Here is a 57,531-nt window from a genome sequence, read left to right as displayed (position 1 = left end):
CTCCGGTTCACAGGCGGTCCTGGATGGGATGAGAATGGGTTTCCGTCTGGAAAAACTCTATGAAGGATGTCGGTATTTAAAGGAGGCGGGATATAAAGGGAGGATCATCCTGAACTATTCTCTTAATTCTCCGGGGGACACCGAAGAGACCCTCTTGGAAAGTATCGAATCCTACAAGAAAATCATCGCCATTATGGGAGAGCCGCAGGTTTATCCCGCTCTCTTCTTTCTCGGTATCCAGCCGAATACAGGTCTGACGGAGCGCCTTGTCAAGGAGGGCTATCTTCCTCAAAATTTCAACCCGCTTTCCATGAACCCTCTGTCAATCAAGAAAGTCCTCTACAACCCCCCGCCGCTCGGAAAGATCATCACCAGGGCCTGCCTGAAGGCCTGGAAGGATAAAAAAAATCCCAGCCGCGATCCAATGGAGAGATCAGACAAGTCAACCTATGCCGATGATTCAATCGCTAATATCTTTGAAGGAAACACCGGGAAGGCCGCGCTCTTTAATATTGAGGCGGATCTGAAATCCCGCGGCGTAAAACTTCCTACCCCTGCCGTCTCATTGTAAAGCAAAAACCAAAGGATGGGGAATTCATCGTTCCTTGCTCTTCCCTAACTTCTCAGTCTTTGGTCTGAGCTGTATCATAAGGTTCTTCAAGAAACATAAGCGAGAAGGATATGATCAAACCTTACCATCCTCAACCTCCTGATCTTCCCCAAAAACCCTTTAAAGAGATCGAAACAATGCAACGAGGTCACTGACGGTTCGAGAGCGTTCCTCAACAGTCGGAAGGTAGTTCCGTGCATCCTTAACAGCACTCATGCGTGTCGCTTCAGTTGAAGCTGCTATTCGGATCTTCGTAACGTCCTGGTGGATTTCTGCAATATTTTTTCGTACGATTCGATTCTTTGACAGTTTTGGATCTAGATCCGCCCGAATCTTGTCCAACTGTTCGTTGAAAAGAACTTCAGATATCCCATTGGCCGCTTCTGGTTCGATCACCACCCGAAGGGCTTGAGCAAGAAAGGCATAGAGCTTTCCGATATCGACAGCCGTGCTCAGTAACACTTCCTTTTTTGATATCCCCATAATTCCCCCCTCCTTCCATAAGACGATTACTTAAGGAAACTTCACCGAAGTGTTCCAGATCAGTCCGGTATTCTATGTAACTGTTCCAGGAAATTTTGTATCCGTCTAGCGTTTGTTCCAACGTCGCTTAGCCCGACACGGGAGACCGAACGCACATCAATACGACTCCCGTTATCGCTGGGAGTGATACGGATGACGACATCGTCTTTGAACCCAAACCAAAGCGTTGTGCCCGTTGCCTCGATGCGCCCTTCCTCTAAATCTGCCGCAACAATGTCCCATCCTCTCTCACGTGCAGCGGTGAGAGCCTGCGCAAATGCCTGATCGGGTAAAAGATTGAGCGTCGCGGTTTTCACCTCTGGATATGCCGTGTGTTGCTGGAGGGCGACATCGGGTCCGCCATACTCAGCGGAATTGGGGGCGTCCCTGCGCAAGGGCAAAATCGCAACAAAGGGTGGCGGGTTCTCGGTATCGGTGGAGATGTCATGGATCGGCGGAACACGCCGTGCTGTCTGCAACCAGTTCCAGGGGATCCCGACGACAGCGAGGCTCGTCAAAAGCCCGAGAACTGCCCACACGAAACCATGTCGTTGACCCCCGGGGCGCGCCAAAATGCCACCATCCCCACCGACTGCCGAGTCCCGCCAGCATTGCGGTAAGGCTCGCCAGAACAGTCAGGGAGAAACCATAACGTGCCCAACGTGAAACAGAGCGATTAAATAGCGGGGAAAGCATTTATCTGCCCTTCAGTTTTAAAATCGATGCTCATCGCACTCCTATGCAAAAGCGTCTCTTCAATAATACGACTCCTTACAGAACCGAAGAAATCCTGACAGAATATTCTAACATGACAATGAAAAAAAGGGATGCTCTTCGGGTTTGAGGAGGTATGGCATAGTTGCTTCAGACCACCCCCACGAAGCCAAAAAGAAATGGAAGGTCATGGTCTTGAGGTATCCGCATCTCATTCATTTCCTTCTAATTCCTCCATGTCGTTCAGGAGCAATACGATTCCATCAATCGCACTCGGGTGTGATTGACCTTGTATCCTCAATGCGATGTACGCTGAGAGAATAGCGGAGTAGGTGTGCCTTGCCACTCGATCTGTGACGATGCGATCCATCCCCTCCATGATCGTCAGGATCTTTTCTTTGATCCCTCTCTCAATGAGTTGATCTTGGGCAGCCACGCTCTTATTGGAAATGTCGCGTTTTTTCTCACCGTAAGTAAGCGAAAGGTTTACCAATAAAGCCCTGAAGCTCGCAACTGTAAAGTGGTCATCGGAAACAGGGGTATCAGAATCTATTACGGCGAGTGTGTGTTCTAACGAGGCGTCGGCAAGGGTAGGGAAGGGAGCTAACAAGATGAAAAATATGAGGGTCAGGGTTTTTGCTATCACGGGAAAAGATTCTCATGGGATAAAAACGAAGGAGGAGCAGTCAGGGCTATTATGATGGTTTCATTCAAAGAAATGAAATAAGGGAGTAAACCGCCAATTCGCCAGACATACGGTGTTATCAGTCTTTTTGGTTCCTCACCATACAGAAGAGTACGCCTTGATCGCCAAAAAGATCTCTGGACTTATCTTTCAGACGACTTGAGCGAAGCAGGTCTTTAAAGAAGACACGGTAAGGGTGACCATTGGCTTGAGTAAATCGAGCATCGAATTCTTCAAGCAAGAAGCAAAGAACCACAACACGCAGTATCAAAAGATGATCCGTAACCTTTTAGATCGTTATGCCGCTCACCACACAGAACCATCAAGCGGGTCAAGAAAAGGCCAAAAACACAGCGCCACGTAACAGTTGAAGAACCCCGCCTTGGGTCTAGACTTCTGTGGGTTCTATCTTTGTATGTCGGATGATCTTTCCCTCGACCAGATAAACGACCATCTCGGCAACATTGGTGGCATGGTCGCCGATTCGCTCGATATATTTGGCGATAAAGCTGATTCGAATGGCACGGGTGATTGTCTTCGGGTCTTCAACCATGTAAGAAAGGAGTTCACGGAAGATCTGATCAGTGAGATTATCAATCACCTCGTCCTGGCCGCAAACATTGCGGGCGAGCGCGGAATCCATGTTGACAAAGGCGTCCAGTGCACCATGGACCATTTTTCGGGCCTTTTTCGCCATTCTGGGAATGTCGAAATAGGGTTTCAGCGGGGGCTCCTGGGCAAGTTCAATGGCCCGCTCACAGATATCTTCGGAGAGGTCGCTCATTCGCTCCAGATCCGTGGTGATCTTCATGGCCGTCGTGACGAATCGAAGATCCCGCGCGGCCGGTTGATAGAGGGCCAGGATCCGAATACATTCTTCGTCGATTTCGACATCCATGGCATTGACCAGGTGGTCATTCTGAATGGTCTGTTCGGCGAGCTTGAGATCCGGTCCAATAAGCGCCTTGATAGAATCCGTAATCTGTGATTCAACTAGAGCCCCCATCCTCAAAATTTTTTCTTTAAGCAGGGTCAGTTCTTCTTCGAGATGGCGGGTCATCCTGTCTTTTCTCCTCTGAGATTCTAATTTTAAACAAAAATGTAACGGTTAGTCGTTCAGATTGCCTAGATTTTTCTTCAGGGCAAGGCGCGAAGAACGCAGAACCGCAACGTAGTTTTCTACGTGAGGATTTGAGCACCGCAGCAACGCCGCCATGGAGAAAAAGATGGGTGAGCTGAATGACTAACCGAAACGTCCGGTGATATAGTCCTCCGTCCTTTGATCTCTCGGATTCGTAAAGATCGTCGTGGTCTGATCAAATTCGATGAGTTCTCCCGTCAGGAAATAGGCCGTCATTTCTGAGACCCGTGCGGCCTGCTGCATATTATGGGTCACAATGATGATGGTATAACTTTTTTTTAATTCACGCAAGAGCTCTTCAATCCGTCCGGTTCCGATCGGGTCAATGGCCGAGGTGGGTTCATCAAGGAGCAGCACTTTCGGTTCGACCGCCAATGCCCTGGCGATGCAGATACGCTGTTGTTGCCCACCAGACAAAGAGAGGGCGGAATGAGTAAGCCGATCTTTCACTTCGTCCCAGATGGCCGCCTTTCTTAAACTCGACTCGACAATATTGTCTGTGATTTCTTTGCTCTTGATGCCTTGTATCCTCAGGCCGTAGGCAATATTTTCGTAAATACTTTTTGGGAAAGGATTCGGTTTTTGAAAGACCATGCCGATGCGCCTTCTGATATCGATGACATCGATCTCTTTGGAATAGATATCCCGTCCATCATAAATAATCTGTCCCTCCATCCGGAAATTCGGCAATAGGTCATTCATCCGGTTCAAGCACCGCAGGAAGGTACTCTTTCCACAGCCGGATGGCCCGATCACAGCGGTGACCCCTTTTTCCGGTACGGTGATCGAGACATCTCTTACCGCGTGTTTATCCCCGTAAAAGACATTCAGTTTTTTAACTTCAAAGGATTGATCCATGTTTTACCACCTTAGTTTCTTCTGAAAGCGATATCTTAAGTAAACGGCGATCCCATTCATGGCGAAGGTGATGAAGAGCAGGACCAGAATCGCAGCCGCGGCATTCACTGAAAAGCCTTTTTGAGGGCGAGAGACCCAATTGAAGATCTGAATCGGAAGAACGGAGAAGGGATCGGAGAGTCCTTCTAAACTGAAGTAAGGAGCCTCCAGCGAAATGGGGCTTGTCGGAAGAAAGGCGACATAGGTCAGGGCGCCGATAATAATCAGCGGCGCGGTCTCTCCAATGGCCCTGGACATGGCCAGGATGGTTCCGGTGAGGATGCCCGGCATGGCGGCTGGAAGGACCTGGTTCCGGATGGTCTGCCATTTACTCGCGCCCAGCGCATAAGAGGCCTCTCTAACGGTAAAGGGAATCGTCCGTAGGGCCTCCCTGGCGGAGAGGATAATGATGGGGAGGACGAGCATGGCCAGGGTCATGGCCCCTGCAAGGACGCTCCGCTCCAGGTCCATCCAGCGGACAAAAATGACCAGGCCGAGCAGGCCGTAAATAATGGAGGGGACCCCGGCCAGGTTGGCAATGTTAATTTCGATCAGGTCGCTCAACCAGTTTTTTTTTGCATATTCTTCAAGATAGGTGGCCGCCGCAACCCCAATCGGAAAGGCAATGATCCCCGTCAAAACCATTACCCATACTGTTCCGACCCAGGCAGAGAGAATCCCGGCCTTTCCCGGCCTGCGCGAGGGATAGCTTGTCAGGAAATTCCAGTCGAGCCTTGAAGCGCCATCCATAAAAACGTCAACGATCAAGGTCAGCAGAACGGCAACGGCGAGGAGGGTGATGATGAGTCCCGTGGCGGAAAATATTTTTTCATAAATACGATAACGACGTCTAAGCGCAATCATAATTTAATCGTAAACCTCCCTGAACTTTTTCTTGAGCAAATAGCTGATAACGTTCAGGACAAAGGTCATTATAAAAAGGGTCATCCCGGCAGAAAATATTGTCATATACGCAATGGTTCCCGTTGGTGTGTCTCCCATGCTGACCTGGACGATATAGGCCGTCACGGTTTCAATCGGGACAAGAGGATTCATCGTCAATCTCGGTTGAAGCCCGGCCGCGATGGCGACGATCATCGTTTCCCCGACCGCTCGCGAAAGCCCCAGAATAAATGAAGACAGCACGCCGGAAAGCGCGGCGGGCAATACAATACTCAGTGCAACTTGAAGCCGGGTCGAGCCAAGTGCGTAGCCCCCTTCCCGCAGTCTCATCGGAACGGCATGCATGGCATCCTCACTAAGTGAGGAGATAATCGGGACGATCATGATTCCCATGACGATACCGGGGCTGAGGGCATTGAAACCGGAAAGATCGGGGATTAGCTTCTGGAGAAGGGGCGTCACAAAAAGCAGCGCGAAGTAACCATAGACCACCGTAGGAACGGCGGAAAGGATTTCCAGAAAGGGCTTGATCGTTGCCCGTACCCGCCCCGAGGCATATTCACTCAGGTAGATCGCGCTGATCAAGCCTATCGGCATCGAAACGCACATGGCAATCAGGGTGATTAAGAATGTTCCTGTAATGAGCGGAAGGATACCGAAATGTTGTTCGGAAAAGAGCGGGGTCCATTCTGTGTCGGTCAGGAAGTCCGTTAAGGAGACGACCTTAAAAAACTCATAGGTCTCTATCGTCAGGACGAAAACAATACCGATCGTAATAAATATTGAAAGAAGAGCGGCAAGAAAAAGCATTCCCTCAATGAGGGCCTCTTTTATTTTTTGGCGCTGTCTCTGGTTCAGCTTGCTACTTCCCTTCCTTTTCCAGGAGGTCCTCGACCTTGACCCCGATCTGGGCCCCTTTTCCGCCAAAAATGGAGCCGGTCATGCGCTCTTTAAAACGTTTGTGTGCTAGCTCGTAGGCCCGATTGGGAAGGGCGATGTAGCCCACCTCTTTTGAAAGATCAGCCCCCTGGGTCATATAGAATTCTATGAATTTTTGTATCTCCGGTCTGTCGGCAGATTTACTGCGGACGTAGATGAAGATGGGTCTGGCAAGAGGTTGATAGTTCCCCTCCAAGATATTGTTGTACGTGGGCAGGATAGGCCCCTTCCCATTTTCATCTTTCCCGTCATCGATCGGGACTAGTTTCAATCGCTCCTTGTTGTATTCGTAATAAGCGACCCCGAAAAATCCGAGGGCGTTCAGGTCGGTTGAGATTCCCTGGACGAGGACGTTGTCATCTTCACTTGCCGTAAAGTCCCCGCGGCTGGCTCCGCTTTCCCCGACGATCGCCTCTGTAAAATAGTCAAAGGTTCCGGAGTCGATCCCGGGACCGTAGAGATGGATCTCTTTTTCCGGCCAATGCGGTCGGACATGATTCCAGCGGGTAACCTTGTGTTTCGCCTTCGGTTCCCATATCTTTTTCAATTCATTGACCGTGAGGAAATCAACCCAGGGATTTTTGGGGTTGACCACGATGGCAATCCCGTCATAGGCAACCGGGAGTTCAATATATTCAACCTTGTTCCCGGCGCAGAGTTTGACTTCTGATGGCTTGATCGGTCGGGAGGCGTTTGCAATGTCCACCTCACCACTACAGAATTTTTTAAATCCTCCGCCGGTTCCGGAGACCCCGATGGTGACTCTGATTTTTCGGTTTTGCACCTGAAAATCTTCCGCCACTGCCTCCGTGATGGGAAAGACCGTGCTGGACCCGTCGATCTTGACCAGGGCGCGCTTCGCCCACCCCTGGTTGGGCAGCAAGATGAAAAGGATAAACGCCACGAGAAGATGTTTCAAAATATGTTTCATGAATGACCTCAACTCATTTTAAACTTACTTGTTATCGGGAGAGGGTGACATTAAGGAACCTCTGATTAAGTCTGGGTTGATTTTTCGGAAGACAAAAGGTTTCGATTTAAGGTGCAAATCGCAGAGGATGGTTTTCGCGAAGCCATAGCCTGCTGTTTTTAAGATTTGCAATGCAGAAGCGAGACACTTTTGTCCTGAAAAATCAATTCATAGCTTATCCAGATGTTCCTTAATTGTTATGTCAAGCGACACTATTCTGACATGCCGCCATCACAGCATGGTTAAGGAAATGTTAACTTATTGTAAATTCTCCGACAGGCTTCTAGGGGGGCTGATCAGGCAGGAGGCCATTGAAGGAACCTCTGAATAAGGCGATCAAAGAAGGGGTGGTTCTTTTAGGGAGGGGAATTTTCTTGAAATACAAGTTCAGAGAGAGAATTCAAAATTTGTCATAGGGCTTAAGTCCATTGAAGCAAAATTTTTTCTCTCATAGTGTGAGACCCCCGCCTTGGCGATCATGACGCCATTGTCGGTACAGTATAAAGGGGAAGGGATGTAGGCCGCGACCCCCATGCGAGCCGCTTCTTCACTGATTCGTCGCCTTAAGAGGCTGTTCGCGGCAACACCGCCTCCCAGAATAATGCTTCTAGCCTTCTTCTTTTCAACTGCGGAGATTGTTTTCTCCACCAGACTTCCGACCACGGATTCCTGGTATCCGGCTGCGATGTCCTGAATCAGCGATAGATCTCCTTCGGACTCCCGGATCATCCCGGAAAACCGTTGGCTCAAGGCTGTTTTAATTCCACTGAAGCTAAAATTGAAATGTTTTGTGGAACGGTAGGGCACTGGAAAATGGAAGCGCTCCGGATTTCCCTTTCTGGCGAGACGATCAATAATCGGTCCGCCAGGATATCCATATCCCAGTAATCTTGCTCCTTTGTCCAGGGCCTCCCCCGCTGCGTCGTCTACCGTATGACCCAGGAGGCGATAGTCTCCTTTTTGTGCCATGTAATAAAGGTTTGTGTGCCCGCCTGACACGATCAGGGCCACGGAAGGGAAGACCACATCACGGTGCTCTATGAAGGCCGCAGAAATATGTCCTTCCAAGTGGTGGATTGGAAGAAGAGGAATGCCGAGGGCGTAAGAAAGCGATTTCGCGATTGAAACTCCGACCATCAAGGCCCCGATTAACCCGGGCCCGACTGTAACGGCAATGGCATCAATTTCGCGGAGTGTACAGCCTGACTGAATGAGGGCTTCCTGAATCAGGGGATCGACCACCTCGATGTGTCTCCGACTCGCAAGTTCAGGGACCACTCCGCCATATTTCTTGTGCAGGTCGATCTGAGAAGAGATTAGGTTGGCACGAATAATATGCCCCTCTTCTAAAACGGAAACAGCTGTTTCATCACACGAGGTCTCAATTCCCAGAATAATCAAGGTAAAGATCCTTTGAGTGCTTCGAGGCGTGCCTTGACCAAGTTCAGTGTTTCACGGTGTTGACCGGGTTTTATTCCGCTTCCGATCCCATCGGATGAGAGCCGTAGAAAGGATTGATACTCTCTGCGGGCGTCCCCAAAAGACCCCTTCCTCTCAAGCCATGTTGCATGGTTAAGATGGAAAGCTGGAGTAGAAGTCTTGAGATCAATTGCTATCTTGTAATGCTTGCCCGCCTGGTCAATCGACCCTTTGGCATCATGGGCCATCCCCAGATTATTGTGCGCCTCCGCGTAATTTGGGTCAAGACGAATGGCTTCTTTGTAATGGTTGATTGCTTCATCCACTTTTCCCATACGGCGGAGTGTCAGGCCCAGGTTGTTGTGGGCCAGGACTGAGAGAGAAGGAATCGCAATCGCCTCGCTGAATAAGCGGGCCGCATGGTCGTACTCTCCCTGATGATATCGTTTCAATCCTTCCGACAGGATAAGCTGTCCCTGATCTTTGTTGGGGACAGAAATACTTTCGGGCGCGGATTCCTTTACAGGAGAGATCTCTTTTGGAGGGGTAAGCTCTTTTACTGGAGGAGGGGGAAGAGGGCTGATGGCCTGGTCAGTCAGGAGCAAGCGTCCTTCGCGTTCATAAAAATAGTAAGCGGCCGAGAGGAAAAACGCGAACAGGAGGAAGAGCGTTACCCCCTTGGCTCCTGTAAGGCCTGTTGATTTTTCAGAATGATATTTAAGTGAGGAAGGAAGAGAAAAAGGTGCTTCCTTTTCGGCGGCCGCCTTCTTCAGTGCATCATGAATAATACTCACTGAACTTCAACCTCGTATCGAAAAAACGGCAGCAACTATTCAACTCACCCCTCTTTGGCTTCGTGAGACCCACACTTCCATGATGGCGTTTCTGTGATGCTTAAAACCTCACGCACAGACACGTACACCCCGGTTTTCTGCTCCTCGCGCCTTGTCCTAGAGAAGAATCTAGGTAAACTGAATGGTTACAAGTGGCAAGGGAACAGGTGGGATGAAACCGGCGGGGATGATGCGAAAAAGCCTCGCGGAAGCGAGGCTTTTTCCGGGTGATCAATAATTCCTGGCTCAGACTTCCGCCATAACCGCTTCCTCAATAAAAGAGGGGGCATTGTCTTTCAAAACAGCCTTAACGATTGTTTTCCCTTTAAATCGTCCCTTGATAATCTCTTCCGAGAGCGGGTCTTCAATGTTTTTCTGAATACACCGTCGCATGGGGCGTGCGCCATAGAGCGGTTCATATCCTGTCTTCACCAGCCAATGTTTCAACTCATCGCTTACTTGCAACTCAAGCCCCTTTTCAGCCAGCCGATCATTTAACTCTGTCAGGAGAATCTCAACGATTTTGGCTAAATGCGTTTTCTCCAGAGAATGAAAGATAATCGTGTCATCAATACGGTTCAAAAACTCCGGGTTAAAGGCTTTTTTCAGCTCCGAGTGGATAGCATCCTTCATTTTTCCATGAATATCGATTTCTGAGCGCTGGAAGCCAAGCATTCCGGCCTTTTCTGCCATTCTGGTTCCTAGATTTGAGGTCATAATCAGGACCGTGTTTTTGAAATCGACCCTCCTCCCAAGGCTATCCGTGAGATAGCCATCATCCAGGACCTGGAGGAGAATGTTGAACATATCCGGATGGGCCTTTTCTATCTCATCAAACAGAACAACAGAATAGGGGCGTCTCCTGACCTTCTCAGTCAATTGTCCTCCCTCTTCATAGCCCACATATCCTGGAGGAGCACCCACCAGCCTTGAACTGGAGAACTTTTCCATATATTCAGACATATCTATTCGGATCAAGGCCTCATCGGTATCAAAGAGAAACTCAGCCAAAGCCCGCGCCAATTCTGTCTTGCCGACACCGGTCGGTCCGAGGAAGATAAAAGAACCAATGGGACGGCGATCCCCTTTGAGCCCGGCGCGAGACCTTCTGATTGCCCGGGCAATAGCCGTAACCGCCTCCTCCTGTCCAATAATCCTTTGGTGAAGCACCTCTTCCATCCGTATCAGTTTTTTGGTTTCCTCTTCCTCTATTCGGAAAAGCGGGATGCCGGTCATCTTCGAGACAACATAGGCGATCTCTTCGCGGTCGATATTGGGACGATTCTTTTCTTTATCCTTGATCCATTCCTGCTTTGTTTCCTCAAGCAGTTTTTTGATTCGCTCTTCTTCTTCTCGAAGCTTCACCGCCTCCTCAAAATTTTGAAGTCGTATGGCCAGGTCTTTATCATGCGCAATCTTTTTGATTTCCTTCTCCAGAACCCGGAGGGGTTCAGGCCGAGAGTAGGCTATTAATTTTGCCCTGGAACCGGCTTCATCAATGACATCAATGGCCTTGTCCGGAAGAAAGCGGTCTGAAATGTACCGGTCGGAAAGACGCACCGCTTCATCCACGGCATCATCAGTGATCTTCACCCCATGATGCTCTTCATATCGGTCTTTTAATCCCTTGATGATCTGGACCGTCTCGGCAGAGGTCGGCGGCTGAACAAAGATGGCCTGAAAGCGCCGCTTCAGTGCCGCGTCTTTTTCGATATGTTTCCGGTATTCATCGAGGGTTGTCGCTCCGATACACTGCATCTCTCCACGGGACAGCGCCGGTTTTAGCATATTGGAGGCATCGATACTCCCCTCGGCAGCCCCGGCGCCCACGAGCGTATGAAGTTCATCGATGAAAATAATGATATTGCCCGCCGTAAGAATCTCTTTCATGACCACTTTGAGGCGCTCTTCAAACTGCCCTCTATATTTTGTGCCAGCAACAAGCGAACCCAGATCCAGGGAAATCACCCGCCGGTTAAAGAGGTTCTCTGGGACATCCATCGAGACAATTTTTTGTGCAAGACCCTCGACGATGGCTGTCTTCCCCACTCCGGATTCTCCAATCAGAACGGGATTATTCTTTGTCCGCCGGCTCAAAATCTGAAGAAGACGTTCTATCTCATCATGGCGGCCAATGACGGGGTCGAGTGTGCCTTCCGTTGCCAATTGGGTCAGGTCACGACCAAATTCGTCCAGAGCAGGTGTGCTGCTTTTCTTTTCTTTTTCGCGCGGGGCTGTTTTTCTGAGGAGGTTGATGGTGAGTTGCCGCGCCGTCAGCAGGTTCCCGCCCAGGCTCCGGACAATCTTTCCTCCAATCCCCTCCTCTTCCCGCAACAAGCCAAGCAAGAGGTGTTCGCTCCCGATGTAGTTATGCCCGAGAAGTTTGGCCTCTTCGACGGCATATTCGACCACCTTTTTGACCCTGGAGGTGAAGGGGATCTCTCCAAAGGTCATGGTGTTGCTCCCGCTCGGGAGATTCCGCTCGACCTCCAGGCGAATCTGTTCGGTCGAAAGGCCCATTTTTTTCACGACAGCAAGGGCGATTCCATCCCCTTCTCTGAGCAACGCCAGGACAATATGTTCCGTTCCTAAATAATCATTCTGGTGACGTTCAGCTTCTTCGCGGGCAAGAATGATAATCTTTCTTCCCCTATCGGTGAATTTTTCGAACATTCTTCCTCCTTGACTGCACCAGAGCGGTTTCGAGCCTTCTAACTATTTGTAGAAAAGATATAAACAAATTCAAGGCATTAACTATCAAAATAAGTTTATCTAGGCTACTGGTGGTTGTCAAGGGAATTCTGGAAATCCACATAGAGATGCAAGATCTCTGAGACCCGTGATGAGATCCGGGTGACGCGTGGGTGCTCCTTCTATTGACAGGGTGGCGGAGGATGTATTATTTAAGGAAGCTCTGAATAAGTCATGCATTGTTTTTTCAGGGCAAAAATGTCCCGTTTCCGCGTTGCAAATCTTTAAAATAGCGGGCTATTTCCTGCGATTTGCGCCTTGAATCGAAACATTTTATCTCCTGAAAAACTCAACCCAGACTTAATCATAGCTTCCTTAAGGCATCGAAAGTGAGGACGGGATGTTCCAATTTGAGAAAGCGCTCACAAAGCTTGAACAACAACACCTCTCCCGCGCGTTGATCCCCCTTGACTCCGAATCATCGACGGTGGCCCGGAGGAATGGAAGGGAACTCCTTCTTTTTTGCACCAACAACTACCTCGGCCTGGCGAACCATCCGAAACTGAAAGCGGCTGCGATCTCCGCCATTCAAGCCCGGGGTGTTGGCGCGGGGGCCTCCAGGCTGATTTCAGGACATTCAGATCTTAACGATGACCTGGAAGCCAAGGTTGCGAGATTCAAGTCGGCGGAGTCGGCTCTTGTTTTCAGTTCCGGATACATGACAAATATTGGTGCCATCGGTTCGATTGCACAGAAAGAGGATTTGATTCTGGCGGATCGGCTCAACCATGCCAGTCTGGTTGTAGGCTGCCGTCTTTCAGGTGGAAGATTTCGTGTCTACGCGCACAAAGATATGACCCAGTTGAGAAGGCTCCTTTCAAATCGTAAAACCATCCAGAATGTCCTGATTGTTACGGATGGTATTTTCAGCATGGATGGTGATATCGCCCCCCTTCCTGAAATCCTGGCGCTTGCGGAAGAGTATGATGCGTCTATTTATCTGGATGATGCACACGCGACCGGGGTGCTTGGGGTGCATGGCGGGGGGACATGTGATCATTTCAAGTTGTCGAGTTCACGAATCATCCAGATGGGGACCTTCAGCAAGGCCTGCGGTGGATTTGGAGGCTTCATCGCAGGCAAGGGCGCGTTAAAACAATATCTGATCAACAAGGCCCCCTCATTTATATACACGACAGCCCTCCCGCCAGGCGTACTGGCAACGGCCCTGGCCGCACTTGAACTGATCGAAGCGGAAGGGTCTTTAAGGAAAGGGCTCTGGAAAAACAGGGCGTATTTCTGTGAGAGGGCGGCCCAACTGGGGTTTGATACCCTTGCGAGCGAGACCCCTATTGTCCCGCTCTGTATCGGGAGCAGTGAAAAGGCGGTTGATTTTTCGAAAAGACTCTTCGAAGACGGGATTTATATCCCTCCGATCCGTCCACCCACGGTCCCAGAGGGAACAAGCCGCCTTCGCGTTACGCTGACGGCTGCCCACACGAAATGCCAAATTGACTTTTTATTGTCCCGATTGGAAAAGATCGGAAAAGATCTGCGGGTAATATAGGGAAGCTCTGATTAAGTCTGGGTTGCGTTTTTCAGGAGATAATAATGTTTCGATTCAAGGCGCAAAACGCAGAGGATGGTTCTCGCGAAGCCATAGCCCGCGATTGTTAAGATTTGCAACGCAGAAGCGAGACATTTTTGCCCTGAAAAAACAATGCATGACTTATTCAGAGGTTCCATAAACATGCCGGTATCGGATCCTTATAAGAAGATCGTCTTGATTACCGGGGCCTCCGGTGGTTTGGGTCAGGTCCTTTGCCGCGCTTTTGCAACAGGTGGATACTTTGTCGGAGTACATGTAAATCGCAACATCCACGGCGGAGAGAAGATGGTTGAGACCTTGAACGCCAGGGGAACGGCGGCGGCTCTTTTTCCGGCCGATCTTTGTCATTCCGGCGCGGTACGGCTTATGTTTGATGACATCCTGGAAAAATGGGGGCGGATAGATCTCTTGATCAATAACGCCGCGATCATAAAGGATCGTTTGGTTGCCCGAATGCCTCAGGCCGATTGGGACGATGTTATCGATCTCAACCTGACCGGGGTCTTTTTCTGTATGCGCGAAGCTGGCCGTTCCATGACCCGCCAGGGCGGAGGACATATTATGAACATTGCGTCACGCGCTGCCTTGACCGGGCGTGTCGGACAGGCCGCATATGCTGCTTCTAAGCGAGGACTGATTGCATTGGGGCAGACGGCTGCGAGGGAATGGGGGGGAGTTCCTATACAGGTCAACACCATCCTTCCAGGCTTTCTGAATACCCCGATGACGGCGGGTCTGTCGCGAGAAAAGAGGGCGCATCTGAGTCAGGAGAACCTCCTGTCCCGCCCCGCGACGACCCGGGAGATCGCTGAATTTATTCTAGACCTGTCAAAAATGAAGCATATTTCAGGACAGACCTTTAATCTGGACAGTCGAATCGTATGACGAGGAAGAAGCGCTTGTCGCCCGCATCAGAAGGGTCTCCAGAAGATCATCGGAAAGTCGGTAGGGGTGTTTTTATTATCGGAACGGATACCGGCGTCGGAAAAACCGTTGTTGCCGGAGCCATCGCCCGTATTCTCTCATCAGAGGGGATTGATGTCGGCGTAATGAAACCCTTTGAATCCGGGTGCCGTCAGAGCGGAGAAGGCCTTATTCCGGGAGACGCGGCTTATCTCAAGCGTTCCGCCCGTTCAGAGGACCCACTGCAATTGATCGCCCCCTATCCCTTTAAGGAGCCCCTTGCGCCCTACGCGGCAGCGATGCGCGCAAAAAAGAAAATCGACTTTTCCAGGATTCTCAAGGCCTTTGATCAGTTACAAAAGAGACATTCTTTTCTGGTTGTTGAAGGCGTCGGCGGATTAATGGTTCCCTTGACAGCCAGGAAAGATTTGCTCAGCCTTGTCCTGCTCCTCGAACTCCCCGTACTTTTGGTTGCCCGAAGTGGATTGGGAACCCTCAATCATACCCTCCTGACACTCGGGCAAGGCTGGGCACAAGGGGTCTCTTTCACGGGGCTTATTCTCAATCGCACGACTCCAAAAAAAGACCTTTCAGAGGAGAGCAATCTTGAAATATTAAAGGAGAGGATCGATCTCCCCATCATGGGACCGCTTCCCTTTCTCAGGGAAAAGGACAGTACTGAAAAAAACATAGAACATTCTAGGAAGATTTTTGGCCGGAGTTTCCTTCTGGGGAGCATGCTTGCGCATTGGCAGGATGCCATCCGTCGGCTAGGCCGCTGAAGCCGGATCGAGTGTCATCGCTGTCTTGAGTCATGGCAAGCTCAAGGGACCTCTTTTATTAAGTCTGGGTTGGTACACATCGCATAAGCATAAAAATATTTAAGTTCAACTCGTATCGAAGAATCCTCCCCATTTTTTGGGAAGGTTCTTCCATTTTTCATGAGATAAAATGTTTCGATTCAAGGCGCAAATTGCAGAGGATGATTCTCGCGAAGCCATAGCCTGCTATTGTTAAGATTTTCAACGCAGAAGGGGGACTTTTTTGCCCAAAAAAACAATTAATGACTTATTCAGAAGCTCCTTAACAAGGACATGGCCTTGTTAACATTTGAGCGGACATCTCCGGCGATTGCGGAGACCATGGCGACGCCATCCGCACCCGCCGCCATGATTTCGGAAATGTGTGATATTTTGATGCCTCCAATCGCGAAGATCGGGAGTCGGACCTTTTCGCGGACTTCAGTGATCATGGTGATGCCGAGCGGAGGACCCGAAGAGCGTTTTGTTGGGGTACTAAAGATCGGTCCAATTCCAACATAATCGGCGCCATCCGATTCAGCCTGGATCGCTTCTGACCAATGGTGGGTGGAGATCCCGATGATGGCCTCTTTCCCCAGGACCTTTCGGGCAACCCATACGGGAAGATCGTCTTGCCCGAGGTGAACCCCGTCGGCCTTGACGGCCAGGGCGAGGTCAATTTCGTCGTTTACGATGAATGTGGCATCATAGCGGGCCGTCATTTCCCGGAGCCTTTTTGCGGTCTCAAACATTTTGCACCTGACCTCAGTTTTTTCCCGATACTGGATCAGACCTACCCCTTCGTCAAGCGCCGCTTCGAGCACTTCAAAAAGAGATTGTCTGGCCGATCCTTTGGAGAGAAGGGGATCTGTAATTAGATATAACGGAGAAAGGTCGCTATTCAGCATGGTTTATGGCGTGGAGGGTGCTGAAAGAAGGTGATCCAAAAATCCTGTTGAATACCGCCCTTTTACAAATACAGGATCTTCAAAGATCTTCTTGTGGAGCGGGAGTGTTGTTTGAACGCCTTCAATGACAAATTCGCTCAGGGCGCTTTTCATTTTGGCAATCGCTTCTTCACGGGTGCCGGCGTGGACGATTAATTTTGCGATGAGTGAGTCGTAGTAGGGAGGGATCACACCTCCGATGTAACAGGCGGAATCAACCCGGATTCCGGGACCACCGGGAATGTGAAAGGCTGTAATGGTTCCGGGAGAAGGGGTAAACTTATCGGGAGATTCAGCATTGATGCGGCACTCGATGCTGTGTCCCTGGAGTCGGATCTGGCTTTGTTTCCACGCCAGCGGTTTGCCGGCCGCGATCTTGATCTGCTCCTTGACCAGGTCGATACCGCTGACCATTTCACTGATGGGATGTTCAACCTGAATTCGGGTATTCATCTCAATAAAATAAAAGCGATGATCCTTGTCCAGGAGGAACTCGACTGTTCCCGCATTAACATAGTTTGCGGCGCTGACCGCGCCTGATGCTGCTCGCCCGAGTTCCCTCCGGAGCCGATCATCGACGACCGGAGAGGGAGACTCTTCGACTAATTTCTGGTGCCGTCTCTGGACCGAACAATCCCTTTCTCCCAGATAAACCATCTTGCCCTTTTCGTCGGCCAGGATTTGGATCTCAATATGCCGCGGATCGACAAAAAATTTCTCAATATAAACGCTGTCGTCGCCAAAAGCGGTTTTTGCCTCTAACTGAGCGGTTTGTATCGAATTGGAGAGTTCTTCTTCTTTATAGACAACACGCATGCCCCGACCGCCGCCGCCGGAAACAGCCTTCACAATCACCGGATAACCGATCTTCCGGGCAACATCGACCGCTTCTTTGTTATCGCGAATCTCACCCTCGCTTCCAGGGATAATCGGGACCCCTTGTTTCATCATGACTTCACGGGCTTTGGCCTTGTTTCCCATCAGGCTGATACATTCTGCAGGCGGGCCGATAAACTTGATGCCGGCCGCTTCGCAAACCTCTGCAAAGTGGCTGTTCTCTGCCAGGAATCCATAGCCGGGATGGATCGCGTCCGCGCCCGTGATCTCTGCGGCGCTGAGTATGTTTGGGATATTTCGATAGGATTGGGTGGCGTCTGCCGGGCCGACACAGATGCTTTCATCTGCGAAGCGAACATGAAGTGAGGCCGCATCGGGATCTGAATGAATAGCCACAGTGCGAATGCCCATTTCCCGGCATGCGCGAATGATACGGAGTGCGATCTCTCCGCGGTTCGCGATCAGGACTTTCTTAAACATTGTTTGTTACCGTTGTTTGGTCTGATTTCTTCTAAAAAAATGACGTCCTCATAAAAAGTTTGAACACGTAGAGTAAGCGCAATCCCTGCCCTTCCAGGACGGGATTCTCCAAAAAGGTTGTTTCGGCTATTTCTGTGAAAGCTGAAATACAGCCTTCCGCAGGGTGTTGTCTTTTTGATGGACCCCGGTAAGCAGGAGTGACGACTTTTTACGAGCGCATCAAGCTTAGGCGGGTTCGATCTTGTAGAGAGCCTCACCATATTCGACAGAAGCCCCATCTTCTGCCAGAATCGCGATGATTTTCCCGTCGACATCCGCCTCGATCTCATTCATCAGCTTCATCGCCTCAACGATACAGAGGGTCTGACCCTTCCTTACTGTATCTCCGATGCCCACGTAGGGGTTGGCATCGGGAGAAGTGGCTTTATAGAAGGTGCCGACAATCGGGGAGGTAACGAAGGTGAAGTTTTCCCTCTCTTCCTCTTTTTCGGTCAAGGCGGGTGTTTCTTGCGTGGGTTCAGGTTGCAATGGAGAAAGATGTTGAGCGATCATGGGGGCGTCTTTCCGGATGCGAATTCGCCTTCCGGCTTCCTCCACCTCGATCTCGGTGAGGGCCATTTCGTTCAATAACGCGATCAAGTCCTTTATCTCTTTTAGATCCATAGGCAGGTTCCCTATCTGTATCGTTACACCTACTTTACACGTTCAATATAACTTCCTGTACGCGTATCGACTTTAACGAGGGTTCCTTCCTCCATAAATAAGGGGACTTTCACCGTGCCGCCTGATTCCAGTTTCGCCAGTTTTGTTCCCCCCGTTGCAGTATCACCACGGACGCCTGGTTCTGTCTCGACAATTCTGAGCTCTACAAATACGGGAAGTTCAACACTCATCGGCTTTCCGCGATAAAATAAGATCTTGGCAATCATGTTTTCTTTGAGAAAATCTTTAGAAGACCCCAACTGCGCAGGAACGAGGAAAAGCTGCTCGTAGGTCTCGCTATCCATGAAGTGATATTCGTCTCCTTGCTGATACAAAAACTGCATCTCTCGTTCGACGAGATCGGGCGCGTTAAATTTCTCACCTGGCCGAAAGGTCTTTTCGAGAAGATTTCCCGTCTTTAAATTTTTTAATTTGGTTCGAACGAAGGCGCCTCCTTTGCCCGGCTTCACATGCTGACACTCGACGATCATGTAAGGATCTCCGTCGAGTTCCAGCTTGAGTCCTCCCCTGAAATCACTTGTCCCGAGCACTTTGTCCTATCCTGTTGCAACGGCGTGGGGGGAGGTGAGTTTTTCGCCTCCCTGAAGATGACTAATCGCCCCCAACACCCCGAGGAGATAGCTTTGAGGGCCAAACCCTGAGATCTGACCAATGGCAACATCGGCAATAAATGAGGTAAGCCTAAAATCCTCCCGGTCATGGATGTTGGATAAATGGACCTCTACGGTTGGGATCTCGACTGCAAGAATTGCATCCCGAATAGCAATGCTGGTGTGGGTGTAGGCTGCCGGGTTGATGACGATGGCATCAAATTTTCCTGCGGCGTCTTGAATGCGATCAACCAGAGCCCCTTCGGAATTCGATTGATAGGTCTTAAGAGTGACCCCCTGGGCTTTGGCCAGAGCCATCAGTTGTTTGTTGATCTCCTCAAGAGAAACAAGGCCATATCGTTCTGTCTCTCGCTTGCCCAGTAAGTTCAAGTTTGGCCCATGCAGTACCAGGATACGGACCATGCTTACAACTCCTCTTCGATGGCTGCCGCCGCAAGGGTTACGAGGAAACGGCCTTTCCCTATCCCTTTTTTAGATTTCAGACCCATGATCAGAAAGTAGTCCGGATTGATCTTCCTGGCAATCACGGCTGTTTGATCATGTAGAAGGTGCATCTCATCAGGGGGGTCGAGGTTGATAGAAGATCCTGCTTTTTCAGCAGTATTCCACAAAGGGCTGTATTCAGCGACGAGCACGGCCATATCGAGAGTCGCATCGACAGTATACTCCTCAACAATAATTCCATCCATATCTGCGAGGGCAACTCCCAACAGGTCATCGAGGCCATCCGCGATTCCTTTCAAATGTTCACTAAAGCTCATCTTCGTATTCCTTTTCTCTTCTTCTGGATGGCGTCCAGCCATAATTGTAAGTGCGTGATTTGACCCGTTTGAGAAGTCTTCTCTTCCGCATCAGTAGTCAAATCGGAAGAGGGAACCGGGTCACCAGAGGCTTCTCCAGATACCATATGAAGTGCTTTTTCAAGACCCTCCTTGCTTTCTTCATCTGTTGGGTCGCGTTCGAGGCATTCTTTGTAAGTATCTACCGCTTCCTGGTAGCATCCCTGGTCGATATAAAGTGCGCCCAGTGAATTTGTTGCGGGTGTTTCCTGTCCGTCCATTTCCGGAAGGGGGTCCGGGCCGGGGGAAGAGGGCTCCAGAGGGTCTCCGATTCGACCTTCATCGTCTTGCGAGATGGGCTCTGGTTGCCATTGTTCTTCGAGGTCTTCTTTTTCCAGTTCAACGCCCGTATCTGCATCGGGTGAGAATACATCCTCGTTTCCAACAAACACCTCCTCAGAAGTCGCCAGCGAGGGGGACTTCTGAATCTCAAAAGTACTTTCACCTGCAGAGTCTGGTCCAGGGGCTTCCGGAGAAATGGGTGAAGGGATCTCTTTTTCAAGGGTGCTCAGGAGGGTTTTTGACTCTTTATCGGAAGGATCAACGGCCAGGATCTGCCTGTAGGCATCGACGGCGCGTTGCGGTTCGCCCTCGTTTTGATAAATGACCGCCAGTCTTTTGTGTGCAAGGATATTTTCCGGATTGATTTCGATGACCCGCTCAAATTCAGATTTTGCCTCGGTAATGTGATTTTTACTCATGTAAATCTTCCCGAGCATAATCCGGGCGGCCACATAAGTGGGGTGTTTTTTAATTCCGTCGTTCAGGACATGGATTGCTTCATCCGTCAGATCGCTATTTAGGTATTCTTCAGCCAATGGGACAAAAAGCCGGGAATTCGGGTTCTCGGCGATCTTATCCATCAGCTTGATAATTTCGGGGGAGAGCGACATATCAGCCATCATTGACCCGTTTTATTCGGGGTTTCCAAAAATACTTTAATAACATCAAATGATCGACCAAGATCATAGCAAATCAGGGAGAAAAGTCAAGGAGAGATGTGTTCTCCAGGAGTGGCGATTAGATCTTGGGAAAGTGATTTACTGCTACTTTGTCCTCAAGCAGGCCATTCAAGGGACAGGCGGAACAGGCCGCCACTTTCTTACAGAAAAACTTCCCGGTCATGACGATCAGGGCGTGATATTCGTTGTACAGGTCCGTTCTGTCCCGGAGTTCCTTCATGAAGTAGTCCTGGATCTTGTGGTAATCATCGCCAGGAGCAATATGGCTGTGTCGTTCGAATATCCTTCGGGTATAGGCATCTATGACGAAAATAGGAGCGTTCCCCGCGTAAAGCAGGATGGAGTCGGCTGTCTCGGGGCCGATCCCCTTGACAGAAAGGAGTCCATCCCTTAAGACCTCCCATTTTTCTGACAACATCCTATCGATGGAGCCCCCGTATTTCTCGAAAATAAAGGCCATCAAGGCCTTGATACGCCGTGCTTTAAGGTTAAAATAACCGCTTGATCGGATGAGAAGGGCGAGCGTCTTTTCAGGGAGGCGATGCAGGGCTTCCGAGTGAAGGAGGTCTTTCTCTTTTAATTTGGAAAGGGCCTTCTCAACATTTTTCCAGGAGGTATTTTGTGTCAAAATGGCCCCGATCATGACCTCGAAGGGGGTTTCGGCCGGCCACCAATATTGGGGGCCGAAGTGGGCATAGAGCCGCTTATAAATCTCCAGTATTTCCCGTCTTTTGGAGGAGGATCTTTTATGAGGAGAAAGCAAGCGCTTTGATTCTCCCATAACCGGGGCCGTCATTCTTTTTCCAGAGGGGTACTCTCTCGAACCCACTTTAGATAATCGGCCGAGCCGGCGGATATTGGCAGGGAAATAATCTCAGGAACAGCATAGCTGTGATGTTGTTTCACCGCTTCGGAGAGTTTATCAAAAAGGGCGGCGCGGCTTTTCAGGAGGATCAGTGTCTCCTCCTCGCGGCAGATCTTTCCTTTCCATGAAAAAAACGAGGTCACAGAAGGGAGAATATTCGCGCAGGCCGCCAGTTTCTCTTCGACCATGATCCGCCCGATTCTTTCCGCTTCTTCTCTTGTCGGGGTTGTGACAAAGACCACAATTTCATCCATCAGAACCTACCTCGGAGTGGTATTGGATGAAACGGCTTGCGCTGGGGTGAGTGAAGGGATTCGAACCCTCAACCGCTGGAGCCACAGACCAGTGCTCTACCATTGAGCTACACCCACCATCAAGAAAGTGGGCGGATTATATCACAGATGTTTTTTGAATTGAAAGGCGTTATCTCGACCCGGTTTCTGGGGCAGATCCGAAATCTGCTATTGCGGAAAGCCAAGGTAAAACTTATAGTGAGTAAATGATGGTTTCAGTTGAAAATCTCAGGGATCAGGTTGCTGATCTTCAGTCCCGGTTTCCTTTCCTTCCCGCACTTGAAGAAGCATTTCCCAAGGGAGAGATCTATCTCGTTGGCGGGGCGGTTCGTGATCTCCTGCTGAATCGCAAAACTAACGATTATGATTTTCTGGTCCGTCATGTTGCTGGATCCGCCCTGCGTGCATTTCTAAAAGTCCATGGAGAGGTCAGTTGGGTAGGTAAAAACTTTGGGGTTTATAAGTTTTACCCAAGGGGATTGCCTGATCAGGAACCGCTGAGAGAGGCAATCGACGTGGCCCTGCCCCGAACGGAGGAATCCTTTTCCCGGGCCGGGTCCCAGGGCGGCGGCTACAAAGACTTTGAGGTGAAGACCGATCCCGCACTCTCGGTAGAGGAAGACCTTCAACGGCGCGATTTCACAATCAACGCCATGGCGGTCGATCTGAAGAACGGGTATCTGATTGATCCCTTCGGCGGCCTGTGCGACCTTAAGGATGGTCTTTTGCGTGCCGTCGGCGATCCGTTGCTTAGGTTTAAAGAGGACAGCTCCCGCCTCCTACGCGGCCTCCGTTTTTCCTGTCAGCTTGGTTTTGCTCTCGAAAAGAAGAGCTGGACGACCCTGAGACATTGCATTGAGCAATTAAATACAAAAGATGCGGAGGAATCTTTTGTCGTCCCCCGTGAGACTATCGCGAAGGAATTTCTCAAGGCGATGGTGGCGGACCCGGTACGCGGCTTCGATCTCTGGGATCAGAGCGGGGCTTTTCAGGTATTGATTCCGGAACTTCTTCCCATGAAAGGATGCCCCCAGCCGAAAAGCTTTCATTCCGAGGGAGATGTCTGGACCCACACGCGCCTGGCCCTTTCACAGTTGGAGTCTCAGCCCTTCCGGGAAGAATTCGGTCGTGATTGTGACGCCGAGACTGTTCTGGCCGTCCTCTTTCACGATATTGCAAAACCAGTGAGCATCCAGACCCCGGAAAAGGATGGGACCGACCGGATTCGTTTTAACAACCACGACCGCATCGGCGCCCGAATGGCACGGGAGATTGTGCTGCGCTTGAAACTATCCTCCATGCCGAGAGGGAGCGGATATTACGTCGACATAGACGTGCTCGAATGGCTGATCAGGAACCACCTCATCCTGGTCCAGGGCGAGATAGATCGGATGCGGGCATCTACACTTGAGAAATACTTCCTCAACCCACAGCGGCCCGGCAAGAAATTGATGCAGCTGATCTTCTGCGACGGGAGGGCCACTGTCCCGGCCTCGGGTCCGCCGAAGCTCCTTCACTACCAGCAGGTAAAGGAGCGGCTTGAGCAGATTCAGGCCCTCACGGCGGAACGCGCAAAAATTCCCCGGCCGCTGCTGAGTGGAACCGACGTAATGAAGGCCCTTCAGATTGCCGCCGGACCGGCGGTCGGAAAATCCCTGGCACGGGTCCGGGAAGAACAGCTCTCCGGTCGCCTATCAAACCGGGAAGAAGCCCTTGTCTTTTTAAAAGACCCGGTTGAAAAGGGATCAGATCGGTAACCGGAATCTACGTTGACAAGCGATGGACCCGATGCTACTATCCCCTCTACCTCTATGGAAACAAAGAAGAAATACAAAAATACACTTAATCTTCCGAAGACCAATTTTCCGATGCGGGCTAATCTGACGCAAAAGGAAGTTGCGACGCTGGCCCACTGGGAAAAGGAGAAACTTTATGCCCGGATACAGAACAGCCGCGTCAATCGAGAGAAATATATCCTTCACGATGGTCCCCCTTATGCCAACGGGCATCTTCACATCGGCCACGCCCTCAACAAGATCTTAAAAGATATCATTGTCAAAGCGAAGACCATGAGCGGATATGCTGCCCCCTATGTTCCGGGTTGGGACTGTCATGGCCTCCCGATTGAGCATCAAGTGCTTAAGGCCCTCGGCGGGAAAAAACGGGAGATGAGCAAGGTTCAGATTCGACAGCGCTGCCGGGACTATGCCGATAAATATGTCAAGATCCAGCGTGAGGAATTTAAGCGCCTGGGGGTATTCGGTGACTGGGACCACCCCTATCTGACGATGACGGCCGATTATGAGGCGGCCATCGTCCGGGAGTTCGGCAAGGTGGTTGCGTCCGGGGCGGTTTATCGCGCAAAAAAGCCCGTACTCTGGTGTTCCTATGATGAGACCGCCCTGGCAGAAGCAGAGGTCGAACACGCCGAGCATGTTTCGCCGTCGATCTATGTGAAGTTCAGGGTGGTGGCTGATCCTGCAAAGGTATTTGGTCCAGAGCTGAAAAATGTATCTCTTGTCATTTGGACGACCACCCCCTGGACCCTTGTTGCGAATCAAGCGGTCTGCCTTCACCCCGACTTCGAATATCAGGCGGTTAGGGTGAATGTTGGAGAGAATTGTGAGCAGACTTGGATTATTGCAAAAGATTTAGTCGCGCAATGTATGAAGGAATTTGAAATTCAGGAATACACTGTTGAAGAAAAAATATACAAAGGCCGCGAGCTTAGAGGGGTTACCTGTTGTTCTCCTTTTCTGGAAGATGGATCAGGTAGAACCTGGCCTTCAGAAGTGATTACGGGAGCGCATGTGACTTTGGAGCAGGGAAGCGGATGCGTCCATACCGCGCCGGGCCATGGGCAGGAAGATTACGAGGTCGGGCTGGAAAATGGTCTGGAGGTCTTTGCCCCCCTGGACCACCGTGGACGGTTTACCGACGAAATTGACCAAGGAATCAAGCAGTGGGAAGGGCTGGAAGTTCTCAAGGCAAACGAAGCCATTATCAGCCGTTTGTCTGAAATCGGCACCCTGGTCAAGGCCGGGTCGATCACACATTCCTATCCGCATTGCTGGCGGTGCAAGAAGCCCGTGATTTTCCGCGCCACCAAACAGTGGTTTATCTCGATGGGGGATGAAAGAGAAGACGTTACAAAATCTCTCCGGGGGCGGGCGGTGGAGGCGATTTGTGAAATCAATAACAATAAGGGATGGATCCCGTCCTGGGGATATGACCGCATGCTCGGCATGGTCAATAATCGTCCCGATTGGTGCATCTCACGGCAGCGAATCTGGGGCGTTCCCATTATTGCTTTTACCTGTCTCGGCTGTGAAGAATCGCTTCCGGAGAGTATGATCCCGGAGATCGCAAACCATATCGCAGGCCTGATGGAAAAAGAGGGGAGCGATATCTGGTTTTCAAAATCGGCGGCCGACCTTCTCCCCAACGGAACCGTTTGTCCGAACTGTTCCGGATCGGAGTTTCAACAGGAAAATGACATCCTTGATGTCTGGTTTGAATCTGGAATCAGCCATATTGCGGTACTGGAACACAGAAAGCTGCTTCCGGAAGGGGATCTCCGTGCCGACCTTTATCTTGAAGGGACGGATCAACATCGGGGCTGGTTCCAGAGCAGCTTGCTAACAACACTGGTCGCCGACCCGAGGCAAAAGTCGGCTCCCTACAAGGCAGTCTTAACGCATGGTTTTACCGTCGATGGTTCGGGGAAAAAGATGTCAAAATCCGTCGGGAATGTGGTCGCTCCGGAAGAGGTCATCAAGAAATACGGAGCGGAAATCCTCCGTCTCTGGGTGGCGGCGACCGATTTCAGGGAGGATGTCCGCATTTCGCCGGACATCCTGACGCAGCTTGCGGAGGCCTACCGGAAGATCCGGAATACCTGCCGTTTCCTCCTTGGAAATCTCTATGATTATCATCCGGGATCGGCCCCTTTTCCGGAGGCGGATCTTCAGGACATTGACCGCTGGGCGCTCAGGCGTCTCCAGGTCCTCAACAAAAAAGTTCAGTGGGCCTATCATGAGTCGGAATTTCATATAGTCTTTCATGCCTTGAATAATTTCTGTTCTGTCGATCTCTCCTCCTTCTATCTCGACATCCTGAAAGACCGGCTTTATACCGCCGGGGCAGATTCGCCGGAAAGAAGGGCCGCCCAGGCTGTAATGCAGGAAATTCTGCGGGCTCTGGTCCGTCTGATGGCTCCTATTCTCTCCTTTACCGCCGATGAGATCTGGCAATATCTTCCGGAAGATTTGAAGACGGAATCAAGTGTTCATCTCACCGAATTTCCGGAGCTGAAGGATCTTTCTACAATCGAAGCAGGAGACGAAGAAAAGGACTGGAGCAGGCTCATTCGGGTTCGGGATGAAGTCGCGCGTGTTCTGGAGGAGGCTCGAAAGGACAAAAAAATCGGGAATCCATTGGAAGCGCGGGTGCATCTCTTCGCGAAGCCGGCGCTCTATGATCTTCTCAAGGGGCAGCGTACAATGCTCCCCGCGTTCTTCATTGTCTCACAGGTGGATCTTTCACCCTGGCAGGATCAGGAACCTCCGGTGCAGGAAAACGGGGATGCCGATCAGGGGGGGTCGAAGTGGACTCTCTCGACAACGGTTGATCAGGAGGGTTTGCGGATAGAAGTAACGACGGCGCGGGGTGAAAAGTGTGGACGGTGTTGGACCTATCAGGAAAGTGTTGGTCGGGATGAAGTTCATCCCACCCTGTGCCGGCGCTGTACGGAGGTTGTCCTTGCGAGCGGCATCAACACGGGGTAAACTTCTCTTTCCCGCCTTGATCGGGGGGGGCATTGTTCTTGGTGATCAGCTCAGCAAGTTTTACATTCACAATGCCTTCCGACTACACGAATCGAAAGTGATTATTGAGGGCTTTTTCTCCCTGACCTATATTCGAAACCCGGGTGCGGCCTTCGGTCTCTTCGCGGAACACAACGCGGGTTTTCGCAGCGTATTTTTTGCGGTGGTTTCCGTCATTGCCCTCTGCCTCCTGGCCTATTTCTTCTGGGAAACCCCCAAAGAAGAGACTCTTGGCCTGGTCGCCATTTCCCTCTTGTTCGGCGGAGCCGTCGGGAATATGATCGACCGCTTCCGCCTGGGTGAGGTCATCGACTTTCTTGACTTCTATATTGGTCAAAGCCATTGGCCGGCATTTAATGTTGCCGATTCCGCTATCACCGTTGGTATTTCCCTCCTGTTATTTCATGTTTATTTCCATAAGGATGGGGTTGCAGACCAAGCGCCTGAAACCCGCCGAGGGGACTAGCCCGCATGTCTTCCTTCCCTCCCTCCCCGCTCCTGGTTTCATCCCACAGCCGTACAGACCGGCTTGACCTTTATCTGATCAAGAGAGGGGTCCCGCTTTCTCGGGCTCGTATCCAGAAGCTGATTTCCGAAGGTCTGATTCGGCTTAACGGCGCCCCGACCAAGGCGAGTTTTCGCGTCAGGGAGGGGGACCAGATCGAGATCTGCATCCCACCTCCGGAGCCGCTTGAACTGATCCCGGAAGAAATTCCGCTCGATCTACTTTATGAAGATGACTCCCTCCTGATTGTGAATAAACCGGCGGGTATGGTGGTCCATCCGGCGCCCGGTCATGACCAGGGGACACTGGTTCACGCCCTGCTCCATCATTGCCGTGATCTTCCTGGGATCGGAGGACGAGAGCGGCCCGGCATTGTCCACCGACTGGATAAGGACACCTCCGGCGTGATGGTGGTGGCAAAGACAGACCTTGCCCACCAGCGGTTGTCGAAGCAGTTTAAAGACCATAGCATTGCCCGGTGTTATCTTGCCCTGGTCAGCGGAATCATCCGGAAGAAAGAGGGCCGGATTATTCTTGCCATAGGGCGGGACCGCGCTGACCGCAAGAAGATCTCAGCCCGGACCGCGCATCCGCGCGCGTCGGAAACAGGTTTCATCGTTCGGGAAAGGCTCAAGGAGGCGACCCTTCTGGAACTTATCCCCCAAACGGGCCGGACCCATCAGATCCGGGTTCACATGGCCCATCTCGGCCATCCCGTCCTTGGTGACAAGGTCTACGGGGGAAAACAGGCCGGAAAATGCGGGGTCCCCTGTGAACGGCAGATGCTCCATGCCGCTTTGCTTGGATTTGTTCATCCGGTCTCCCGGGAAGAGATGAACTTCTCCGCCCCCATCCCGCCCGACATGCAGTCCGTATTGGAAATGCTTCGGAGTCTCAAATGAGGTCCCGTGTTGAGATCGACAAAATCATGGTCATTTTGCAGGAGGAAGCCGGGCGACTGAAAGTGCCTGTCCTTGGCATCATTGCGGAAGAGACCCGGAACCCCTTCAAGGTTTTGATCTCCTGCCTGCTCAGCCTGCGCACGCGCGACGAAACAACGGCAACCGCTTCTGCACGACTGTATCTGTTGGCCGAGACCCCTTCTGCCATGATGAAACTCAGGCAGGAGAAAATTGAGAAGGCGATTTATCCCGTCTCTTTTTATCGAAACAAGTCGCGCCATATTCTCGCGATTTGCCAGATACTGGAGGATGAATACGGGGGAAAGGTTCCGGATCAGTTGGAAGCCCTGCTCAAGTTGCCGGGAGTGGGGAGAAAGACGGCCAACCTCGTCATCACCGTGGCCTTTAACAAAGCGGGAATTTGTGTGGATACCCATGTCCACCGCATCTCCAACCGGCTTGGATTTATCCGGACCTCAAGCCCGGAGGAGAGCGAAACGGCCTTAAGAGAGAAACTCCCCGGAAAATACTGGATTCACTACAACGACATCCTTGTCCCCTTTGGCCAGTATATCTGCACCCCGATCTCCCCCTTCTGCAGCCGCTGCGCCGTCAAGCCCTTCTGCTCGCAGAAGGGCTTGAAAAAACACAGGTGAAGGTTTATTCTTATTTCCAAATGGTTAAAGTGGGAAAGGGTGAAAGGGCTCAGATCGTTCATATTTTACCTCAGGGCAAGGCGCGAGGGGCGCAGAACCGGAGCGTAGTCTTATACGTGAGGATTCGAGCACCGCAGCAACACAGCCAAGGCGTGAAAGATGGGCGTACTGAGCCCTTACACAGAGGTGAGCCATTCCGGATGTTCGTCTGACTTACCACGAACAATATCAAAGAAGGCGGTCTGGAGTGCTAGCGTCACCGATCCCGGTTTTCCGGTTCCGATGGTTCGGCCATCGACCTCCCGGATGGGAGTAACTTCGGCTGCAGTACCGGTAAAAAAGGCCTCGTCGGCCAGGTAAAGATCGTCCCGTGTAAAGCGACCCTCCGTGATTTTTATATCCCGTTCCCGGGCCAGTTGGAGGATCGTCTCCCGTGTAATCCCCTCCAGAATGGACGAGGTCATCGGGGTGGTTCTCAAGGTGCCATTCTGGACAATAAAAATGTTTTCGCCGGGACCTTCCGTCACATAGCCGTCCGTATCCAGCAGGACGGCCTCATCAAACCCGGCCTCTTTTGCCTCTCGTTTTGCCAATTGAGAGTTGACATAGTAGCCGGTGACCTTTGCGCGTGTCAGGCTGATGTTGACATGGTGCCGAGTGAAAGAGGAAACGCTTACGCGAATACCCCGTTTGAGTCCTTCATCCCCCAGATAGGTTCCCCAGGGCCAGACGGCAATAGAGAGATGGATGGGTGCGTCTTTGGCGTAGAGGCCCATTTCCCCATATCCAATAAAGGCCAGCGGCCGGATATAGCCTTCCTCCAGGCGGTTCTTCCGAACCGTCTCGATCACCGCATCTTCAATCTCTTTTTGAGAAAAAGGGATTTTCATCTGGACAACATGGGCCGACCTTAAAAGACGTGCGGCATGTTCCTGCAAGCGAAAAATGGCGGTTCCTGCATCCCCTTTATAACACCGGATGCCTTCAAAGACCCCGAGGCCATAGTGCAGGGTGTGGGTCAAGACATGGACCTTTGCTTCTTCCCAGGGGACCAGCTTTCCATCCATCCAGATGGATGAGGTACTTTTAATCACACGGCTTCCTTTCGATATACTACGGTTCTGCGCATCTCGCGCCTTGCCCTGAAGCCATATTCGCACATGCTGAATAGGGTTACATCTATTTATTTTTTTCCGCGTTGGGTTTTTCTGAGGCTTCGTAACTGTTTCAAAAGCAGGACTGCTTTGGGTCCCCCTTTTCTGCCGGTCAAGAGCCAGTCGGTGCTGATCCGTCCCAGGGAGGCGACACGGACGAGAAGATCCGGGGAGGGAATCCGGCCTCGCTCATAGCGGCTGATATAGTTTTGTTTTTTTACTCCGAGGATTTTTGCAAATTCAGTCTGCGTTCGTTTCCCGCGTACAGCCCTGATCCGTTCACCCACTTTATCCGGGGATATTTTTTCCATCTCATTTCCTCCTCATGTCAGGCATCCTGGTTCTCTTGTGATTTCTTTTTCACTCTAGAAAGATCAACTATTCTCATAGAGTATATACTTCATATGCTTATTAAAGTATACTTGATGGCAAATTTGAATGTCAAGAGGGTCTGTCCTGCCGGAGGCTCGAAAAACTCACAAAGTCATCAGAATTGCGCGTGCCTTGCCGGGGAAAGAGCAGGAATGATATAATGCTCTTTTTTCAGGGTGAGACATGTCTTCCAGGCTCAGCAGGTTTTTGACCGTATCGGGATGGGTTCTCCTTTCGGTCGGGAGTATCCGTTTTTATCGGGTGCTTCGTTCCCACGCGGAAGATCCGAAGTTTGCCCCGCATTTGATGGTGACCCTCCTGTCATTGTGGATTGCGTCATCGATCCTTCGCGTGGGTCTGCGAAAGAAAGCGTTGAACAAAAGAGTCGCCATCACTTTGATCCGTTCTGGCTCCATCCTCCTGATGATCTGGAGTTACCGCTTTTATTTATCGTTGAACGCGAGTCCGGGAACCGGCACCGCGTTTCTCCTCTATCTCTCCCCCTTTTACATTGTTTTCGGATCGATCGTCATGTGTGCCGGACTGCGAATCAGCCGGACCCTTCGGAATCATACCGCCGAAACTGTCTCCTCCGTGAAGGAATCTCTGAGCGGAGATTTTAGCGAAGATCCCCTCGACGGTTCACAGACTTGACTCAGGGAACCTCTGATATTGGACCTTGGGACAGGATCTTCCCTTCCCGGCAATGAAGTGATAATATCCGGTGTAACGGTTTGTATCGATTAATTCCTGGAGGGTGTCAGCGTCATGGCAGTCCGGTTTAAAGATTATTATGAAGTTCTTGGTGTTTCACGGGATGCTTCGGAGAAAGAGATCAAGGAGGCCTTCCGAACGCTGGCCCGGCTTACCCATCCCGATCTCAACACCGGGAAGGGAAAGAAGGAGGCTGAAGCCCGGTTTAAAGAGATCAATGAGGCCTATGAAGTTCTGGGAAATGCCAAAAAAAGGGCTAAATACAATCGTCTGGGATCGCAATGGCGGGAGGGGATGCCCTTTCAATCCCGGGGCGGCGGTGCCGGGTCTTCCGGGCTTCATTTTGAAGGGGAGGGCCTCAGCGGTTTTTCGGATTTCTTTGAATCCATCTTCGGCGGAGAGTCGCATCCCTCTGCAAGGACGGCCGCCCGCCCGGTCCGGCGCGGCGAGAACATCGTATCGGATATGGCGTTGACGCTGGAAGAGGCCAATCATGGAACCCGGAAACACCATAAAACACAGAGACAGTTTCCCTGTCCTGACTGTGGTGGCCGGGGACATGAGGGAAGAACGGTCTGCAGGCGTTGTGCCGGCCGGGGGAACATCATTGGCGGAAAAGATCTCACCGTCACCATCCCGGAAGGGGTTCGGGCCGGGGACAAGATCCGGCTGGCCGGACAGGGAAATCCGGGGGAAGGCGGCGGGCCTCCGGGAGACCTTTTCATCCGGATCAAATACCGGCCCCACGCGGTTTTTACCGTTTCCGATGACCGCCTCGAAATGACGCTCGATGTAATGCCCTGGGAGGCCGCGCTGGGATCAAGTGTGAAGATTACGACATTGCATGGCGATGTGATCCTGAAGATCCCTCCGGGAAGCCAGGGGGGACAACCCTTCCGGTTGCGGGAAAAAGGCTTAAGTTCACGCACGGGAAAGAACGGGGATCTCCTGGTCCGCCTGCAGATTAAACTGCCGGAAAAGATCTCGGACGAGGCCAAGCCTCTTTACGATGAACTGGCGCGTCTCTCGAAGAAAGAAGGGTGACCCGAACCGTTACATGAGGTGGGATGTTGGGACGGCTTTCTAAACTCATCACAAAATGGCGGCGGGTTCGGATAACGACCTATATGATTATCTCTATGGTCCTCTTTTCCGCCCTGATTATTGCAAACCTCTTCTTTTTGCGCCGGTTTTTTTAGGTGCCCCGACGTTTTGACAGAAGACCCCATCCCGAATCATCCCGCAGATTACTCCCAGTTCTCGACTGAGTGAACGATCCTCCAGAAGCGGCGGAATCCTGGAACGAAGTGTCCGGATCACTTCTGCGACGCCCCGGCCCGGTTTCAGGGGGGCGTGGAAGCCCACCCCTTCTGCCGCGGCGAAAAGCTCGATGGCCAGGATCCCTTCAACATTGGAGAGAATCTGGTTCAGCTTGAGGGCCGATCCCATCGCCATGCTGACATAGTCTTCCTGATTGACTGACGTTGGAATCGAATCGACCGAAGCGGGATGGGCCAGGAGCTTGCATTCCGAGGCCAGCGCCGCGGCGGCAACCTGGGGCATCATCAGGCCGGAGTGAAGTCCCGGATGCCGCGTCAGAAAGGGGGGGAGGTCGATGCAGTCCGGATCGATCAACTGCGCAATCCGCCGTTCAGAGATGACCCCCAGATGCGTCATTGCGATGGCCAGGAAGTCGAGGCCTAAGGCAATTGGATGGCCATGGAAGTTTCCTCCCGGGATAATCTGCCCTTCTTCCGGAAAGACAATCGGGTTGTCGGTCACGCTGTTCATCTCAATCGACAAGGTCTGCCGGACCGTATTGACGGCATCACGCACTGCGCCATGTACCTGAGGGATGCAGCGGATCGAGTAGGGGTCCTGTACCCGGCTGCACGCGATATGGGAGTCACGGATTTCGCTGTGCGCCAGAAGTCTTCGAATATTAGCCGCGACCTTTTTCTGTCCGGCATAGGGGCGTAGCGCCTGGATCTTCGGGTCAAAGGCCGTCGGTGTTCCCATCAAGGCCTCCAGCGACATGGCGCCGGCCACATCGGCGGTCTCCATCAGCCGCTCAGCGGATAAAAGCGAAAGAAGGCCAAGGCTCAACGCCCCCTGCGTCCCATTTACCAGGGAGATCCCCTCCTTTGCCTCCAGAACAAGGGGAGAGATCCCGGCCCGTCTCAAGGCCGTCTTTCCAGACAGGCGCTTCCCCTCAAAAAAGGCCTCCCCTTCCCCGATCAGGGGCAGGGCCAGGTGAGCCAGCGGAATAAGATCGCCGCACGCCCCGACCGATCCCCGGCTCGGGATAACCGGGTGAAGGGATTGGTTGAGCATCTGAATGAGACGCTCGACAATAACAGGGCGGACGCCGGAATAACCCTGTACCAGTACCTGGGCCCTCAGGAGCATCATTCCGCGTGTCTGTGCTACAGAAAGGAGAGGGCCGAATCCGCAGGCGTGGCTCCGAACCAGATTGACCTGGAGCTGTACGATTTCAGCTTCGGATATTCTCTGGTCGGCCAGCTTCCCGAATCCGGTGGTGACACCATAAACAACCTCATGACGGGCAAGCGTCTTCTCCACCACCCGGCGTGAGCGTTTCATCAATGAGACTGCGGGGCGGGCTAGGCGAAGGGGGCGGTGCTTGAAGACCACCTCGTAAAAATCGGAAAAGGATAAAGGGTTTCCTGAAAGAACAAGATATTTCATCATTGGCATCCCGGACAGGCGCGGTCGTTACGGTATTTATTGTGGGCAGAAAAATTATAAGAGAATCAAGCCGGGATTGCAATGAAGGGTATTGCTCTTGCGCGGTGCGGTTCTCGCGCTTGACAGGTCTTTCTGAACCAAGTACTCTCAACCCGACACGATGTCGTGTCCGACGATGACGTCCCATTCCCTGTAAATATGAAGATGGATCATGGCTGCAAGATCTATCCTCAAGGGTGGGGCGTTTTTTTTATTCTGAGAGAGGGCGATGCCGATGGATAAAGCGGGTCTGGATGATCTGGTCGGTTCCAGTCCGGTTATGAAGGCGGTTTTGGAAGAGATCGCCCAAGTGGCGCCCAGCAAGGCGACGGTTCTCTTGCGGGGAGAAAGCGGCACGGGGAAGGAACGCATCGCAAAGCTGATTCATCAGAGCAGTCCACGTGCGGACAAGCCCTTTATCCGGGTCAGTTGCGCGGCGCTCTCTGAAACCCTGATCGAGAGCGAACTTTTCGGTCATGAAAAGGGGGCCTTTACCGGCGCGGTCCAGAAAAGGAAGGGACGCTTCGAGCTGGCTGACAGGGGGACCATCTTTCTTGATGAGATCGGCGATCTTCCGCCCTCGGTTCAGGTGAAGCTGCTTCGTGTCCTTCAGGAGATGGAGTTCGAGCGTGTCGGCGGCATCGAGAACGTGAAGGTTGATGTTCGAACCATCGCCGCCACGCACCGGGATCTGGAGATGGCTGTGATGGAAGGAACCTTCCGGCAGGATCTCTATTATCGGCTCAATGTCGTACCGGTTCAGCTTCCGCCGCTTCGCGAGAGAAGAGAGGATATCCCGCTACTGATTGAACATTTTCTCGATAAATTCAACGAGGAAAACAACAAGAAGGTTCAACTGAAGGCGGAACTGATCCGCCTTCTGACCCGGTATGACTGGCCGGGGAATGTCAGGGAGCTGGAAAACAGTGTCGAGCGGCTCGTTGTTCTCGCCAGAGAGGACTGGGTCTCCCTCAAGACCATTCCGACGGCCATTGCCACCTACTTTAATGATATTCGTCAGGTCACTCCTGCAACGTGGAGGACGGGACGGCTGGCGCGTTCCGTCCGGGAGAACCCCTCACTGTCTGAATCCCTGGAGGGGATGGAAAGAGAGGCCCTCAAAAATGCCCTGGAGCGATGCGGCTGGGTTCAGGCCAGGGCGGCCCGTTATCTTGGGATCACCCCACGGCAGGTGGCCTATAAAGTCAGGAAATACAAACTTGTTTCGGACGATATTTTTTAGTCATTTATCGTCTATAGGGCGACAGGATATCCCAAAAGTGGTAAAAAGACCCGAAATAGCTTGACAAACTGCCATGGATCGGGTACAAAATTTTACGTTTGATATGCTAAGCACAGGTATTTCATATTGAAAGCACTCATTATTGCTCCAGGGGGACGGGATTAGAATCAGTTAGGAGAGGTGCCACGTGAAGGGGTCCCCCTTATCCCGTGGCGGTATATTTGTAAAACACCGTTTGTTTAAGACCTCAACTTTTTATGTGTTACCTAGTGAGGAAGACAGACACATCAGCCGGTTCTAGTTTGATCGGGGACCGATTTCAACGCAACGTGAATTTAGGGGGGAATACGAATGAAGATGAAGTCTCTCGTTTTTAGCTTGTTTATCGCAGGTTCTATGCTTTTTAGCGGCATAGGGGTTGCGCAGGCCGATGACCTGAAGGTCAGTGGTTTTGGTTCTGTGACCTTAACCTTACAGGATGACGCCAATGACCCAAGTATAGCGAATAATACCGGTTGTGCAGATCTAATCGGAACGCTCAATGCCACCAACTGTACCGAATTGCAAACCGGTTTAGAGGCCGAGGTCGACTTCGAGAAGACCACCGGCGGTGTCACGTTCAGACTGGATCTCGATATTCATGACGACACGGACCTTGTCGAAATTGAGCAAGCCAAGTTCTCCTATGGTGTCTTTGAGAACGCAGGATTGGGACTTACATTTACGGGTGGACGGTTCAACTCGCCAATCGGTTTTGAAGCCCAGGATGCCCCGGACATGCTTCAGACGACCAATGGTCAGCTCTTCGGCCTGGTCCCTTCCAACCTGACCGGATTTCAACTCTCAGGCGAATCGGGCATAGCCAGTGGAAGTGTCATTTTTGCCAATGACTGGAATAACGATCCCCAAGGTGGTGCAGGTTCGTTCGCCGAGGAGAACAGCATCGGTTTTACCCTTGCGGTCAACCCGATGCCAACGGCAAATCTGTCCATCGGCTGGTTGGACTCCGCAGCGACAAACGCTGCTCCTGGTCCCTCCGCACCGGTGGGCAATGAGGCCCTTCTTGATATCGTTCTCTCCGGAACGGTCGCGGCCACACCGGACATTGAACTCCTCTATGCCCTGGAAATTTTTTCAGATGATGCGCGTGATGGTATGGGACTCACACTCCATGCCACCCGCGGCCATCATAGCCTGACCGTCCGCTACGACACCGTCGAAACGCAGCGGGCAAAGGCCGGTGTTGGAACTAACGAAGTAACCGGTGGTACCGCAGCAGGGGATCCAGAAACAACGAGCCTGACCATCGCGCTTTTGTGCGAAATGCGGGAAGGCATCGCGACGGTCCTCGAGTACAGAACCAATGACAACGATTTTACAGTAACGGGTAGACCGGACAACGATACCCTGCTGCTTGAGTTTGTCGCAACATTCTAGACCCCTTGTATCTTAAGGGTTAGCTGTCTCTAAAGCGGCCCGCCGCCATCGGCGGGCCGCTTTAGTTTGTATTATTTAAAAAACACTCAATGAGGAGTACAAAGTATATGCTCGATGACGAGTATCCAATTAGGTTGATACAAAAAGAAAAAACACCTATTAGATACTTAGGAGAAAAAAATGAAACGTCTTCGAAATTTGAGCTTTTTTGGACTTCTCATCGCTTTGATTCTCGCCTCTGCCCTCCCGCTCTGGGCACAAGATAAACCTCCAACCGCCTCAGATGTACAGACCAATGCCAATTTTGTCTGGACACTCATTGCCGCCTTTCTTGTCTTTTTTATGCAGGCCGGTTTTGCCGTAGTCGAGGCCGGGTTCACCCGCGCAAAAAACTGTGTCAATATCCTGATGAAGAATCTTTTTGATTTTTCTTTTGGCAGCCTGGCCTTCTGGGCTCTTGGTTTCGGGTTGATGTTCGGGACGTCTGCCGGTGGTTTCATCGGCACCGACGGATTTTTTCTGACTGATCCCGGAAACCACGGGGATTGGCTCTACGCCTTCTGGATGTTCCAGTGTGTCTTTGCCGCGACGGCCGCCACGATTGTCTCGGGTGCAATGGCGGAGCGGACCAAGTTTTCTTCGTATATCATCACCAGCGCAGTGGTCTGCGCAGTCATCTATCCGGTTTTTGGAAGTTGGGCCTGGGGCAGCCTTCTCAATGGGAGCGGCTGGCTTGAAGGACTGGGCTTTATCGACTTTGCGGGATCGACGGTGGTTCATTCGGTGGGCGGCTGGGTTGGCCTGGCGGGTGCCATCGTTCTCGGGCCGCGCATCGGAAAGTACGGCAAGAATGGAAAAGCACGGGCGATTCCAGGACACAGCATGCCCCTGGCCGCCCTGGGGGTCTTCATCCTCTGGTTTGGATGGTTCGGATTTAATCCGGGGAGCACGACAACGGCTACAACGGACATCGCGCGGATTGCCGTCAACACTAATCTGGCCGCGGCTGCGGGTTCGATTGCCGCGATGTTCCTGACCTGGAAGGTCTATGGAAAACCCGATCTGGGGATGGCCTTAAACGGCGCCCTGGCCGGGCTGGTGGCCATTACGGCGGGTTGCTACAATGTTTCACCGTTAAGCGCCGTGATTATCGGACTCCTGGGTGGCCTTCTCGTGGTCTTCTCCGTCGGCTTACTTGACAAGCTTAAGATTGATGACCCGGTGGGTGCCGTTTCTGTTCACGGGGTCTGCGGCGCGTGGGGAACCCTGGCTGCGGGCCTTTTCAATGAAGGCGGATTCAGCATGAGTATCATCTGGGTTCAGCTTGTGGGAATCGCGGCGGCCTTTATCTGGGCTTTTGGAACCAGCTTTATTCTTTTTAAAGTCATCAAGGCGACGGTGGGTCTTCGGGTGACAGAGGAAGAGGAATTGGCCGGTCTGGATATTCTCGAACATGGGAATGCCGCCTATCCCGAATTTGCGATCAGTACGATCCCGGCGTCAACCCCGAGAAGGGAAGGGTAGGATGATCCAGATCAGCGAGGAAGCATGCGTTAACGCGACAGGGTAAAGGAGGAAGATCATGAAAAAAGTAGAGGCAATCATTAAGCCGTTTAAACTGGAAGAGGTAAAAAAGGCCCTGGCCGATATCGGGATCGTCGGAATGACGGTGACCGAAGTGAAGGGTTTTGGGCGGCAGAAGGGCCACACGGAGCAATACCGCGGAGCCGAATACGCGATTGAATTTGTCCCCAAGATCCGGATGGAGATCGCGATCGCCGACAATGATGTGGAAAAGGTTGTCGCGGCAATCATGACGGCGGCGAAGACAGGGTCGATCGGTGACGGGAAGATCTTTGTCTACCCGCTTAACGAAGTGTACCGGATTCGAACCGGGGAGATGGGCGAAGGCGCCCTGTAATACGAATGGTTTTGGAAAGCGTGATATGAGGGAGGTCCCGTTGAAAGACGGGGTCTCCCCTTCCCTCCTTAGGCGACTTGACGATTTAAAACCAGATCCAATCGCCGATCCTGGTTCATTGACAAATCAGGCATAATTAGTATATTTATAATATTGATCTGATAACCTCCTTATATTTACGAGACCGGCTTCACACGCGCATGGCGCTCCTTCAAAGCAGAGTATCCTTGTCCATCGCGCAGTCCTGTCTTGAGGATCCCTTCTCCAGCGGCAACAGGATAGATGCCACATAGGTCTGTATCCGTGCGCCTTCCCCTTCGAGGAGACTTGCGCCGCTAATTCAGTCCGGATTTAAGTTTCAGGATCAACTACCGATAAGGGTCTCAGGAGACAGTCGGAGAAATAAAAGATATGCTGCGGTAATGGCCGATAGGCTCATTTCCCTAATTATACTGGTTTAAATAGCCGGGCTGATCGCCTCGAATTACCTGAGAACTCGGCTCTTTTTCTGTTCCTCGCGGCGATTCTATTTCTCCGACAGGCTCCAAGGCCAATTACGAATCAGGGAGTGAAATGGATATTGAATCGATCAGACCCGTATTGGTGCTGCTTGTATCTCTGGTCGGTGCCGTTCTGATTCTTGTTTTCCGCAAAGACCCCAATGTCAGAGAGGGCTGCTCTCTCACGGCGGCCGTTCTCAAATGTCTGCTCGTGGTTAGCATGGTCCCGGCGGTTCTTGCCGGGAAAACCTATACCTTTACCGTCCTGACCTTCCTGCCCGGGGTGTCACTGTCTTTACGGGTCGATGCCCTGGGGCTTATTTTTGCCCTGACGGCTTCCGCACTGTGGATATTAAACACCATTTATTCCATCGGCTATATGCGCGCCCACCACGAGCGCAAGCAGACCCGTTTCTACACCTGCTTTGCCCTTACCCTCTCCGCGACGATGGGGGTGGCTTTTTCCGCCAACCTGGTTACGATGTATCTTTTTTACGAAATTTTAACCTTTGTGACTTATCCCCTGGTGGCGCACAATGAGACGAAGGTTGCCTACACGGGCGCGAACAAGTATTTCTTCTACCTCCTTGGGACCTCAACGGCCTTCCTCTTGCCGGCGATCATACTGACTTACAGTCTCTCCGGCAACGGGGATTTTAATCCGGCCGGGATTTTTCCGGCGGAAACCAATGCCCTTCTCCTGACCTTCATGTTCTTTCTCTTTTTGTTCGGTATCGGGAAGGCCGCGGTCATGCCTGTTCATGCCTGGCTTCCTGCCGCCATGGTCGCACCCACCCCGGTGAGTGCGCTCCTTCATGCGGTTGCCGTCGTGAATACCGGAGTTTTCTGTGTGCTTCGGGTTATGTTTCATGTCTTCGGCGTGGATTTAATGAGGGCTTTAAATCTGGGGGTTTTCGTGGCGGGATTGGCCTCTGTGACGATACTGACGGCCTCGTGTATCGCACTCACCCGGAATAACCTGAAAGAACGCCTCGCTTTCTCAACCATCAGTCAGTTGTCCTATATTGTCCTGGGTGGAGCGCTTCTTACTTCGAGCGGAATGGCTGGCGGGGTTTTGCACATTGCAAACCATGCCTTTGCGAAGATTACCCTCTTTTTTTGTGCCGGGGCAATTTATGTGGCCACGAATAAAACCCAGATCTCGGAATTGGACGGCATCGGACGGAAGATGCCCTGGACCATGACAGCCTTTGCCATCGGGACACTGACCATGATCGGTATTCCCCCCTCCGGCGGGTTCGTCAGTAAGTGGTATCTGGCCATCGGATCCGTTGAGGCAGACAAACTGGTCATCCTCTTCGTTCTTTTCTCGAGCACACTCCTGAATGCGGCCTATTTTGTTCCAATCGTCTACAGGGCTTTCTTCAAAGCCCCTTCAGGAGAAGAGGTCCACGGCGTCACCCATGGACTTGCCTTTGCGGCCGCCGGAGATAAAGATGGCGGTGGAGGAAGTACGCAAAGTACTCAAGAGGCCTCTTATTTCATCATCGTTCCGCTGATGATGACGGCCATTATCTCACTGATCCTCGGGATGTTTCCGGACATCCTCCTGGGATTGGTTCGACAGGTGACAGGATGAGTAGCGAAAAAAAGGAAACAAAACAAGTTTATAAGACGAAGCGGGTAAAGGTTCTGGGTACGATTCTGGCACTATTGATGATCCTGGATTGGTTTGCGCCGAGACACCATGCACACTTTTTCTGGGATTCCATCCCGGGTTTTTCAGCGGTATTCGGTTTCATTGCCTGTACGATCCTGGTCTTTTTCTCCAAGGGGATCGGGCATGCCTTCTTGATGAAGCGGGAGGACTACTACGATGATTGAGTGGATACATCCCGCACTCATCTTTTTTGCAGCGGCGGCTATTCTGCCTTTTGTGAAGGGAAAATGGAAGTCGATCCTCCTGATCGGATTCCCAGCCCTTGCCTTCTTTTCTCTGATGTTCTTCCCTGATGGAAGTTACGGGGTCTTTACAATTGGTGGGTTCGAGGTCGTCTTTGGCCGGGTTGATAAGCTCAGCCGGGTCTTTGCCTATGTCTTTACCCTCATGGGGAGCGTCGGCATGGTCTACGCCCTTCATGTGAAACAAAAAGGCCAGCACATGGCCTCCCTGATTTACGGCGGTGGCGCACTCGGATCGGTCTTTTCCGGAGATCTCTTATCCCTCTTTGTCTTTTGGGAGATCATGGCCTTCTCCTCTGTCTTCCTGGTCTGGTACGGCGGGGCAAAATCATGGACACCCGGCTTACGCTACCTCCTGATCCATACCTTCGGCGGGGTCTGTCTCCTGGGAGGGATCGTTATTTTTGCAGGTCAGACCGGGAGCATTGCATTTAATGCCATTCCGGCCTCCGGTCTGGGCGGCTGGTTCATCCTGATTGGTTTTCTGATTAATGCCGGTGCGCCTCCTCTGCACGCCTGGCTACCCGATGCCTATCCGGAAGGGAGTATAACCGGGACGATCTTCCTTTCTTCTTTCACCACCAAGACCGCCGTGTATGTCCTGGCACGGGGTTTTGCCGGGACCGAGGTGCTCATGTGGGTGGGGGTGATCATGGCCCTCTACGGGGTGGTTTATGCCATGTTGGAAAATAATGTCCGGAGGCTGCTCGCCTACCACATCATCAGTCAGGTCGGCTTCATGGTGGCTGGGATTGGCGTCGGCACCGAGCTTGCGATCAACGGAGCGGTGGCCCATGCCTTTGCTCACATCCTCTATAAAGCCCTCTTGATGATGGGAATGGGTTCCGTGATCTTCATGACGGGTAGGAGAAAGGGGACGGAGTTGGGAGGACTCTACCGGACGATGCCCCTGACTTTCGGCCTCTTTATGATTGGCGGTTTCTCCATCTCGGGGGTCCCATTCCTCTCCGGATTTATCAGCAAATCAATGGTCATCTCGGGAGCGGCCGCCGCGCATTACCCCTTTGTGGTTCTCCTGTTGACCCTGGCGGCCGCAGGGACCTTCCTTTCAACGACCCTGAAGCTGCCCTATGCCGTTTTTATGGGGGAAGACAGAGGAATCAAGGCTGATGACCCCCCCGGAAACATGCTTCTCGGCATGGGCCTGGCCGCGTTTATCTGCATCCTCTTGGGGGTGTTTCCGAACCTCCTTTATCAACTCCTTCCTTTTTCAGTCGATTATCATCCCTACACGGCGGAGCATCTGGTGGGATCGTTCCAGCTCCTGCTCGCGACTTTGCTGGGGTTTATCCTCTTTCTGTACAAGCTTCATCCGGAAAACACGATCAGTGTTGATACTGATTGGGTATATCGAAGGGGGGTCGCGTATTTTCGGCGACTTCCAAACCCGTTTCAGGGCATCAAGGTGGTCCAATACCGGGACATATTACAAGGCCTCACAGAGTTCTCTCAGCACGTTGCCCGGCGTTTTCAAAGCGGTTATTTAAAACACTATCTGGTGATGATCATCTCGTTTGTTATGTTATCCACCTTGTTGTTTTCCTTGTTTAAGGGCTGGGCCTTAAGTCTCGACTCCCTGATGCAAACCGATCTTACTCTGGCGCAACTCTTGATTTTTGTGTTGATCATCAGCAGCACCCTGTCCACGGTTTTCTTTAAGAATCGTATTTCAGCCGTTCTCTCCCTGGGGATGACGGGATTTTTTGTCGCCTTTTTCTATGTCCTGATGGGGGCCCCGGATCTGGCACTCACGCAATATCTCGTCGAGGCGATCTCCGTGATTTTAATCTTGCTCGCCTTTTATTTTCTGCCGGCCTACTTTGAAGAAAAGACGGCATCGGCGGCGAAGATCACTGATATCGCAGTCTCGTTGTTGGTCGGTATCGTGATGACCTTCTATATGCTGATGGTGATGGACAGTCATCTCACGGAATCGATTGCGAGCTATTATCTGGAGATGAGTGAGAAACTGGCGGGGGGCCGGAATGTGGTGAATGTGGTGATCGTCGATTTCAGAGGCTTTGACACCATGTTTGAAATTGCTGTTTTTTCCATCGCGGCCCTGGGAATTTTCGGAATGCTGAAACTGAACAAGAAGAAAATGTCGATTCAGAAGAAAGGGGCTTCCAACGGGAGTCTGAAACTGGAAAAGAGTGGAGAATCTGTTCAACAGGAGGTGGCTTCGAAATGACCTCGCTTATTTTTAAATCGATTACGAAGATGGTCTCTCCTATTTTGATGATTTTTTCCATTTATCTGCTCTTGAGGGGACACCAAATGCCGGGGGGAGGCTTCATCGCCGGCTTGATGACCTCGGCCGGCCTGGTCTTGATTTATCTTGCCTATGGCTGTGACTGTTTTGACTGGCACAAGAGGAGCCGATTTTTTTACTATCTCTTTTCTGCAGGGCTGGCGCTCTCTTTTATCACAGGGATCGCCGGGCTTTTTCTGGGCGGCTATTTCTTAAAAAGCGGGGTGGCCCATGTGGAGATGCCGTTTATTCATGAAAGCTGGGAATTCGCCTCTGCGGGGATATTTGACATCGGAGTTTATCTAGTCGTCTGCGGTGTATGTGTTTCGCTCATGACCTTATTGGGAGAAGAGGAATGAAGGTGTTGCTGCCCTTGGTTGTTGGTGTTTTGTTTGGTGCCGGGACCTATCTTATGCTGAAAAAGAATATCCTCAAGCTCGTCCTTGGCCTGGGCCTGATCTCTCACGGGGCAAATGTGCTCTTGATTAGTTCGGGTTGGATCGGGACTGGACAAGTTCCGATTCTGGGCCAGGATGGGACGGAAGGCTTTGTGGATCCGGTTCCCCAGGCACTGGTTTTAACGGCTATCGTCATCGGTTTTGCTGCACTGGCCTTTTTACTGGTGTTGTCCATCCGGGTCTATCGGGATTTAAAAACAGCCGATATCTCAGAAATAAGGGGGCAACGCGGATGACACACTTATTGGTCTTGCCCATCCTCATCCCGTTGGGAACGGGCATTCTTCTTCTGCTCCTCCGCGTGAACCCATTGGGACGGCGTGTCGTCATCGGGTTCTCCGGTCTGTCGATCCTTGTGACGGATATTGTTCTACTCACATCCATCTATCAGAACGGCATTCACTCCTATCGAGTGGGTGGTTGGTCCGCCCCTTTCGGCATTGTCATGGTAGGCGATTTGCTGAGCGGGATCATGCTGATGTTGGCCTCTGTCATTGCGCTCTCTGCCCTGTCCTATTCCTTTGGCTACTTAAAAACAGATGCGCAACAAGCCCTGTTCCATCCCCTCTTTTTCTTTTTGTGGACCGGGACGAACGGCGCCTTTCTCACCGGGGATATCTTCAATCTTTTTGTCATGTTTGAAGTGATGCTGATGTCCATTTATGCCCTTCTGGTCATGCTCGGAGAGAAAAAACAAATCGAAGCTGGTTTCAAACTGGTTACCATGGGTCTTTTTACCTCCGCCTTGTTTTTGGCCGCCGCGGGCGGGATTTACGCTTTTGCGGGTACCCTTAACATGGCAGATCTGGCGCTTAAAATAAAACCCCATGTGGACCATCCCCTCGTCAGTGCGATTGCGATGTTGTTCATCGGTGTTTTCGGCCTGAAAGCCGCCATGATGCCCTTTCATTTCTGGCTGCCGGATGTCCACTCTGCCGCACCGACCCCCATCAGCGCGATGCTTTCGGGGATACTGATCAAGGTGGGGGTCTATGCCATCATCCGGGTATTCTGCCTGATTTTTGTCGACCTGCAGGGCTATTTTCAGGGTTTCATTCTAACGATGGCCTGTATCACAATGTTTGTCGGTGCCCTGGGCGCGGTGGCCCAAACCGATCTCAAGCGTCTTCTGGCCTACAGCAGTATCAGTCAAATTGGCTACATCCTCATGGGGGTCGGATTTTTTACGGTGGGGGGCATGAGTGCCGCGCTCTTTTATATCATCAGCCACGGCGTGATCAAGTCCTCCCTTTTTCTTGCGGCCGGGATTCTTAAAAAGATGCGTGGAAGTACGGAGATGTCTGACCATGGAGATATGATTAATACCTCTCCGGCCTTTACGATCATATTTTTTATCGGCGTCATTTCTCTTGGGGGTATTCCGCCTTCCGGCGGTTTCTTCATGAAGTTTCAACTCATCAAGGCAGGACTCGACGGCGCTTTCTACATTCCCGTCATTGTTGCGTTCATCGTGAGTCTCATGACCTTATTTTATCTCTTCCGGTCATGGCAAAAGATTTGCCTTTCCGGTCCTCCGCAGGGAAGTCCCCTCGCGACACCCTCGGTCAAACTGCTCATTCCCGTCGGAATTCTGGCTATGCTTTGTCTGGCACTGGGCCTTGCGGCGTCTCCGGTGAGCGCGTTGACCCAGGCAGCGGCGGAGCAACTGTTTTCACCGGAGCTCTATATCCGTGCGGTCATGGGGTCGATGTAATGCGAAAACATCTTTTTCTCAATATATTGCTCGCGTTCATCTGGTGTCTGCTTCAGGAAAACCTGAAGCTACATGAGTTTTTGATTGGTGCCCTCTTGGGCTATGGGGTTATCCGCCTCCTGAAACCGGTCCTGGAGGATGGAAATGCGGCGGGGCGAGTGCCGAAGCCTTTCCTTGGATTGAAAGGGTATTTCAGGATTTTTCTCCATACGCTCCGTTACATCTTTGTCTTTTTATACGAGGTGATCAAGGCAAACCTTCAGGTGGTCAAGATTGTGCTTTCTCCTAAGCTCAATATCACACCGGGCATTATTGCCTACAAGATGGATGTTGAATCGGATGCGGGCATTACGCTTCTGGCCAATTCGATTACCTTAACGCCGGGAACCTTGACCGTGGATCTGTCGAAAGATAAAAAGACATTGTATATTCATGCCCTCCACATTGAGGATGCGCGTGTGCTGGAGCTTTCGATCAAAAATTCGCTGGAACGTTATTCCAAGGAGGTCCTGGGATGATTGATCTCTACGCAACGATTGCCTTTGTGGTTTTGGCCCTCTCCCTGGCTTCTTGTTTTTATCGATTACTGGTCGGTCCCAGCCTGTGCGATCGTGTTGTGGCCATAGACACGATCACCACGATTATTATTGCCATGATCGCGGTCTACTGTATTAAAGAAGGGAACGCCATATTCTATGACGCCATCCTGGTTTTGTCGATTTTAGGTTTTGTCGGTACCGTATCGATGGCCAGATTTTTAGCAAAAGGGAGGAAAATATTTGAGCAGTGAAATCCTTGTTCCGATCTTTTTAGGTTTGGGTCTGTTCTTTATCGGGGTGGGTTGTCTGGGTCTGTACCGCATGCCGGATATTTTCTGCCGGATGCATGCCACGAGCAAAGCCACGACCCTGGGCCTGGTGTTCATCCTGATGGCGACTTTCGTTCATCTGGGTTTTGCTTCTGTGGGCCTGAAGGCGGTCCTTGCCATTATTTTTGCCTTTCTCACGGCCCCGGTCGGCGCCCACCTGATCTCAAGAGCGGCCTACCAACGCGGTGCCAAGCTGCATGACCGCACGATTGCAGACGAACTGCGTGCCCTCTATCCCGAGAATGTGCAGAATGGACAACTGAAAGATTTGGATTAAGATAGGGTGCAGGGGGCGGGAAAGTTAAAAGATATTAGAATCCTTTACCCTGGTTGTACCCTGACAACTGCCCCCGTTGTCCTCTGTTTTTCTAGCCCCCAGTACCCTGCACCCTTTTTCCCTTTCTTCTTGACAGTTGCAGGGCGATTCGCTACTCTCCTCGATAGATTCGCTATGACAATAACCATCGCATCAGATCACGCCGGTTTTGAATTTAAACGCCTTATTCTTGGTTTCCTTTCTGAAAAAGACATTGAATATGTTGACTTTGGGACCAATAATAATGATTCGGTCGATTACCCTGACTACGCCATTAAGGTGGCAGAATCGGTTTCAAAAGGGGAAATGGACCGCGGCATTCTGATCTGCGGTACGGGGATTGGGATGTCGATCGTCGCGAACAAGTTTCATGGTGTCCGTGCCGCCCTCTGCCACAATGCCGAGACAGCCGAGGCAAGCCGGCGGCATAATGATGCCAATATTCTCGTTCTGGGAGGCCGTATTCTCGACGAGAAGGCGGCCCTTTCAATCGTAGAGATCTGGCTTGAAACAGAGTTTGACGGCGGACGCCACCAGAAACGCCTTCAAAAGATTAAAGAGATTGAAAACCCTGCGGTAGAGTGAGCATTTATATGAAAAAAGATGAAGCATATTGTCTGAATGCAGTTGATCCGGAAGTTGAAGCGGCCATTGTCCACGAATGCGAACGGGAAGAGGATAAGATTGTCCTGATTGCGTCTGAGAATGTGGTGAGCCGGGCGGTTCTAGAGGCCCAGGGCTCACTCTTAACCAATAAGTACGCCGAAGGCTATCCCGGTCGCCGATACTATGGCGGATGCCAGTTTGTCGATGTGATTGAGTCTCTGGCGGTTGAACGGGCCAAGGCGCTTTTTGGTGCCGAGCATGTCAACGTGCAGCCTCATTCCGGTTCCCAGGCCAACATGGCCGTTTACTTTGCAATGCTTGAACCGGGAGATACCATTCTGGGAATGAGCCTGGCGCATGGCGGACACCTGACCCACGGTCATCCTGTCAACTTTTCCGGAAAACTTTATCGTATTGTTTCCTACGGGGTCCAGAAGGAGACAGGACGGATTGATTATGAGGAAGTCTCGAAGATCGCAGAGGCCGAGCGGCCCAGGATGATTATTGCAGGGGCATCGGCCTACTCGCGTCGGATTGATTTCGAGAAATTTCGGGAAATTGCCGATGCCGTCGGTGCATATCTTATGGTGGACATGGCCCATATTGCCGGTCTTGTGGCAGCCAAGGTGCATCCTTCCCCTGTTCCCTACGCCGACTTTGTTACGACCACCACCCATAAAACACTTCGGGGGCCGCGCGGTGGAATGATCCTTTGTAAAGAGACTTTTGCCAAGGCGATTAACAAAACAATTTTTCCGGGCATCCAGGGAGGACCGCTCATGCACGTCATCGCGGCCAAGGCGGTCGCTTTAAAGGAGGCCCTGACAGAAGAGTTTGTCACCTACCAGCGACAGGTTCTCGCCAACGCGGCGGCCCTGGCAAAGGAATTGGTCTCCAAAGGATATCAAATCATTTCCGGGGGAACCGATACCCATCTGATGCTTGTGGATCTCTGCGGTCATGAGATTACGGGAAAAGAGGCGGAGGAGGCACTTGACCTGGCGGGGATCACCGTCAACAAGAACGCCATCCCTTTTGATCAACGGCCTCCGTCTCAGGCGAGCGGGATCCGCCTTGGGACCCCCATTGTATCGACGCGGGGAATGGGCGAGAAAGAAATGGGAGAGATTACCGTCTTGATCGACACCGCGCTTCGACAGCGGAAGGATCCGGCAGCATTGGAAGTGGTCCGAAAAAAGAGTCAAGCGCTCTGCCACCGGTTCCCTCTGGGGACTTAATTTTCTTGGAGGCCACTCTTGCATTGCCCATTTTGTAATCAAGTTGAAGACAAGGTAGTCGATTCCCGCCTCAGCAGAGAGGGAGAAGTCATTCGCCGCCGCCGGGAGTGCCTCGGCTGCCATCGCAGATTCACGACCTATGAACGGGTTGAAGAGTCTCTTCCCATGATCATCAAGAAAGATGGGCGTCGGGAAACATTTGATCGTCAGAAGGTCTTCTCAGGCCTCAAGCGGGCCTGTGAAAAGCGCCCGATCAGTGTCGATTATCTCGAGTCGGTTGTCCGAAAGATTGAGAAAAACGTTCAGGACCGGGGAGAAAGCGAGGTCGAAAGCCGTATCGTCGGAGAAGAGGTGATGCGACAACTTCACGCAATGGATCAGGTGGCCTATGTTCGTTTTGCTTCCGTCTACCGGGAATTCAAAGACGTTAATCAATTCATGTCCGAGCTGAAGTCTCTCTTGAGCGAATCGGGTTCAGGGACCGGAAGCCCCACTTCTCCATAACGGGGTGCAGTAAGGTCAAAAATTTAAAATCTTTTGACTTTCCTGCACCCTGACAACTGCACCCTAATCCTTATCTTTCTCCAGCCCCCTGCTGCACCCAATTCTTATCCCAACATCGGCGCGATGACAAGGCTGACGATGGCCATGACATTGATGAGAATGTTCATGGAGGGACCCGAGGTGTCCTTGAAAGGATCCCCCACGGTATCGCCCACGACGACCGCCTTATGGACATCCGAACCTTTCCCGCCTAAGTTACCTTTCTCGACGTACTTCTTAGCATTATCCCAGGCGCCGCCGGCATTGGCCATGGTCAGGGCCAGGAGCACACAGGCGAGCAGGGCCCCTGCCAGCATGCCTCCCAGGGCCGCCGGTCCAAGACCAAAGCCCACCACCACGGGGGCAGAGACCGCCAGGATGCCGGGCGCGATCATGCGCTTCAGCGCGGCCTGGGTGGCGATATCGACGCAGCGGTCGGTGTCGGGTTCAGCATTTCCTTCAAGCAGGCCCGGGATTTCCTTGAACTGACGGCGGATCTCCTTGATCATGTCAAAGGCTGCGTCTCCGACCGCCTTCATAGTCATGCTGGAGACCAGGAAGGGGATAATTCCGCCGAGGAACATCCCCGCCAGCACAATCGGATCGCTGATCTCAAGCCGAAAATCCGGTACATGGTGCGATACTTCTTCAATGAATGCGGAGATGATGGCCAGTGCCGCGAGCGCAGCGGCCCCGATAGCAAAACCCTTTCCGATGGCCGCTGTGGTATTTCCGAGTTCATCCAGGGAATCCGTGATCTTGCGGGTATCCTCTCCGAGCCCTGCCATTTCGGCAATGCCGCCGGCGTTGTCCGCCACCGGTCCGTAAGCGTCTATCGCCATGGTGATTCCGACCGTCCCCAGCATGCCGACGGCGGCGATACCGACCCCGTAGAGGCTGGCAATACTGCTGGACACGACGATGATCACACAGATCATCAGGACGGGGACGACGACGGATTCCATCCCCAGGGCAAGACCGCTGATCAGTACCGTTGCCGCACCTGTCTCTCCACACTTGGCGACCTTTTCCACCGGTCCCCCGGCAGTGTAGTACTCTGTGACCAGGCCAATAACAATGCCGCCAACAGCGCCGACTAGAACAGCCACCCAGACCCAGATACTGATGCCAAAATACATGATGACGCCCAACGCGGCCAGCATGAAGAGTAGGGAGGCCCCAATGGTTCCGGTGCGCAAGGCCACTTCAGGAGACTTGGCCGAGGCCTGCTGGACAAGAATGATGCCGATGACGGAGCAGAGAAGACCTACAGAGGCCAGGGCCAGGGGGAGGAACATGAGGTTGCCCTTGTCCCCACCCGCCAGAGACTGGATCACCTCTTTGGGTAAGGTCGAGGCAATCGCGATCGTGGCAATCATGGCCCCGCAATAAGATTCGAAAATATCCGAGCCCATGCCGGCCACGTCTCCGACGTTGTCCCCGACGTTGTCGGCAATGACGCCCGGATTGCGCGGATCATCTTCGGGGATACCGGCCTCCAGCTTCCCCACAAGGTCGGCGCCGACATCGGCGCTCTTGGTGAAGATCCCGCCGCCCACACGTGAGAAAAGGGCGACCGTGGATGCCCCCATCCCGAAACCGTGGATGGCGTTGACGGTTGCGGGGTCACCCGCAAAGGCCATGTACAGCGCACCCAGCCCCAGCAGGCCCATCGAGGCCACGCACAAGCCCATGATCGAACCCCCGAAAAAGGCCACCGTCAGGGCCTCTGGCGCGCCTTTGGTGTGTGCTGCGGTCGTGGTACGGACGTTTGCTTGGGTGGCGGTGTACATGCCGATCCACCCTGCGGTGCCGGAACACAGGCCTCCGACCAGAAAGGCGACCATGGTGCGCCAGCCCAGAGACGAGAAAAAGATCAACGTGGCCAATACACCGGCGAAGATTACCAGTACCTTGTATTCTCGGCGCATGAAGACCAGGGCGCCTTTATGTATGGCGTCGGAAATATCGACCACTTTGCCTGTCCCTGCCGGATACTGCTTCACGATCTTGAACACCCAGGCTGCGCAAAACAGCCCGAAAATACCCAGAATAACCGGAATCAATCCTTCTTCACCCATAGTTCTCCTTCTATTGGTAGCAATCCCTGACTAGGATAATATATACATCGTGTAATGAGAGAGATACGGTCTTCCTCTTGAGGGTCAGGGCCTTGACCATATCGGATGCCGCTTTCCGTACGTGTGATCACGCCGGGTCTTTCCCAGCAAAACGCCTTATCCTAATGGAGCGCTATTTGGTTGTCAAGGGGATGATTTCCGCTGCTTGTACTGTGAAAATTTTTAAACGACCACAGGGGGGTTAACCGGAGGGAAAGAATAAAATGGGAAAAAGGATGGTGGTTGTTCCCTTCTTGACCCTTGGAAAGCGCCATTGGAGGATTTCCCTGACGAGGGCTTTTTCAAACTCGGGATTTCCCAAAGAGGAGGTTAGTATGTTGCATTTCAGGACACCCCCATCCGGTGAGACAACAAATTCAAGAATAACATTCCCTTCCAGGTTCGGGCTGTTCCTTAGCTGGTTGTTGTAGACTATTGTGAGCCGAGAGCGCTTGATCTGAACCGACGATGAAATGATTCCGTAGTTTCGGTCCGACCCTTGAATAATTCTAAGGTCGGATGTTTGTGCAGAGGGTGAACCGCTCCTCCGGGTCAGCCTGCTTTGTTCCTCCTGCAAGACCTTGCGCCGAAGGGTATCAATCTTGTCTCCTTTATTTTTAAAGGGAAGGTTTGTCTCCTGCTCTGTGGAAGACCCCTTGGCATCTTTCCCGTGCAGGGCATTTTTCCTGATAGATAAAGGTTGGCGAAGTTTTCGGATTGAAGGTCCTCTTCCAGGGGTCTTCTTTCCCAACAAGCCCAATAATCCTACCTTTTGAACTTGCTTTTTAGTCTGTTTTTTTCGGGAGAAACCCTCTTTTCGTACGCTTGCTGTAAGTGTGGACGAAAGGGGCGGTGTTCCATCAGGATTCCCTTTCTCTCCCGCATCTCCTTCTGGTTCTCCCACCTCTTCCGCCGGGTCGGAGGAAGAGGTTTGGGCCAGGTCCGATTGCGGGGGTGCAGGACCCGGTTCGCTGATGGGTTCTGCCGCTTCGGAGGGGCGGGCCGCGTCTTCCAAGTCTGTCCCTTCCTGGATTGTCTCTTCCGGGAGCGCTTTGGTGGAGACGGGAGTTGGTTCCGGAACGGAAATTGGTGCTTCGGCAGAGACCTGAGGGGGCTCCGATTTCGGTAAGGAAGGTAATGCGACCGAAGGTTTTGAAAGCGGTACGGGAGATTTGGCCAGATCCGGAGCATTGCTCGCCGAAAGGTCGGAGGGGAGGATGGAGCTTAGTTTTTGGGCTTCTTTTGGTGGAGTCTCAGGGACGATATCGGGGATGTCCTCTTCTTTTTGCTCGTCCTTCCGGGGGAAGGAGGGTACTGATTCCAGATCGACAAAAGAAATTGTTTCCTCCTGTCTGTCTTTAGCAGAGGAGGTCATCAGATCCAGGCGCTGGAATCCCAGAAAGAGGGAGAGGTGGAAGGCGAAGGAGAGGAGAAGACAAGGGAGGTAGGGAAAAGAGGACGGCCCTGTTCTTAAGGAGGATATCTGCATTGTCAAGGAAGCTCTGATCAAGTCATGGCTTATTTTTTCAGGGCAAAAAAGTCCCGCTTCCGCGTTGCAAACCTTGAAAATAGCAGGCTATTCCCTGCGATTTTCATCTTGAATCGAAACATTTTATCTCCATGAAAAATTCACCCCACACTTAATCAGAGCTTCCTTAAGGCAAACTCGTTAGTTTAGGGGAATGTCGTTTCGTGTGTGATCCCGGTTCAGGCCCTGGCTGTCTTGGTCGGAGGGACTTGATTGAGACAAATGATCCAAGATTTCTTTCGGTATATCCAAGTCCTTTTCTTCAACGCCTTCCCATGGGAGCGTGGTCGACAGTGCGGGGAATTCTACATAGCGCAGCTCATCACTCCAAGGAGGGGCGGCCTCGAGTGATCCGGATCCGAAGATTTGAGATTCGTTGAGCAGGAAGGTCTGGTCCTCTTCGGCCGCGAATGCCGATCCATGAACGGCAGGGTGCATCAAGATGAATAATCCCATCAGGAGAAGAGCGTATTTTCTCATTTATGACATCCTCTTTCTGGTTTGATAAACCCTGTCTATCTTCCGTTTGATGAAAAGGAGCCGGTGGTGACTCATCTCAGTCCATTCATTCTCCACACCGCTTTCGTTTCCGAGCGCGAGGGTTTGCAGATAGGTCTCCTGTGCTTTTTCCAGATAGGGGAGGGCCTGATCCCACAGGAGACCTTCATAGACCTGCTGCTCTTCTTCCGAAAGGTTCTCAGGGCGTTCAGACTCCAGAAGTGCCCGGCTGAATTCCTCAAAGATTTCACCAATCCGATGGTTGGCGTTGAAGAGAAGCCTGAGAGAGGGGCCTTCTGCAGCACGGCTATATTCACGAAGAAGCTCGTCGAACAAGTGTTGCTTCTTTTGGAGGTTGAGGTCCATCGGCGCAATGAGTCGAATCGCTTTGAAGTCTTTTATCTTCAATTCCGCCAGCAGAAAGAAGGCTTTTGAAAGGGACCTCGAAGAGTTTTCCACGGATGGAGGGTGTCCTCTTCGTTGCTGCGTCAGGTGCGTCAGAATTTTTCTGGCCCCTCTTTGCTGTCCGAGTTGAAGTAAGGCCTCTGCGGTCTTTACCTTCAAGGCCATCCTTTGTTCATCCTGTATGGAAGGTCGCTCTGCCCCCTGGAGGGCTAGCTGATAAACCTTCTCCCACACCCCCATCTCTTCATAGGCGGTCATCGCCTTTGCAAGTGCCAGGCGTGCTTCCTCTCTTGATGTGCGAAGGCGGCTTGCCTTTTCATAAACTTCAGCAGCTTTTTCCAGACGGTCGGAATCCTGATAAATGGATCCCAGGCGCATCAGCACCGGTTGATATAAGGAAGATTCTGGATAACGCTCATGAAAAGTATTAAGCGCCATTTCTGATCGAAATAATTCAGATGCCCCTTCCCAGAGCGACGCGGCTTCAAAAAGGGCGAGGGGACCCAATCTTGACTCTGGTCCGTTTTCATAGGCCCCCCAATAGGCGTGGGCCGCCTGATTGATGTCGCCTTGTTGTTTAAGGGCTTCTCCTTGTTGGTAGTAGGCCAGGGAGAGTAGAGGACGAAGTTGTCGGAGGGTGTGCTGATTTGAAAACCTTGAAAACAGGGCATTGAGAAAGCGGATGCCTGCATCATAGGAATTTTCTTTCAAATACCCTTGTGCGATCAGACGATATGCGTCGAAATTGATGTTTCGGATGACCGGCCTAAGAGATTCAGCGCAAGCTGTTTCAGGTGTCTTGTCACATTGGGACCTCTCTTCTTTCAAGAAGACCTTTGAGGCAAGGCTGCGGCTCTCTTCATAATTCCCCTGATGATAAGCAGCCTCGGCTTGTTTCATGAATATTTCAGGGACACGGTAATCATCTGGGAAATGTTGAACAAAAAGGCCATAGCTTTCTAGGAGGATGGGTTCAAAGAATGAAACCTTCCTCTCCAGCAAGACGATTTCCCGCTTGCCTGCCTCGGATGCGAATCGGTGAGGAGGGTCTTGATAGGCGCTTGTTCTGTAAGCTTTGATCGCTTCCTGATCTAAGTTCAGTTCAGAGAGCAACTCGGCGTAGAGGAAGCGCGTGGCGCCGGTTTCTTCTTCATCTGGAAAGGTCTCAAGATAAAGCCGGTGCCAGGTCGCCGCCTTTCGGGTCATGGCCGTTTCCTGCTGTACTTTGCCTTTCCCGTAGTAGTAGGTCATGAGAAACCGGAGATGGGTTTTTAATAAGGGGCTGATCCTTTCTGAGGCTTCAAAGCGATTCCTTTCACTCCAGGCCCTTCCGGGTCGGTATCTGTTCACGAAATTCGCCCGGGCTTCTATCATATCTCCTACGGAGGAATTGCTGTCCTGGATCGTTGAAACAACCACTTTTTGTTGGAGAAAAGGGGTCTCGGCGTAAAGGGGATAGGCCTCGATCCACGATGAGACGAGACGTTTTAAGTCTTTGTGGTTTCCCTCTGATCGATAGAACCCTGCGAGGCCGGAATAGAGCGGAAAGATTTCTTCCGGGGACTTCTCTTTCACAAAGTTGAAGAGTTGTGCCGGTCCTTTTTCTTCCTGAAGGACTAGGGCGAGAAGGCGAAAGGGTTCACGCCGTTCTTGAGGTGTTTCGATGATATTGCATTGTGTATCCACTCCTTCCCTGCCTTCATTCGGATCAAGTCTTCTCTCAAGGAGGAGCGAAACGGTCTTTTCTAAGTGGCCGTGAAGATAGTAGGCCCAGGCCAGCTTATAGAGAGCCAGGCGATGTAGAGGGGATTCCGGTCGTTTCAGGAAGCGCTGATAATACGAAATCGCTTCCGGGAAAATTTTCTCATTGAAGGCGATATCGCCCAGTCGAAATGCACTCTCATCCGCATAGGGACCCAGGGGTTCAAGATCCAGGAGATCCCGTAAAGACCTGACCACTCCGTCCTGATCCCCATCTTGGGCGGCTTCGAGGGCCTGCCGGTACAAACGCTCGACCGCTTTGTTTCTCGAACGGGTTTTTACAAGAGAAATACACCGTCGCGTGATCTCCATCTGGAGATGGCGTTGTTCTTCTTGTAATGCATGTTCCATTTTTTTAAATCTGGCCAGGCTTTGTTTGCGTTGTTGGAGATCCACATACCAGAGCAGGGTGGTGACTTCTTTCTTCTGGCCGACTTCCTCCTGTAATCTTAAGAGGGTTCCTCTTAAGAGGGAGCCGGGTGGGAGCGCGGATGGAGAAGGAACGATCCCTTTTCGAATCAAAGCGGTCTCATTTTCCAGCGACTCAACCCGAAGGTTCAAGGCAATGCGTTCCTGCTGATCCAGGGCAATAGCACCCTGAAGATCGCCCTGATCAATTAAAAACCGGCTTAATATCCTAAAGGCCCGATTATAGTAAGGGCTTTTCGGTTGATTAACCCTAAAGCCTTCCAAGACACTGTATAGGTTTGACATGGAGTTCATCTTAAAATAACCCCATCCAAGGGCCAGGAGGGCCAGGTCGGCATTGTTGTCGAAAACTCCGCCAAGGCTCATGAAGGCTTGATCAATTTCATTTTTACCCAGGTGGTAGTAGACCTTCAAGAGGGTGATCCGATCTGACCAGGGAGAATCGGAATTTTCCTTGCTCCATTCAACCCCCTCGTTCAGGACCTGCTCAAAGGCTTCCCTTTCCTTGAGGGCCCAATAAGCGAGTGCAGTCAGGTAGAGCCGTTGCGGTGTATAGTCCTCGAAGGGGAGAAGGAGGTCCAGGAGGTCCAGGGTATCCCGGTAGCGGTGCCGACCGAGTGCTCCTTGGCTTGCTGCCACCAACCAGACCGGCTGGTCGAGAAAAAGGTCCGGGGCGCTGAGGGTGAGATCAAAAATAAGGTCAGATCTTCCCTGTTTATGATAAAGTTTCAGGCGCAACAGGTCTGCATCTTGATCGGGGGTATTTTCCAGAAGTCGTTCTGCCGAGGACCAAAGACCGGCTTCAATGTAGGATGTGACCTTCATCCCGAAGGACCTCGTATTCAAGAGAGGCGCACTTGGGGCGTGCTGTTCGTAAAGCTGAAGAACCCCTCTTTCGAGTGAGATCCAGGGGTCGGGCTGAGGAAGTTCTTTGGCGATTCCCTTCTGGGAAAAGGCATTCAAGAGAAGAATGAAAGACCAAAACAAGATACCCTTATGTAACACTTTGTTTTTCCCTTTAAGAATTGTTTGAATCAGACGGTTTCGACGATATTCATGAGCCGATTCTTCTTATCTTTGGAATTAAAGAGGCATATGGAAATAGAAAGTTCTTAACCTAACAGTCAGGCAATGGAGTTCGAAAAGTTAATGATACAGATTCATAAACTTAGACCTATGAAGGACATAACTAAGAGACATTACATTTATGGCACGATTGACCATAACCACAATATAGATACAATTCTGAGGAAGAGTACAACAATATGCTGTGTTTTTCAAGGAAAACCCCCTCTAAATGGAGATCCTTTTAGGGGGGATTAACGATGAATCTCGATTCGCATGCGAATCGAGATTAGTGAAAATCTATCAGATTGAGAATGGGCCATCTCACGAAGAAGACAGCAAATATCCCTTGATCAATTACGCTAATCGTTGCCAACCCGAAGTTTAAGGTTTGAAGGAAGCATCCTTCTTTACTCTCTTTGACAACAACCGTCTTTTCTTTGTTTTGGATGGGTTTTAAAGACCCGTCTAAGAATTCCCCGCAGTGTTTACATTTCTTCGCGTTGGACTGTATGTTCTCAGCGCAGTAAGGGCATTTTTTGGAGTTATAACTGAAAGTGGTGTATTGAGTACTTGAAAAAAAGCGGCGTATCTGGTTGATTTGAAACTGCGAATG

Annotated in this window: 54 protein-coding genes, 1 tRNA gene and 2 pseudogenes (1 of these 57 only partly in view); 28 read left to right on the top strand and 29 right to left on the bottom strand. The window is 51.7% G+C overall.

The genetic code is table 11. The annotated features are described in order from the left end of the window. Positions 1-571, top strand: the final stretch of a protein-coding gene (locus EYQ01_05975; GenBank protein ID HIE65346.1) for a radical SAM protein. It extends 1,019 nt beyond the left edge of the window; the window shows 571 of its 1,590 coding nt (coding positions 1,020-1,590); the start codon falls outside the window, past its left edge; it ends in the stop codon at positions 569-571. Positions 572-730: 159 nt separating this feature from the next. Here the strand turns inward: EYQ01_05975 and EYQ01_05970 are convergent, their stop codons facing one another. The 3 genes and pseudogenes from EYQ01_05970 to EYQ01_05960 form a co-directional block, all read right to left on the bottom strand. Further along, positions 731-1,093 (bottom strand): hypothetical protein, encoded by a 363-nt coding sequence (locus tag EYQ01_05970; protein ID HIE65345.1) that lies wholly within the window; start codon positions 1,091-1,093, stop codon positions 731-733. A gap of 59 nt (positions 1,094-1,152) precedes the next feature. Next, positions 1,153-1,828 (bottom strand): annotated as a pseudogene (locus EYQ01_05965) (DUF1499 domain-containing protein). 229 nt (positions 1,829-2,057) lie between these two features. Next, positions 2,058-2,492, bottom strand: coding sequence for a hypothetical protein (locus tag EYQ01_05960; protein ID HIE65344.1), 435 nt, complete (start codon positions 2,490-2,492; stop codon positions 2,058-2,060). Between the two features lie 217 nt (positions 2,493-2,709). On the opposite strand from EYQ01_05960, the pseudogene EYQ01_05955 reads away from it, so the two are divergent. Beyond that, positions 2,710-2,895, top strand: a pseudogene (locus tag EYQ01_05955) (CopG family transcriptional regulator). A 24-nt stretch (positions 2,896-2,919) separates the two neighbouring features. Here EYQ01_05955 and phoU read toward each other — a convergent pair. From phoU to EYQ01_05915, 8 genes are all read right to left on the bottom strand, one after another. Then, positions 2,920-3,591 (bottom strand): phosphate signaling complex protein PhoU, encoded by a 672-nt coding sequence (phoU, locus tag EYQ01_05950; GenBank protein ID HIE65343.1) that lies wholly within the window; start codon positions 3,589-3,591, stop codon positions 2,920-2,922. A 183-nt stretch (positions 3,592-3,774) separates the two neighbouring features. Next, positions 3,775-4,530, bottom strand: coding sequence for a phosphate ABC transporter ATP-binding protein (locus tag EYQ01_05945; protein HIE65342.1), 756 nt, complete (start codon positions 4,528-4,530; stop codon positions 3,775-3,777). Positions 4,531-4,533: 3 nt separating this feature from the next. Beyond that, positions 4,534-5,433, bottom strand: coding sequence for a phosphate ABC transporter permease PstA (gene pstA, locus EYQ01_05940; GenBank protein ID HIE65341.1), 900 nt, complete (start codon positions 5,431-5,433; stop codon positions 4,534-4,536). Positions 5,434-5,436: 3 nt separating this feature from the next. After that, the gene (gene pstC, locus EYQ01_05935) at positions 5,437-6,282 is read right to left on the bottom strand and encodes a phosphate ABC transporter permease subunit PstC (protein ID HIE65340.1); all 846 of its coding nucleotides are present in this window, start codon (positions 6,280-6,282) and stop codon (positions 5,437-5,439) included. Between the two features lie 52 nt (positions 6,283-6,334). Beyond that, the gene (locus tag EYQ01_05930) at positions 6,335-7,342 is read right to left on the bottom strand and encodes a PstS family phosphate ABC transporter substrate-binding protein (protein ID HIE65339.1); all 1,008 of its coding nucleotides are present in this window, start codon (positions 7,340-7,342) and stop codon (positions 6,335-6,337) included. Positions 7,343-7,768: 426 nt separating this feature from the next. Further along, entirely contained in the window at positions 7,769-8,791 is a 1,023-nt protein-coding gene (tsaD, locus tag EYQ01_05925; GenBank protein ID HIE65338.1) for a tRNA (adenosine(37)-N6)-threonylcarbamoyltransferase complex transferase subunit TsaD, read from the bottom strand. Continuing rightward, positions 8,779-9,594, bottom strand: coding sequence for a tetratricopeptide repeat protein (locus EYQ01_05920; GenBank protein ID HIE65337.1), 816 nt, complete (start codon positions 9,592-9,594; stop codon positions 8,779-8,781). The genes tsaD and EYQ01_05920 overlap by 13 nt, the downstream gene beginning before the upstream one ends. 285 nt (positions 9,595-9,879) lie before the next feature. After that, the gene (locus tag EYQ01_05915) at positions 9,880-12,306 is read right to left on the bottom strand and encodes an ATP-dependent Clp protease ATP-binding subunit (GenBank protein HIE65336.1); all 2,427 of its coding nucleotides are present in this window, start codon (positions 12,304-12,306) and stop codon (positions 9,880-9,882) included. 418 nt (positions 12,307-12,724) lie between these two features. Between EYQ01_05915 and bioF the strand changes: the two genes are divergently transcribed. The 3 genes from bioF to bioD all read left to right on the top strand — a co-directional run bounded on the left by bioF (position 12,725) and on the right by bioD (position 15,618). Then, positions 12,725-13,891, top strand: a complete 1,167-nt coding sequence (gene bioF, locus EYQ01_05910; protein HIE65335.1) for an 8-amino-7-oxononanoate synthase — start codon at positions 12,725-12,727, stop codon at positions 13,889-13,891. Between the two features lie 153 nt (positions 13,892-14,044). Further along, positions 14,045-14,818 carry an SDR family NAD(P)-dependent oxidoreductase gene (locus EYQ01_05905; protein HIE65334.1) on the top strand — a complete coding sequence of 258 codons (774 nt, stop codon included), beginning with the start codon at positions 14,045-14,047 and terminating at the stop codon, positions 14,816-14,818. Further along, a complete protein-coding gene (gene bioD, locus EYQ01_05900) occupies positions 14,815-15,618 on the top strand; it encodes a dethiobiotin synthase (GenBank protein HIE65333.1) in 804 nt (267 codons plus the stop codon). Before EYQ01_05905 ends, bioD begins: the two co-directional genes overlap by 4 nt. A gap of 290 nt (positions 15,619-15,908) precedes the next feature. On the opposite strand, the gene thiE is transcribed toward bioD, so the two are convergent. From thiE to EYQ01_05850, 10 genes are all read right to left on the bottom strand, one after another. Continuing rightward, complete coding sequence (gene thiE, locus EYQ01_05895) at positions 15,909-16,544, bottom strand: thiamine phosphate synthase (protein HIE65332.1); 636 nt, start codon at positions 16,542-16,544, stop codon at positions 15,909-15,911. A gap of 3 nt (positions 16,545-16,547) precedes the next feature. Beyond that, entirely contained in the window at positions 16,548-17,900 is a 1,353-nt protein-coding gene (accC, locus tag EYQ01_05890; GenBank protein HIE65331.1) for an acetyl-CoA carboxylase biotin carboxylase subunit, read from the bottom strand. Positions 17,901-18,125: 225 nt separating this feature from the next. Then, complete coding sequence (gene accB, locus EYQ01_05885; protein HIE65330.1) at positions 18,126-18,563, bottom strand: acetyl-CoA carboxylase biotin carboxyl carrier protein; 438 nt, start codon at positions 18,561-18,563, stop codon at positions 18,126-18,128. A gap of 29 nt (positions 18,564-18,592) precedes the next feature. After that, positions 18,593-19,153, bottom strand: a complete 561-nt coding sequence (gene efp / locus EYQ01_05880) for an elongation factor P (GenBank protein ID HIE65329.1) — start codon at positions 19,151-19,153, stop codon at positions 18,593-18,595. A gap of 6 nt (positions 19,154-19,159) precedes the next feature. Continuing rightward, positions 19,160-19,636 carry a type II 3-dehydroquinate dehydratase gene (gene aroQ, locus EYQ01_05875; protein ID HIE65328.1) on the bottom strand — a complete coding sequence of 159 codons (477 nt, stop codon included), beginning with the start codon at positions 19,634-19,636 and terminating at the stop codon, positions 19,160-19,162. 2 nt (positions 19,637-19,638) lie between these two features. Next, positions 19,639-19,995: a hypothetical protein gene (locus EYQ01_05870; protein ID HIE65327.1), complete on the bottom strand. Its 357-nt coding sequence runs from the start codon at positions 19,993-19,995 to the stop codon at positions 19,639-19,641. Beyond that, positions 19,992-20,978 carry a tetratricopeptide repeat protein gene (locus EYQ01_05865; protein ID HIE65326.1) on the bottom strand — a complete coding sequence of 329 codons (987 nt, stop codon included), beginning with the start codon at positions 20,976-20,978 and terminating at the stop codon, positions 19,992-19,994. Before EYQ01_05865 ends, EYQ01_05870 begins: the two co-directional genes overlap by 4 nt. A gap of 115 nt (positions 20,979-21,093) precedes the next feature. Continuing rightward, complete coding sequence (locus EYQ01_05860; protein HIE65325.1) at positions 21,094-21,816, bottom strand: endonuclease III domain-containing protein; 723 nt, start codon at positions 21,814-21,816, stop codon at positions 21,094-21,096. Between the two features lie 11 nt (positions 21,817-21,827). Continuing rightward, on the bottom strand, positions 21,828-22,154 hold the full coding sequence (locus EYQ01_05855; protein HIE65324.1) for a divalent-cation tolerance protein CutA: 327 nt from the start codon (positions 22,152-22,154) through the stop codon (positions 21,828-21,830). A gap of 42 nt (positions 22,155-22,196) precedes the next feature. Further along, positions 22,197-22,271: transfer RNA gene (locus EYQ01_05850), tRNA-His, on the bottom strand. A 128-nt stretch (positions 22,272-22,399) separates the two neighbouring features. On the opposite strand from EYQ01_05850, the gene EYQ01_05845 reads away from it, so the two are divergent. Genes EYQ01_05845 through EYQ01_05825 form a run of 5 tightly spaced genes read left to right on the top strand, consistent with a single transcriptional unit; the run spans position 22,400 to position 29,082 of the window. After that, positions 22,400-23,950: a CCA tRNA nucleotidyltransferase gene (locus EYQ01_05845; protein ID HIE65323.1), complete on the top strand. Its 1,551-nt coding sequence runs from the start codon at positions 22,400-22,402 to the stop codon at positions 23,948-23,950. A gap of 54 nt (positions 23,951-24,004) precedes the next feature. Further along, the gene (ileS, locus tag EYQ01_05840) at positions 24,005-26,980 is read left to right on the top strand and encodes an isoleucine--tRNA ligase (GenBank protein HIE65322.1); all 2,976 of its coding nucleotides are present in this window, start codon (positions 24,005-24,007) and stop codon (positions 26,978-26,980) included. After that, positions 26,910-27,485, top strand: a complete 576-nt coding sequence (gene lspA / locus EYQ01_05835) for a signal peptidase II (GenBank protein ID HIE65321.1) — start codon at positions 26,910-26,912, stop codon at positions 27,483-27,485. Before ileS ends, lspA begins: the two co-directional genes overlap by 71 nt. A gap of 5 nt (positions 27,486-27,490) precedes the next feature. Further along, positions 27,491-28,426 (top strand): RluA family pseudouridine synthase, encoded by a 936-nt coding sequence (locus EYQ01_05830; protein HIE65320.1) that lies wholly within the window; start codon positions 27,491-27,493, stop codon positions 28,424-28,426. After that, positions 28,423-29,082, top strand: coding sequence for an endonuclease III (locus EYQ01_05825; protein ID HIE65319.1), 660 nt, complete (start codon positions 28,423-28,425; stop codon positions 29,080-29,082). The genes EYQ01_05830 and EYQ01_05825 overlap by 4 nt, the downstream gene beginning before the upstream one ends. A 176-nt stretch (positions 29,083-29,258) precedes the next feature. On the opposite strand, the gene EYQ01_05820 is transcribed toward EYQ01_05825, so the two are convergent. Next, positions 29,259-30,176 carry a branched-chain amino acid transaminase gene (locus tag EYQ01_05820; GenBank protein HIE65318.1) on the bottom strand — a complete coding sequence of 306 codons (918 nt, stop codon included), beginning with the start codon at positions 30,174-30,176 and terminating at the stop codon, positions 29,259-29,261. A gap of 89 nt (positions 30,177-30,265) precedes the next feature. After that, positions 30,266-30,547 carry an XRE family transcriptional regulator gene (locus tag EYQ01_05815; protein HIE65317.1) on the bottom strand — a complete coding sequence of 94 codons (282 nt, stop codon included), beginning with the start codon at positions 30,545-30,547 and terminating at the stop codon, positions 30,266-30,268. 244 nt (positions 30,548-30,791) lie between these two features. On the opposite strand from EYQ01_05815, the gene EYQ01_05810 reads away from it, so the two are divergent. Together EYQ01_05810 and EYQ01_05805 are read left to right on the top strand one after the other, a co-directional pair. Next, the gene (locus EYQ01_05810; protein HIE65316.1) at positions 30,792-31,262 is read left to right on the top strand and encodes a hypothetical protein; all 471 of its coding nucleotides are present in this window, start codon (positions 30,792-30,794) and stop codon (positions 31,260-31,262) included. Positions 31,263-31,376: 114 nt separating this feature from the next. Next, positions 31,377-32,366, top strand: a complete 990-nt coding sequence (locus EYQ01_05805) for a J domain-containing protein (protein ID HIE65315.1) — start codon at positions 31,377-31,379, stop codon at positions 32,364-32,366. 117 nt (positions 32,367-32,483) lie between these two features. Here EYQ01_05805 and hutH read toward each other — a convergent pair whose 3' ends face one another. Beyond that, positions 32,484-34,031 carry a histidine ammonia-lyase gene (gene hutH, locus EYQ01_05800; GenBank protein HIE65314.1) on the bottom strand — a complete coding sequence of 516 codons (1,548 nt, stop codon included), beginning with the start codon at positions 34,029-34,031 and terminating at the stop codon, positions 32,484-32,486. Positions 34,032-34,305: 274 nt separating this feature from the next. Between hutH and EYQ01_05795 the strand changes: the two genes are divergently transcribed. From EYQ01_05795 to nrdR, 16 genes are all read left to right on the top strand, one after another. Beyond that, the gene (locus EYQ01_05795) at positions 34,306-35,313 is read left to right on the top strand and encodes an AAA family ATPase (GenBank protein HIE65313.1); all 1,008 of its coding nucleotides are present in this window, start codon (positions 34,306-34,308) and stop codon (positions 35,311-35,313) included. Between the two features lie 351 nt (positions 35,314-35,664). Beyond that, entirely contained in the window at positions 35,665-36,750 is a 1,086-nt protein-coding gene (locus EYQ01_05790; GenBank protein ID HIE65312.1) for a hypothetical protein, read from the top strand. 180 nt (positions 36,751-36,930) lie between these two features. Continuing rightward, on the top strand, positions 36,931-38,274 hold the full coding sequence (locus tag EYQ01_05785; GenBank protein HIE65311.1) for an ammonium transporter: 1,344 nt from the start codon (positions 36,931-36,933) through the stop codon (positions 38,272-38,274). A gap of 58 nt (positions 38,275-38,332) precedes the next feature. Continuing rightward, positions 38,333-38,671, top strand: a complete 339-nt coding sequence (locus EYQ01_05780; protein ID HIE65310.1) for a P-II family nitrogen regulator — start codon at positions 38,333-38,335, stop codon at positions 38,669-38,671. A 573-nt stretch (positions 38,672-39,244) separates the two neighbouring features. Continuing rightward, complete coding sequence (locus tag EYQ01_05775; GenBank protein ID HIE65309.1) at positions 39,245-40,771, top strand: monovalent cation/H+ antiporter subunit D family protein; 1,527 nt, start codon at positions 39,245-39,247, stop codon at positions 40,769-40,771. Beyond that, the gene (locus tag EYQ01_05770; protein ID HIE65308.1) at positions 40,768-41,016 is read left to right on the top strand and encodes a hypothetical protein; all 249 of its coding nucleotides are present in this window, start codon (positions 40,768-40,770) and stop codon (positions 41,014-41,016) included. The genes EYQ01_05775 and EYQ01_05770 overlap by 4 nt, the downstream gene beginning before the upstream one ends. Further along, complete coding sequence (locus EYQ01_05765) at positions 41,009-43,306, top strand: Na(+)/H(+) antiporter subunit D (GenBank protein HIE65307.1); 2,298 nt, start codon at positions 41,009-41,011, stop codon at positions 43,304-43,306. The genes EYQ01_05770 and EYQ01_05765 overlap by 8 nt, the downstream gene beginning before the upstream one ends. Further along, on the top strand, positions 43,303-43,725 hold the full coding sequence (locus tag EYQ01_05760) for a hypothetical protein (GenBank protein ID HIE65306.1): 423 nt from the start codon (positions 43,303-43,305) through the stop codon (positions 43,723-43,725). Before EYQ01_05765 ends, EYQ01_05760 begins: the two co-directional genes overlap by 4 nt. Then, positions 43,722-44,060, top strand: coding sequence for a Na(+)/H(+) antiporter subunit C (locus EYQ01_05755; protein HIE65305.1), 339 nt, complete (start codon positions 43,722-43,724; stop codon positions 44,058-44,060). The genes EYQ01_05760 and EYQ01_05755 overlap by 4 nt, the downstream gene beginning before the upstream one ends. After that, positions 44,057-45,538: a Na+/H+ antiporter subunit D gene (locus EYQ01_05750; protein ID HIE65304.1), complete on the top strand. Its 1,482-nt coding sequence runs from the start codon at positions 44,057-44,059 to the stop codon at positions 45,536-45,538. Before EYQ01_05755 ends, EYQ01_05750 begins: the two co-directional genes overlap by 4 nt. Continuing rightward, positions 45,331-46,056 (top strand): hypothetical protein, encoded by a 726-nt coding sequence (locus tag EYQ01_05745; GenBank protein ID HIE65303.1) that lies wholly within the window; start codon positions 45,331-45,333, stop codon positions 46,054-46,056. Before EYQ01_05750 ends, EYQ01_05745 begins: the two co-directional genes overlap by 208 nt. Then, complete coding sequence (locus tag EYQ01_05740; GenBank protein HIE65302.1) at positions 46,053-46,328, top strand: cation:proton antiporter; 276 nt, start codon at positions 46,053-46,055, stop codon at positions 46,326-46,328. Before EYQ01_05745 ends, EYQ01_05740 begins: the two co-directional genes overlap by 4 nt. Then, positions 46,318-46,683 carry a monovalent cation/H(+) antiporter subunit G gene (locus EYQ01_05735; GenBank protein HIE65301.1) on the top strand — a complete coding sequence of 122 codons (366 nt, stop codon included), beginning with the start codon at positions 46,318-46,320 and terminating at the stop codon, positions 46,681-46,683. The genes EYQ01_05740 and EYQ01_05735 overlap by 11 nt, the downstream gene beginning before the upstream one ends. 174 nt (positions 46,684-46,857) lie before the next feature. Continuing rightward, complete coding sequence (gene rpiB / locus EYQ01_05730) at positions 46,858-47,307, top strand: ribose 5-phosphate isomerase B (GenBank protein HIE65300.1); 450 nt, start codon at positions 46,858-46,860, stop codon at positions 47,305-47,307. Positions 47,308-47,315: 8 nt separating this feature from the next. Then, a complete protein-coding gene (locus EYQ01_05725; GenBank protein HIE65299.1) occupies positions 47,316-48,566 on the top strand; it encodes a serine hydroxymethyltransferase in 1,251 nt (416 codons plus the stop codon). An 18-nt stretch (positions 48,567-48,584) separates the two neighbouring features. Further along, a complete protein-coding gene (gene nrdR, locus EYQ01_05720) occupies positions 48,585-49,070 on the top strand; it encodes a transcriptional repressor NrdR (protein HIE65298.1) in 486 nt (161 codons plus the stop codon). A gap of 104 nt (positions 49,071-49,174) precedes the next feature. Here the strand turns inward: nrdR and EYQ01_05715 are convergent, their stop codons facing one another. The 5 genes from EYQ01_05715 to EYQ01_05695 all read right to left on the bottom strand — a co-directional run. Further along, the gene (locus EYQ01_05715) at positions 49,175-51,190 is read right to left on the bottom strand and encodes a sodium-translocating pyrophosphatase (protein ID HIE65297.1); all 2,016 of its coding nucleotides are present in this window, start codon (positions 51,188-51,190) and stop codon (positions 49,175-49,177) included. Between the two features lie 241 nt (positions 51,191-51,431). Then, positions 51,432-52,718: a TonB family protein gene (locus EYQ01_05710; GenBank protein ID HIE65296.1), complete on the bottom strand. Its 1,287-nt coding sequence runs from the start codon at positions 52,716-52,718 to the stop codon at positions 51,432-51,434. Between the two features lie 180 nt (positions 52,719-52,898). Then, positions 52,899-53,237 (bottom strand): hypothetical protein, encoded by a 339-nt coding sequence (locus EYQ01_05705; GenBank protein HIE65295.1) that lies wholly within the window; start codon positions 53,235-53,237, stop codon positions 52,899-52,901. Further along, the gene (locus EYQ01_05700) at positions 53,238-56,837 is read right to left on the bottom strand and encodes a tetratricopeptide repeat protein (protein HIE65294.1); all 3,600 of its coding nucleotides are present in this window, start codon (positions 56,835-56,837) and stop codon (positions 53,238-53,240) included. It lies immediately after the preceding gene. A 367-nt stretch (positions 56,838-57,204) separates the two neighbouring features. After that, the coding region (locus EYQ01_05695; protein ID HIE65293.1) for a hypothetical protein at positions 57,205-57,531 on the bottom strand (327 nt) is incomplete at its 5' end.

The organism is Candidatus Manganitrophaceae bacterium, from assembly GCA_012960925.1.
Taxonomy (GTDB): Bacteria; Nitrospirota; Nitrospiria; order SBBL01; family JAADHI01; genus DUAG01.
This window is presented reverse-complemented; position numbering and strand designations above follow the sequence as displayed.

Excerpts from the sequence above, each read along its gene's own strand:
- EYQ01_05760 (HIE65306.1), top strand. The coding sequence starts at position 43,303 with ATGACCTCGCTTATTTTTAAATCGATTACGAAGATGGTCTCTCCTATT.
- EYQ01_05855 (HIE65324.1), bottom strand. The coding sequence starts at position 22,154 with ATGGATGAAATTGTGGTCTTTGTCACAACCCCGACAAGAGAAGAAGCG.
- EYQ01_05705 (HIE65295.1), bottom strand. The coding sequence starts at position 53,237 with ATGAGAAAATACGCTCTTCTCCTGATGGGATTATTCATCTTGATGCAC.
- EYQ01_05755 (HIE65305.1), top strand. The coding sequence starts at position 43,722 with ATGAAGGTGTTGCTGCCCTTGGTTGTTGGTGTTTTGTTTGGTGCCGGG.
- EYQ01_05845 (HIE65323.1), top strand. The coding sequence starts at position 22,400 with ATGATGGTTTCAGTTGAAAATCTCAGGGATCAGGTTGCTGATCTTCAG.
- bioF (HIE65335.1), top strand. The coding sequence starts at position 12,725 with ATGTTCCAATTTGAGAAAGCGCTCACAAAGCTTGAACAACAACACCTC.
- ileS (HIE65322.1), top strand. The coding sequence starts at position 24,005 with ATGGAAACAAAGAAGAAATACAAAAATACACTTAATCTTCCGAAGACC.
- EYQ01_05750 (HIE65304.1), top strand. The coding sequence starts at position 44,057 with ATGACACACTTATTGGTCTTGCCCATCCTCATCCCGTTGGGAACGGGC.
- EYQ01_05865 (HIE65326.1), bottom strand. The coding sequence starts at position 20,978 with ATGATGGCTGATATGTCGCTCTCCCCCGAAATTATCAAGCTGATGGAT.
- EYQ01_05765 (HIE65307.1), top strand. The coding sequence starts at position 41,009 with ATGATTGAGTGGATACATCCCGCACTCATCTTTTTTGCAGCGGCGGCT.
- phoU (HIE65343.1), bottom strand. The coding sequence starts at position 3,591 with ATGACCCGCCATCTCGAAGAAGAACTGACCCTGCTTAAAGAAAAAATT.
- pstA (HIE65341.1), bottom strand. The coding sequence starts at position 5,433 with ATGATTGCGCTTAGACGTCGTTATCGTATTTATGAAAAAATATTTTCC.
- EYQ01_05825 (HIE65319.1), top strand. The coding sequence starts at position 28,423 with ATGAGGTCCCGTGTTGAGATCGACAAAATCATGGTCATTTTGCAGGAG.
- hutH (HIE65314.1), bottom strand. The coding sequence starts at position 34,031 with ATGAAATATCTTGTTCTTTCAGGAAACCCTTTATCCTTTTCCGATTTT.
- EYQ01_05830 (HIE65320.1), top strand. The coding sequence starts at position 27,491 with ATGTCTTCCTTCCCTCCCTCCCCGCTCCTGGTTTCATCCCACAGCCGT.
- EYQ01_05745 (HIE65303.1), top strand. The coding sequence starts at position 45,331 with ATGGCAAAAGATTTGCCTTTCCGGTCCTCCGCAGGGAAGTCCCCTCGC.
- EYQ01_05795 (HIE65313.1), top strand. The coding sequence starts at position 34,306 with ATGGATAAAGCGGGTCTGGATGATCTGGTCGGTTCCAGTCCGGTTATG.
- rpiB (HIE65300.1), top strand. The coding sequence starts at position 46,858 with ATGACAATAACCATCGCATCAGATCACGCCGGTTTTGAATTTAAACGC.
- EYQ01_05710 (HIE65296.1), bottom strand. The coding sequence starts at position 52,718 with ATGCAGATATCCTCCTTAAGAACAGGGCCGTCCTCTTTTCCCTACCTC.
- EYQ01_05770 (HIE65308.1), top strand. The coding sequence starts at position 40,768 with ATGAGTAGCGAAAAAAAGGAAACAAAACAAGTTTATAAGACGAAGCGG.
- EYQ01_05905 (HIE65334.1), top strand. The coding sequence starts at position 14,045 with ATGCATGACTTATTCAGAGGTTCCATAAACATGCCGGTATCGGATCCT.
- EYQ01_05970 (HIE65345.1), bottom strand. The coding sequence starts at position 1,093 with ATGGGGATATCAAAAAAGGAAGTGTTACTGAGCACGGCTGTCGATATC.
- accB (HIE65330.1), bottom strand. The coding sequence starts at position 18,563 with ATGGATCTAAAAGAGATAAAGGACTTGATCGCGTTATTGAACGAAATG.
- EYQ01_05915 (HIE65336.1), bottom strand. The coding sequence starts at position 12,306 with ATGTTCGAAAAATTCACCGATAGGGGAAGAAAGATTATCATTCTTGCC.
- EYQ01_05785 (HIE65311.1), top strand. The coding sequence starts at position 36,931 with ATGAAACGTCTTCGAAATTTGAGCTTTTTTGGACTTCTCATCGCTTTG.
- EYQ01_05870 (HIE65327.1), bottom strand. The coding sequence starts at position 19,995 with ATGAGCTTTAGTGAACATTTGAAAGGAATCGCGGATGGCCTCGATGAC.
- EYQ01_05930 (HIE65339.1), bottom strand. The coding sequence starts at position 7,342 with ATGAAACATATTTTGAAACATCTTCTCGTGGCGTTTATCCTTTTCATC.
- pstC (HIE65340.1), bottom strand. The coding sequence starts at position 6,282 with ATGCTTTTTCTTGCCGCTCTTCTTTCAATATTTATTACGATCGGTATT.
- EYQ01_05740 (HIE65302.1), top strand. The coding sequence starts at position 46,053 with ATGATTGATCTCTACGCAACGATTGCCTTTGTGGTTTTGGCCCTCTCC.
- EYQ01_05775 (HIE65309.1), top strand. The coding sequence starts at position 39,245 with ATGGATATTGAATCGATCAGACCCGTATTGGTGCTGCTTGTATCTCTG.
- EYQ01_05725 (HIE65299.1), top strand. The coding sequence starts at position 47,316 with ATGAAAAAAGATGAAGCATATTGTCTGAATGCAGTTGATCCGGAAGTT.
- EYQ01_05715 (HIE65297.1), bottom strand. The coding sequence starts at position 51,190 with ATGGGTGAAGAAGGATTGATTCCGGTTATTCTGGGTATTTTCGGGCTG.
- EYQ01_05815 (HIE65317.1), bottom strand. The coding sequence starts at position 30,547 with ATGGAAAAAATATCCCCGGATAAAGTGGGTGAACGGATCAGGGCTGTA.
- EYQ01_05805 (HIE65315.1), top strand. The coding sequence starts at position 31,377 with ATGGCAGTCCGGTTTAAAGATTATTATGAAGTTCTTGGTGTTTCACGG.
- EYQ01_05945 (HIE65342.1), bottom strand. The coding sequence starts at position 4,530 with ATGGATCAATCCTTTGAAGTTAAAAAACTGAATGTCTTTTACGGGGAT.
- aroQ (HIE65328.1), bottom strand. The coding sequence starts at position 19,636 with ATGGTCCGTATCCTGGTACTGCATGGGCCAAACTTGAACTTACTGGGC.
- EYQ01_05860 (HIE65325.1), bottom strand. The coding sequence starts at position 21,816 with ATGGGAGAATCAAAGCGCTTGCTTTCTCCTCATAAAAGATCCTCCTCC.
- EYQ01_05790 (HIE65312.1), top strand. The coding sequence starts at position 35,665 with ATGAAGATGAAGTCTCTCGTTTTTAGCTTGTTTATCGCAGGTTCTATG.
- bioD (HIE65333.1), top strand. The coding sequence starts at position 14,815 with ATGACGAGGAAGAAGCGCTTGTCGCCCGCATCAGAAGGGTCTCCAGAA.
- lspA (HIE65321.1), top strand. The coding sequence starts at position 26,910 with ATGAAGTTCATCCCACCCTGTGCCGGCGCTGTACGGAGGTTGTCCTTG.
- thiE (HIE65332.1), bottom strand. The coding sequence starts at position 16,544 with ATGCTGAATAGCGACCTTTCTCCGTTATATCTAATTACAGATCCCCTT.
- EYQ01_05810 (HIE65316.1), top strand. The coding sequence starts at position 30,792 with ATGTCTTCCAGGCTCAGCAGGTTTTTGACCGTATCGGGATGGGTTCTC.
- accC (HIE65331.1), bottom strand. The coding sequence starts at position 17,900 with ATGTTTAAGAAAGTCCTGATCGCGAACCGCGGAGAGATCGCACTCCGT.
- EYQ01_05780 (HIE65310.1), top strand. The coding sequence starts at position 38,333 with ATGAAAAAAGTAGAGGCAATCATTAAGCCGTTTAAACTGGAAGAGGTA.